We start from the raw sequence: 57,671 nt of genomic DNA, 5'->3' as shown, positions 1-57,671 counted from the left end.
GCACTCGACCGACGCGTGGAACGCCGGGACGAACGACGCGAATTCTTCAAGGCGGCGTTCGGCATGGGCGCACTGGCCGTCGGCGGTGCCGCGACGCTCGGCTTCGCCAAACGGGCCGATGCGCAGACCGCGACGATCACCGATCCCGACATTCTGAACTTCGCGTTGCAACTCGAATATCTCGAAGCGCAATTCTATCTATATGCCACCACCGGCCAGGGGCTTGCCGCCAACCTGCTGACCGGCACCGGTACGCAGGGACAGGTCGTCACCGGCACCGGCGCCAATATGGCTCGTGCGGTGAATTTCGGCGGTGATACCGTCGTGCAGGCCTATGCCCGTGAAATCGCTGCCGACGAACTGGCGCACGTCACCTTCCTGCGCAGCGCCGGCGCGCTGGGCAGCGCCGCCGTCGCACAGCCGACGATCAACATCTCGGGTGGGCTCGACGGTCCGTTCACCGCCGCCGCCCGCGCCGCGGGCGTGATCCCGGCCGGCAACACGACGACGCCGTTCGACCCCTATGCCGATGCCAACAGCTTCCTGCTGGGTGCCTATATCTTCGAGGATGTCGGCGTCACCGCGTACAAGGGCGCATCGCCGCTCATCACCAACAAGACGTTCCTGCAGGCCGCCGCCGGCATCCTGGCGGTCGAGGCGTATCATGCCGCGATCGTCCGCACGACGCTCTACGCACGCGGCGTCGCCACCCCGGCGCTTCGCATCAATGCCGATCTCATCTCGAATGCACGCGACTCGCTGGACGGCGCGACGCGCGATCTCGATCAGGGCATCTCGCCGACCACGGTCAGCGGCGCGCCGGTATCGAACATCGTACCTCTGGACTCGGACGGCCTCGCGTTCAGCCGCACCCCCAGCCAGGTGCTGAACATCGTCTATCTCAATGCGGCAGCGGCCACGATGGGCGGCTTCTTCCCGAACGGTCTGAACGGCGCGCTGCGGGCCAGCGTCACCGCGTCCTGATCCGTCGTAAGCCCTCGCATCCAAAATTTTCCTCAGGAGAGGACCTGTCATGACCGAAGAACGCTTCATTCTGGACGTGATCGAAGAAGCCAATGCCAAGCGCCGCGTCGAACGACGCCGCTTCATGCGGGCCGCGGGCGGTGCGGCCATCGCTGCCGGCGGCCTGTCGCTGCTGGCCGCGTGCGACGATGACGACGACGATGCCCCGACCCCTGTCCCCACCGCGGCGCCGACCACCGGCGTCTCCGAGGCGGACGTGCTCAATTTCGCATTGCAGCTCGAATATCTCGAAGCCAATTTCTACAGCTACGCCGCGTTCGGCACGCCGATCAACGCCGCGCTGACCGCCGGCATCGGCACGCAGGGCAGCGTGCAATTGCCGTCCACCGAGGCCGGTCGTCCCCGTCCGGTGCAGTTCCAGGACCAGGTGATCGCGCAATATGCCCGCGAGATCGCCTATGACGAGATCGCGCACGTCACCTTCCTGCGCCGTCAGCTCGGCGCCGCCGCCGCCGCGCAGCCCACGATCAACATTTCGGGCGACGCTACCGGCTCGTTCACGGCCGCCGCCCGTGCCTCCAACGTCGTCGGCAACACCGCTACCTTCGATCCGTACCTGAACGAGAACAACTTCCTGCTGGGCGCGTACCTGTTCGAGGATGTCGGGGTCACCGCCTATATGGGCGGCGTCCAGTTGCTCAGCACGCCGGCCTTCATCGAGGCGGCGGCGGGTATCCACGCGGCGGAGGCCTATCATGCCGGCCTCGTCCGCACCGTCCTGTATGCGCGGGGGGTCAGCACCCAGTCGCTCATCACGGCGGCAGGACAGATTTCGGCAGCGCGCGACACGCTGGACGGCACCATCAACTCGGGGCTGCTCGATCAGCGCGGGTCGCGCGATCAGGGCCTCACCCTCACCAATGCGGCTGGCGTCACGTCCGCCAATCTGGTGCCGACCGACGCCAACGGCATCGCCTTCGTCCGCTCGCCCAGCCAGGTGCTCAATATCGTGTACCTGAACGGCGCGGCGGGGACGAGCAGCGGCGGCTTCTTCCCGGCCGGCGTCAACGGTGCGGTGCGCACCACCGTCGCCAACACCTGATCCACCGATCCGGTCCGCTTGCCCCCCCTCCGCGGGCCGGTAAAGGGGTCGCGCCACACGGCGCGGCCCCTTTTCGTTTGTGTGTGTCACCGCACCCACCTATGATCCGGTCATTCCCCGGGGGAGCGCTCATGCGCGCTTGAGAGGCAGTCAGCAGGCTGCGACCCGCCGAACCTGATCCGGTTGATACCGGCGGAGGGAGGGAGCGGCTTTCGCCAGAAATCCGTGCCCGTTCTCCGATATTTGGAGAGACGCGACATGGCAGATATCCCCGCCCGTACCGAGATCGGCGTCACCACCGGCGCGATCCGTGGATCGAAGAAGATCCATGTCGGCCCGCTGAACGTCGCGATGCGCGAGATTTCGCTCGATCCGTCGTGCGGCGAGCCGCCCCTGCGCGTCTACGACACCTCCGGCCCCTATACCGACAACAACGCGCGCATCGACATCATGGCCGGCCTGCCGCAACTGCGCCGCCAGTGGATCGAAGGGCGCGGCGACGTCGAATCCTACGACGCGCGCGAACTCCGGCCCGAGGATAACGGCCAGCTCGGCCCCGACCGGTCGGGCGGCGTCCCGCAATTCCCCCGCGTCATCAAGCGGCCGTTGCGCGCCAAGGCCGGCGCCAATGTCAGCCAGATGCACTATGCCCGGCGCGGCATCATCACGCCCGAGATGGAATATGTCGCGACCCGCGAGAATCTGGGGCGCGAGATGCTGCGCGATTACGTCCGCGACGGCGAAAGCTTCGGCGCGGAAATCCCCGATTACGTCACCCCGGAATTCGTCCGGAACGAGATCGCGCGCGGCCGCGCGATCATCCCCAACAACGTCAACCACCCTGAATCCGAACCGATGGCGATCGGCCGCAACTTCCTGGTCAAAATCAACGCCAATATCGGCAATTCCGCGGTCGCCAGCAACGTGGCGAGCGAGGTCGACAAGCTGGTCTGGTCGATCCGCTGGGGTGCGGACACGGTCATGGACCTGTCCACCGGTCGCAACATCCACGACACCCGCGAATGGATCATCCGCAACTCGCCCGTGCCGATCGGCACCGTGCCGATCTATCAGGCGCTGGAAAAGGTCGGCGGCATCGCCGAGGAGCTGACGTGGGAAATCTTCCGCGACACGCTGATCGAACAGGCCGAACAGGGCGTCGACTACTTCACGATCCACGCCGGCGTCCGTCTGCCCTATGTGCCGATGACCGCGAAGCGCGTGACCGGCATCGTGTCGCGCGGCGGCAGCATCATGGCGAAATGGTGCCTGTCGCATCACAAGGAATCCTTCCTCTACGAACGCTTCGACGAGATCACCGAGATCATGAAGGCGTATGACATCGCCTATTCGCTCGGCGACGGCCTGCGCCCCGGATCGATCGCGGACGCCAATGACGAGGCGCAGTTCGCCGAACTCTACACGCTGGGCGAACTCACCCATCGCGCATGGAAAAGCGACGTGCAGGTGATGATCGAAGGCCCCGGCCATGTGCCGATGCACAAGATCAAGGAGAACATGACCAAGCAGCTGGAGGTGTGCGGCGAGGCGCCCTTCTACACGCTCGGGCCGCTCACCACCGACATCGCGCCCGGCTACGACCACATCACCAGCGGCATCGGTGCGGCGATGATCGGCTGGTTCGGCTGCGCGATGCTCTGCTACGTTACGCCCAAGGAACATCTGGGCCTGCCCGATCGCGACGACGTGAAGGTCGGCGTGGTGACCTACAAGCTCGCCGCCCACGCCGCCGACCTCGCCAAGGGCCATCCCGCGGCCAAGATGCGCGACGACGCCCTGTCCCGCGCCCGCTTCGAGTTCCGCTGGCGCGACCAGTTCAACCTGTCGCTCGACCCCGACACGGCGGAATCGTACCACGACCAGACGCTGCCGGCCGAAGGCGCCAAGACCGCGCATTTCTGCTCGATGTGCGGCCCCAAATTCTGCTCGATGAAGATCACGCAGGAAGTCCGCGACTTCGCGGCCAAACAGAACGCGCCGGTCGAGACGTTCGTCGCCGCCGAAGACGCCGAAGCCGGTATGGCCGCCATGAGCGAACGCTTCCGGGAAAAGGGCAGCGAGGTCTATCTGCCGGCAGCGGAGTGACGATCAGCCGGGGGGATATATCTCCCCGGCTGATCCCATATTCCAGTATCTGTTACGCGTAGCGGATCAGCTTCCACGTCACAGCCGCACCGCCATAAGGCGGCATTCGGTTTCCCTTTGCGATCGGGGCAGTCGTGGAAGGCGTCGATTGCGCCTGCCAAACGCCCGATTCAGGGCAGGTTTCACCGGTCCGTGCGGTGGTGCCGATCGGCTTGCGGGTTGCGGTTGTCATTGTCATGCCCTTTCGTCGCCAACCCCGTAGGCATCGCCGGGTTTGACTTGGAAAAAACGACCCACTAAATCACGTGCGCTTGCTAAGAGCACGAGGTGGGATGCCTGCCTTACATCAGGGCTGCCGATTGCCGTCGGCGGCCCTGATTTCGTTCTGCCGTCGGTTGCCTGAAAAGTAATTTGGCAACTGGCAGCGAGATCGTCCCCGCAGATGCGGGGGAACCGCCCCTGCTTAAACATGCATCAGGCCATAAGGGGGCCTATCCCCACACATGCGGGGTCAATGAACCCTGATGCAGGCACCATTAACCATATCAAATTTGCTACGTCGACCCGCTGATGCATGAGTCCATAAGGGTTACTGTTTTTTGCGTTCCGGCTTCGCGACTATGGCGAGCGCTGCTCAACGAGCATTTCTGGGTTAATAAACGTGATGTTTTACCCGACCATTGCAGTGAGACAAAGCGCAGGTTTAAGTTCGTAATGCTGTCGCCGCCGTCTAGCGCGCTAAAAATCATAGCTCATTTTGGCCGCTCCTGCGGCCGGACATCCTCACGGCTCAGACCATATGTGTGCCGCACAAGCCCGTCCGCTGCGTTCATTGTGTCGGGGCTACTACCGTGTCGCCCCATGCTGCCAGCCATTAAGACTGTCAGAAGGTCAGGTACATGGACGTGGAAACACTCCGCTTCCCGGCCCCACTAGAGCGGGATGATATTGGTCTAACCCGATCCGTCATTGCGAGCGTAGCGAAGCAATCCAGCGCCGGACCAGGACGCCCTGGATTGCTTCGCTCCGCTCGCAACGACGAACATCCGGTTCAACCCGATGCCATCCGGCTCCAAGCCGACCCGGCAGGTGCGTCGTGCAGCGACTATCGGTCCGGCCTGAGGCAATCAGGCCGGCACCGGCGTCCGCGCGATCCGTGTCAGGCCGCCCAGGAATTCAGCGGTGCAACGGCTCCAGTCGAACCGCCGCCCCGATGCCGCCACCCCGTCCCGGTCCAGCGCCAGCGCGCCACGCACCGCCGTGACCAGATCATGGTCCAGCACCCCGGCCCCCGGTTCGATCACGTCGAGCGGGCCGGGCACGGGAAAGGCGGCGACCGGCGTACCACTGGCCACCGCCTCCGCCATCACCAGCCCGAACGTATCGGTCAGGCTCGGGAACACCAGCACGTCGGCGGTGCGATACGCCGCCGCCAGCCGTTCGCCGTGCAATGCCCCCATGAACCGGGCCGCCGGATAACGGTCGCGCAGGCCCGCCAGCGCCGGTCCCTCGCCCACCACCAGCTTGCTGCCCGGCAGGTCGGCGGTGAGGAACGCCTCGATATTCTTTTCCGGTGCCACCCGCCCGACATGCAGCATTACCGGGCCGGGCAGATCCTGCGCCTCGATCAGGCGCGGGCCATCCGGCCGGAACAGCGCACGGTCGACGCCGCGCCCCCAGCGGTGCAGCCGGGTCAGCCCCCGGCCGTGCAGTTCGGTGGCCAGCGTCGGCGTCGCGACGAACACCCGGTCCGCCGCCGCATGGAATCGGCGCAGCGTCGCCCAGAAGATGCCCGCCGGCAGCCCCGTCCGTACCGCTAGATAGTCGGGGAACCGCGTATGGAACGACGTGGTGAAGGGCAGGCCGGCGCGCATGCACCAGCGCCGCGCCGCCCAGCCCAGCGGACCCTCGGTCGCGATATGGATCGCATCGGGCGCGAAGCCCGCCAGCCGCCGCCCGACCTCCCGACCACTGCCCAGCGCCAGCCGGATTTCGGGATAGCTGGGGCAGGCAACCGTCCGGAACCCGTCCGGCGTGATCGTCTCGACCTCATGCCCCAGTTGGCACAGTTCGGCGACGGTGGTGGTCAAGGTGCGGACCACGCCGTTGACCTGCGGTTGCCAGGCGTCGCTGACCAGGGCGATCCTCATCCCGCCACCCCGTCGACCGCGACCAGCCGGGGCTTGGCCGCGCGGGCACGATCGTCCCGCGCCTCGCGTTCGACCCGTTCGGCCCAGTCGACGATCGACAGCGTGCCGGCCCCATCCTCGATCAGCGCGGTGCAGCTCTCCACCCAGTCGCCGTCGTTGTAATAGGTGATGTCGCCGATCTGGCGGATTTCCGCGGAATGGATATGCCCACACACCACGCCGTCGACGCCGCGCTCGGCCGCCGCATGGGCGACCACTTCCTCGAAGCGCGAGATGAACTGGACCGCGTTCTTCACGCGCTTCTTCATGTGCGCGGCGAGCGACCAATAAGGCAGGCCGCACAGGCGGCGCAGCCGGTTCACCCAGCCGTTGCTCTTCAGCAGGAGCGTGTAGGCGCCGTCCCCCAGGAACGCGATCCACTTGTGGTACAGCACGACATTGTCGAACTGGTCGCCATGGATCACCAGCAGGCGTCGCCCGTCCGCCGTCACATGCACGTCGTCGGCGAGCAGTTCGATGCCGCCGAATTCCAGCCCGACATAATCGCGGAAATGTTCGTCGTGGTTGCCGGGGATGTAGATCACGCGGGTGCCGTGCTTCGCCATCTTCAGCACCGCGCGGACGACGTCGTTGTGCGCCTGCGGCCAGTACCAGCCCTTGCGCAGTTGCCAGCCGTCGACGATGTCGCCGACCAGATACAGCGTCTCGCATTCGTGGCGCTTGAGGAAATCGAGCAGCAGCCCGGCATTGGACCCTGCCGTGCCCAGATGCGCGTCGGAGATGAAGATGGTGCGATAGCGGGTCCGGCGCGCGCCCTGCCCGCCGCCGTCTCCGTCATCATCGCCGTCGCGAAGCCAGTCGGGCAACATCGGCGGCAGGCGACGGCCGCCTTGGGGTGGGTTACCCGGTGGGGTCGCAGATCGCGCAGTCACCGGTCGCGCCGACAGTGAAGCCATGAGGTTTCCTCCTCTGATCGGACGGCGATCACCCTCCCCGCCACGCGCCGTATCTACACCGCGATCAAGTCAATAGCGTGCAAGGCGCGTGACAACTTGGTTGCATTATTATGCGATGACGACGAACCGTCATCGGAACGTCCCGAAACTGCCATCGGATGCTGCGAATGCTGGACCGGTCGATGATCGGGAGCCGGACGCGGATGGCAACACGGATGACCACGGGCGGCGTCGCCCGCGCCTATGACCGGTGGGCCCCGGTCTACGATCTGGTGTTCGGCCCGGTGTTCCGCCGCGGCCGGGCCGATGCGATCCGCGCGGCGGAACGGATCGGCGGCCGTATCCTGGAGGTCGGGGTCGGCACCGGTATCTCGCTGCCCCAATATTCGGGGGCGAACCGGATCGTCGGCGTCGACCTGTCGGATGCGATGCTCGACAAGGCGCGCGCGCGGGTCCGCCTGCACGGTCTCGACCATGTCGAGGCGATCGCGGTCGGCGATGCGGCGGCGCTCGATTTCCCGGCGGACAGTTTCGACGTGGTGGTCGCGCAATATGTCGTCACCGCCTGCCCCGACCCCGAACGCGCGCTGGACGAATTCGTGCGGGTCTGCCGCCCCGGTGGCGAGATCGTCATCACCACTCGCGTCGGCGCCGCCACGGGACTTCGCGGCTCGATCGAGCGCACGCTGATGCCCGTCACCAGCCGGCTGGGCTTCCGCACCGAATTTCCGTGGAGCCGCTATGCCGACTGGGCGATGACCCGCACCGACATCGAACTGGTGGAACGCCGGCCGCTGCCGCCGCTCGGCCATTTCTCGCTCGTCCGCTTCGCCAAGCTTCGCCAGTCCGGGGAACAGCCACGATGACCAGCTTCCGCGCGCAACTCGCCGAACAGCGGTGGGACGACCATCGATTCTACCATCACAGCCTGATCAACCAGAGCCTGCATTTCATCAGCGCCTGCACCTTCATCACCGCCTATCTGGTGCTGTGGGTCGACCCGGCGGTCGCCAGCCTGATGGCGTGGGGCGTGGCGATGACCAGTCGTCAGGCCGGGCATTTCTTCTTCGAACCCAAGGCGTTCGACCATGTCAACGGCGTCAGCCACGACCATAAGGAAGAGATCAAGGTCGGCTACAACCTGTTCCGCAAATATGTGCTGATGAGCCTGTGGGCGGCGGTGCCGGTCGTGCTGCTGGTGCAGCCGACGCTGTTCGGCCTGCTGATCCGCCCCGACGGGGTGGAGGCGTATCTGCGGCATGTCGGGATCGGCTGGCTGCTGCTCGGGATCGGCGCGATCGCGTTCCGCACCGTGCACCTGTTCTTCATCCACGATGTCGCGACCGGGCTGGTCTGGGCGACGAAGATCGTCACCGATCCGTTCAGTGACTTCCGCCTCTACAAGGGCGCGCCGCGGCGGTTGCTGAACGGCGAGCGGATGGATCATCCGGACGATGTGGCCGCCGCCTGACCACGCCGCAGGCGGGCGCGCAGCCCCTCCCCCAGCACCGCCCGCCGCAGCGCCTTGTCGGTCAGTCCCGCCGGCGCGTCCCACCAGCCGTCCGCCGCCATCGCCCGCGCGCCCGCGACCACGCGGGCCACGATCTCCACGAACAGCGCATCGTCGATGTCGAGGCTGAAGATCAACCGGCCGGTCCCGACCCAGCTCAATGCCAGCCCCTCCGCCCGGAGATAATATTGCAGCATCCAGTTATACGCCGCCGGCCGGGTGTAGGTCATCGTCCACACCGTCTGCAGATGCGCCACGCGGACGGGCACGCCGGCCCCGGCCAGCGCGTCGTTCATGGCGATGGCCCGTGCCTCCCAGCACGCATCCATATCGCGGTAGAGTCCCTGTATCCCGGGCGTCTCCAGCCGGCGCAGAAAGGCGTTCATCGCCCCCATCACATAGGGATGCGCGTTGAAGGTGCCGCGCGCGAAGCAGATGTCGAGCGGCCGGTCGTCGCGCCAGCGTTTCATCAAGCCTGCGCGCCCCGCCAGCACCCCGACCGGCAGGCCACCGCCCAGCGTCTTGCCATAGGTGACCAGATCGGGCCGGATGCCGAAATATTCCGCTGCCCCGCCCGGTGCCATCCGGAACCCCATGAACACCTCGTCCAGGATCAGCACGGTCCCGCTCGCCCGACATGCTTCGGCCAGCCGGTGCAGCCAGTCGCGATAGGCCGCCGGATCGGCGCCCGCCCACCGGCTGCTGTCGACGAGCTGGCTGTCGGACGGCGCACCGCGATTGGGGTGGAGCGCCTGCAACGGATTGACCAGCACACAGGCGATGTCGCGGCGGCGGCGCAGCACCTCCAGCGTGCGGTCCGACATCTCGGCCAGCGTCAGCGTGCGATCGGCGGAGACGGGATTGCCGATGCCCGGCTGCACCTCCCCCCACCAGCCATGGTACGCACCGGCGAAGCGCACGATCCGGGGGCGGCGGGTATGATAGCGGGCGAGCCGCACCGCCTGCATCACCGCTTCGGTCCCGGACATGTGGAACGATACCTCGTCCATCCCCGACAGCGCGGTCAGGCGGCGGACATTGTCGACGACCACCGGGTGATAGGCGCCCAGCACCGGCCCCAGATCCGCCACCGTCGCCGCGCCCTCCGCCAGCGTCGCCTTGTAGAATTCCTGCCCGAACAGGTTAACGCCGTAGGAGCCGGTCAGGTCGATCAGGCGGTTGCCGTCGAGATCGACGACGACCGGCCCCTCGGACCGTTCGAGGAACGCCCCCGTCCCCAGGTTCGCGCGCACCCGCGCGCTGAACGGGAAGGGTACGCGGTACGCGCCGGTGAATTGCAGGTCGGACAGCCCCGCCCGCGCCTCGCGGGTCAGCGCCAGCGTCTGCGGAAAACGCGCGGCATACAGCGCGCCCAGCCACTCGAACCCCGCCTGTCGCCGCGCGGCCACGGCGGCGTCGGCCCCGTCGATCCGGAAGAACCGGTCGCCATGGTCGAACCCGCCGATCTGCCCCGCCAGCCGCTTGGCGAGGCGGACATGCCCGCTGGCGCCGGGATGCTTGGCCCGCGACAGCGCGAGGCGGCGGCGGCCCTTGGTAAGGGCCAGGGTGCCGGCGGAGACGGCGGCGAGCGCGGCGAGGATCGGGATCATGCCGCCATCAACCCGGTGGAGGTGACGAGGGCATGACAAGGCCGGGCGGCGTGCGTGCCGCGCTGATGCGCATCCTGTTGCAGGAGGATCTGAACTTCCTGCTCACCAACCGCCTGCCCCGGCGGCTCGCCACCCGGATCGTCGGCCGGGTCGCCCGGGTCGAGCATCCGCTGGTCGCGCGGCCGGCGCTGGCGCTGTGGCGGTTCTTTTCGAACGTCGACCTGTCGGATGCGGCGGAACCCGCGTTCCGCAGCCTGCGCGACGGGTTCACGCGGGCGCTTCGTCCCGGCGCGCGGACGTTCGATCCCGATTCGGCGGCGATCGCCAGCCCGTGCGACGCGATCGTTGGCGCGCATGGCCCCGTGCGCGCGGGGGTCGCCTATCAGATCAAGGGATTTCCCTATCGACTGGACGAGTTGCTGCCCGATCCGGCGCTGGCCGCACGCTTCGCCGACGGGCGGTTCGTCACGCTGCGGCTGACCGCGGGCATGTACCACCGCTTCCACGCCCCCGCCGATCTGACGGTGGAGGCGGTGACCTATCTGTCCGGCGACTGCTGGAACGTGAACCCGATCGCGCTCGCCCGGGTGGAACGGCTGTTCTGCCGTAACGAACGCGCGGTGATCGAGGCGCGACTGGCCGACGGCACACCGATCCTGCTGGTCGCGGTCGCCGCGATCCTGGTGGCGGGCATCCGCCTGACCTTCCTCGACACCCCCGCCCTGCTGCGCGACCATGGCCCCGGCCGCGTCGCCTGCCGCGTTCCCCTCGCCAGGGGCGCGGAGATGGGCTGGTTCGAACACGGATCGACGATCCTGATGTTCCTGCCCGGCGGCCTGTCCCTCCACCCCGATCTGGCGGAGGGTCGCGGGATCAGGGCCGGCGAGCGGCTGGGGTCGTCATGATCCGAAGGCGTGGATGACCGTCAGCATCGCCCAGTAGAGGAAGCCCGATAGCAGCATCGCCGCGGGCAGCGTCATGATCCACGCCAATGCCATGTTGCGCACCGTGCGCCGTTGCAGCCCCGCGCCGTTCGCCACGGATGCGCCCGCCACGCCCGACGACAGGATATGCGTGGTCGACACCGGCAGGCCGAACCGCTCCGCCAGCAGGATCGTCGACGCGGCGACCAGTTCGGCCGATGCGCCCATGCCGTAGGTCAGGTGGGTCTTGCCGATGCGTTCGCCCACCGTCACGACGATCCGCCGCCAGCCGACCATCGTGCCGAGCCCCAGTGCCAGCGCCACCGCGACCTTCACCCAGAGCGGGATGTAGCGCGTGCCCTCCTGCAACCGGTCGGTATAGGCACCGACCGCGTCGAGTTCGGCGGCGGTCATCGTCGCGCGGGCCTCGTCGTCCTTGCTGACCAGCGTCGCCGCGTCGAGCACCAGGTACATGTCGCCGCGCAGGTTGGGCGTGGCCGCCGCCGGCACCTTGCCGAGCGAGCCGTAGCCGGCGATCCGGTCCGCCACGTCGTCGCTCAACGTGGCGAGCGCGGCGTAGCTGCGCGGCGGCTGGAGGTGGCGCATGCGCAGCACCCCGGTCAGCGCCGCGCGGGCCGCCTCTGGCGTCATCGTCTCGCCCGCCGCCTGCCGGCGAAAGGCGCGCCCCGCGTCGGCGGATGCCTGGACGAAGGCCGGCGTCGCGCTTTCGGGTACGGTGCGGTTGAGGGCATAGGCAGTCGGTGCGCAGCCGATCAGGATCAGCATGATGAGGCCCATGCCCTTCTGCCCGTCATTGCCGCCATGCGCGAAGCTGACCGCGGTGCAGGTGGCGATCAGCAGCGCCCGGATGCCGCGCGGCGGTGGCCGGTCGGCGGCGGGTTCGCGGTACAGCGCCGGATCGGGCGCGATCCGCTTCATCACCAGCAGCAGGACGAACGCCGCCACGAAGCCGAGCAGCGGACTGACCAGCAACGCCGCCAGCACCTTGCGCGCCTGCCCCCAGTCGACGCCCGACGTGCCGCCCGGCAGGTCCGACAGGAACTGGTTGGCCATCCCCACGCCCAGGATCGATCCGATCAGCGCATGGCTCGACGAATTGGGCAGCCCGGCATACCAGGTCGCCAGGTTCCACCCCACCGCGGCCAGCAGCAGCGCGAAGATCATCGCATAGCCCGCCGCGCTGCCGACATGCAGCACCAGATCGACCGGCAGCAGCGTGACGACCGCATAGGCGACCGCGCCCGACGACAGCATCACGCCAAGGAAGTTGAAGAAGCCCGACCACACCACCGCCAGCGGCGCGGGCATCGCATGGGTGTAGATCACCGTCGCCACCGCATTGGCGGTATCGTGGAACCCGTTCACGAATTCGAAGCCCAGGGCGATGACCAGCGCCAGCCCCAGGAACAGGAACACGCCGGTCGCCAGTTGCTCGCCGACCTGCTGCGTATCGGCGAGGATGCTCACCCCCGCATAGAGCAGCCCGCCGGCGAGCAGCGCCATGAACACCCAGCGACCGGCGGGGTGAAGGTGCGAATCCAGTTGCGGCCCGGTGCGGGTCGCGGGCGCAGGCAGGGCGGTGTCGATGGTGGCCATGCCGTCCGCCTTCTTCTCCCTATGCGACAAACTGATGACAGGACCCGCGCGCGTCCGGCCACCGTACCGGATCGGGCCACCCGGACGATCGGCCGGGCCGATATGTCCGATCCGGGAACGCCTGATAGTGCAGATAGTTAAGCCCTGTCGATGCGCCTCCACTCTGGCGCTCACCGCAACGGGACACTCCACCATGCCGGCTTCGATCACGATTATCGGCATGGGGGCGTGCGGCTCCGCCGCCTTTGCCGAGATGACCATCCGACTCGCCGCATCGCCGGTGCCCGGCCTCACGATCAACCTCGTCGAGCGCGACGAGGACCTGGGGCCCGGTCTGGCTTTCGGCACCGATCAGCCGGGCCATCTGCTCAATACCGAATCGCGGCTGATGGGCCTGTACGCGCACGAGACCGGCGATTTCCGGCGCTGGCTGGGCGAGCGGCGGCCGCTCGATCCGGAGGCGGTCGAATACGCACCGCGCCACGAATATGGCCTCTATATCCGTCACGTGCTGGACGCGGCGATGGCCAGGGCAGCAGAGGCGGGGGTCGAGGTGCATGTCCATCGTGGCGAGGCCGCCGCGATCGAGGGCGACCGTGACGGCGCACGGGTACGGCTGGCCGACGGCACCGTGTTCGACAGCGACTATACGCTGCTGGCGCTCGGCACCCCCCAGCCCGTCCGGTTCGAGGAGCTGGATGGACGGCCCGGCTATGTCGATTTTCCATGGCCCGCCGCGCGGCTGCGTGAGGGGATCGACCGCGAGGCGGACGTGATCGTGCTCGGCAGCAGCCTCAGCGCGATCGATACGCTGGCGACGCTGCTCGATCAGGATCATCGCGGCCTGATCCGCTTCGTCTCCAAGGACGGCATGCTGCCCCGCGTCGAGATACCCCGGCCGGAGGAAACCTATCCCCGCCGCCACTTCACCCTGGGCGAGATGCATCGCCTGATCCGGGAGCGTGGCCCCCGCTTCTCGATCGTCGACCTGTTCCGGCTGTTCCGGCGCGAAGCGGAGGAGGCCGTCGGCGCACCGGTCGACTGGAGGGCCGAAGACCGCACCGACCGGCCCGCGCTCGACCTGCTGCCGACTGACATGGCGCGGGCGGAAGCCGGCGAGGAGGTGTTCCAGCGTATCCTCACCTCCGCCCGGTTCGAGGCATCGGCGATGTGGGACCTGCTCGGCCCCCGCGACCGGGCACGGTTCGGCCGCTGGCTGGCGCCGCATTTCGCCACCGCCCGCTTCACCATGCCGATGGTCAACGCCCGCCGCCTCGCCGCCGCCGCCGCGCGCGGCCAGCTGCACGTCCATGCAGGCGTGGTGACGACGGAATGGGACGCGGACGAGGGCATGTTCCTCTCCCGTCTCGCCGACGGCACGGTGCTACGCGCACCTGTCGTCGTCAACGCGACCGGCACCGCGATGAAGCTGGACGAGATTCCCGACGCGCTGGTCCGCGATCTGGTCGATCGCGGCTGGCTGCACGCCCACCCGTCCGGCGGGGTCGAGGCGCATCGCCACAGCGGCGCGGTCATCACCCGCGATCGCGGCGCGCCGCGCCTCTATGCCATCGGCCAGCTCGTCAACGGCGTCCAGCGCGATACCAACGCGGTGTGGTTCAACGTCGCCTGCGCGGAACGCACGGTGCAGGATATCCTGACCAAGATCACCGGTGAGCAGGAATGAGCGGAGGGTCGATGAGCGGTGGGCTGGGCGGCATAGCGACGCAGGTCCTGCCCCTGTTCGGCGTCGTCCTGCTGGCCTGGGGCGTCGGTCGCCATGTGCCGCGCGCGCCGAAACTGATCTCGACGGTGCTGGTCTACGCCTTCATCCCGCTGCTGGTGATCGACAAGGTGCTGGGCGCCGAACCCAGCGAGTTGATGGTGATCCCGCCGATGATGTTCGCGGTCGCCGCCGCGATGGCGCTGCCCGCCCGCTGGCTGTCGGGCCGGATCGGCGACCGGTTCGATCCGCAACTGCTGTCGGCGAGCTTCTCGTTCTTCAACGTCGCCTTTTTCGGGATGCCGGTGGCCAGCGCGCTGTTCGGCGAGGCGGCGGTCTCCACCATCATCTGCGCCTTCGTCGGCACCGCCTTGTACGGCGACACGATCGGTTACTACCTCGTCGCACGCACCAGGGAGGGCAAGCGCCGCGCCGCGTCGAAGGCGCTGCGTATCCCGTTATTCTACGCCTTCGTCCTCGCCGTGATCCTCAAGATCGCGGGGGTCGAGGTGCCGGACGGCGTGCGGCCCGTCGCCGACACGCTGTCGACCGCGGTGTCGGTGCTGGGCATGGCGGTGATCGGGTTCAATCTGGCCGGCGTGAAGGGCGGCGACCTCGATATCCCGCTGCTCGGCCGGATACTCGCGGTGCGGCAGGCGAGCGCGGTCGTGCTGGTCGCGATCGTGCTGGCGCTGGAAGCCGCGTTCGTCGGTATCCTCGGCATGCGTGAACGCGCTCTGGTCGGGCTGATCGCCCTGTTCCCGATCGCCGCGAACGTCTCGCTGTTCGCCTCGCTGCTCGGGACGCGCGAAAAGGACGCCGCGATCCTGGTGGCGCTGTCCAGCCTGCTATCGCTGCTGCTCGTCACCCTGGCCGTCGCGGTCATGGGCGCGGTGGGCGTCGGGTGATCCGCCACCATCGAAGAAATAATGGTGCAGATCGGGGGAGAAACGCTCCAGCCGTCGACGCAGCCGCCAGGTGGCGTCGTCGGACGGAGCGCCCGTCTCGCGCAGTTCCATGCTCCAATAGGCGAAGTCGCGGTCCTCGATCACCTGATCGCTGATGACGGTGATGTCGGTATGCCGCGGATCGGCACAGATGCGGTCATAGGTGGTCGCGACGCTGGACGCCGGCCCCTCCAGCACCTGCAGATAGGATTGGCCGTCGTGGAACAGCACGCCGGTGATCCCGTCGATGCCGTTGTTGCGTTTCGACGATGCCATGATCGCGCCGAGATCGGCGCGTCCCGTCGACCGGCTGTGATAGAAGATCTGGCGGAGCGGATCGTCGTGCATGGTGCGTAAATATTGGCCCCTGTGCCCGGTCGCAATAGCCGGCCGATCGAACGTCGGGTTCGACCGGCCGGCCATCGCGGCGGCAAAGGCTCAGAAGTCGAACCGCGCCGATGCGGAAATGGTGCGGCCGTTGATCGACCGGGCGCGGACGATGCCGTTGGCGGGGATCGCGGCATCCTCCGCCTCGGTGATACCCTTCACGTTGAACAGGTTGTTGCCGTTCAGGTTCAGCGTGACGCCCGGCGCCGGGCGAACCGACAGGAAACCGTTGACCTGGGTATAGCCCGGCATCTTCAGCTGGTTGACCGGCTGGGTGTAGCTCGCCGTCGTGCCGATCACGTTGGCGCCGAACGACACCGCGCCGAGGTCGATCTGCGGGGTCGCCTGATAGACGAACTTCGCCTGGCGCTGCGGGCGGTTGCCGGCGACCGTGGGATCGGTCGCATCGCGCGTGATCTCGGCATCGGTATAGGTACCGCCCGCCGCCAGCGAGAAGATGCCGCGGCGGATGCGGCCTTCCAACTCGACGCCGGTCGCCTTGTAGTCGCGGCTGGTGAACTGCTGCTGCGACAACAGGTAGTTCGTCTCCTGCGTCTTGGCATGGAACACGGTGGCATAGAGGGCCGCGGCGCCCAGGTTGATCTTCACGCCGCCTTCGGCCTGACGGACATAGTCGTAGGGCTTGGCGCCATCGACCAGATCGCCGGTCCGGTTGTTGACCAGCGGGCCGAACAGCAGGCGATCGGCGTTGGCGCGGCCACCCCGGCTGTAGCGGGCGAACAAGGCCATCGTCTGCGACAGGCGATAGTTGGCGCCGACCGAATAGGACAGGTAATCGTAGTCGTAACGGATGCGCGCGGTGCTGTTCGCCGGAATGAAGCCGACCGAACGCTCGGGCGCGCTGATGATGCCGTTGCCGTCCAGATCGATCGTCTGCAGCCCGCTGACGCCGGTGACCTCCCCGCCGGATATGGTCCCGCGGGCCCGCCCGAAGTCGTAGCGCAGGCTGCCGTCGATGTTGAACTTGCCGATCTCGTAGCCCAGCTGCGCGAACGGGGCATAGGTGTCGTAGCGCATGTCGTACGACCGGCGGCAGCAATTGCCGAAGAAGGTCGCCGAATAGCCCGAGCTGCCGTTCTGCGTCACGGGCACGCCGGCGGCGGTGCGGATATCGACCAGCACCGATTCGCCATTGCCCTGCACCGACTGGTAGAAGGAATTCCACAGCCAGTCGGTCTTCACGTCCTGCCGCGACGCATAGAAGCCGCCGGTGACGCTGACCTTGCCCTCGCCCAGCGCGAAGTCGCCGTTCAGGCGCAGATCGTTGGTGATGTTGTTCAGGCTCTTCAGATCGACATCGAACAGCACCACGCTGGTCAGCAGGCCGTTGCCGCCGAGGGTCGACGGGCTGGTGATCCGCTGCCCGCCGAGCGGACCGCTGCCGTAGAACAGCTGCGCGCCGGCACCGCCCAGCGCGTTGGCCGTGGTCTGCGCGTCGCCCACGGCGGCCGGGAAGGGCGAGGTGAAGTCGCCCGAGATATCCGAATAGCGGAACCGCTCGGTCAGGCTGATGCCGTCGGCGATCTCGACCTGGCCTTCCAGCCCGACCGACTTCACTACCGGATGCATGCCGTTGTCGATCCGGCGCGTCGTCGGCCGGTTGTTCCCGTCGAGCGACCGCACGGTCTGGATGTAGCGGCTGTGCAGCGTATCCTCGTTGATCGAGAAGTTCGGCAGGTTGGTGTAGGTGGGATCGCTGTTCGTGCCGGTCACGCGGACCGGGTTCGGCAGGAAGGCGAGGCCGCGGTCGTCGAGATACTTGCCGTACAGCCTGACATAGCCGCCGGTGAACTCGCGGGTGATGTTCGCCTTGATCTGGCCGCCGCGCATCGCGTCGTACCCGACGTCGCGCGGACCATCGCCCAGGCGGTAGAAACCGCTCAGTTCGTACCGCGTCTTGTCGTCGATATGGCCGCCATAGGCGAAATCGGTGCGGAATTCGCGATAGTCGAGTCCGCTCGACAGCTGGAAGGCGCCGCCATCCTCCTCGCCGGTCTTGGAGATGAAGTTGATGATGCCGCCGGGGGAGTTGGACGCGAAGGTCGAGGCGGAGCCGCCGCGAACCGATTCGATCCGGGCCAGCGACAGGTCGGGCCGCAGGAAGATGTCGGCATTGCCGAACACGATATCGCCGAATTCCAGGATCGGCAGGCCGTCTTCCTGCAACTGGAGGAACTTGGAGCCGCCCGATGCCACGGGCAGGCCGCGAACCGAGATGTTGGCATTGCCTTCGCCACCCGACGCCTCGACCCGGATACCGGGGAGGTTGCGCAGGATTTCGGCGGTGTTGCGGGGGGCGAGCTTCGTCGTCAGGTCGCTGCCGATCGAGCTGACCGATACCGACGTGTCGAGCCGGTTGGTGCCGCGTGCGACGCCCGTGACCACGATATCGGCATTGTCGCCATCGGTCGCCGCAGCCTGATCGGTCGCGGTCTGGTCGGCGGTCGTCTGATCGACCGGAGCCATCGTCTGTGCCGCACCGGCCTGGGCGACCAGCATCAGCGCCGTGCCGGCGAGCAAATTCGTGATCCGCATAAACCCTCTCCTGTAGAAACGTCGCGTGAGACGCGATCTCCGATGCCTTCAATATTCACATTACAAACGATTGCAACGCCCAGTTACAATCGGTTGCAGAGTGTGTCTTTGCGGTGACTCGTCTCAGGAGCCGATGCGGCGGGGGCGACCGGTCAGGATCGCCGTGCCGATGGCCGGCTGCCCAGCGCGTCGAGCGCGTCGGCATTGTCGCGCCCCCACGCATAGAGCAGTTCGACCGGCTCGACGAACCGGCGGCCCAGTGGCGTCAGCCGGTATTCCACCGCCGGGGGCATCGTGCTTTCGACATGGCGGGTGATCAGGCCCGTCTGCTCCATCTCGCGCACGGTCTGCGTCAGCATCTTCTTGGAAATGCCCGGCAGGCTGCGCAGCAACGCCCCGGTCCGCGCCGCGCCGTCGTGCTGCGCGTGGAGTGTATGCAGCACCATGCTGGTCCATTTGGTCGCGAACAGCGCCAGTACGCGTCGCGGTGCGCAATCCTCGCGCCATTCCGGTTCCGTCGATCCCGGCTGCATCGCTGGTTACCCCCTGGTGCCTGGCCCCCTGTTCGGTGCCGTCTAGAAGATGCCCCCGCCGCTGCCTAGCTTCCTTTCCCTACAGTCATTTACCGAAGGAATCGACATGGCCGGCACGGCATTGGTGGTGGGCGCGAGCGGGATAGTCGGCAGCGCGACGACGGCGTTGCTGGTGGAACAGGGCTGGACCGTCCACGGCCTTGCCCGCCGGCCCGGCGAACAGGCGGGCGTGCGCCCGGTGGCCGCCGACCTTCAGGATGCCGCCGGCACCGCCACCGCACTGGCGGATATCGATCCCGATGCGGTGTTCATCACCACCTGGGCGCGGCAGGACAGCGAGGCGGAGAATATCCGCGTCAACGCCGCCATGGTGCGCAACCTGCTGGACGGCCTGCCGAAGCCGACCCGGCCACGCCATGTCGCGCTCGTCACCGGGCTGAAGCATTATCTCGGGCCGTTCGAGGCCTATGGCAAAGGCACGTTGCCGCAGACGCCGTTCCGCGAGGAACAGGGCCGGCTCGACGTCGAGAACTTCTACTACGCGCAGGAGGACGAGGTGTTCGCCGCCGCCGCGCGCGACGGCTTCACCTGGAGCGTCCACCGCCCCCACACCGTGATCGGGCTGGCGGTCGGCAATGCGATGAACATGGGCACGACGCTGGCCGTCTATGCGACGCTGTGCCGCGAGACGGGACGGCCCTTCACCTTCCCCGGTTCGGCCGCGCAGTGGAGCGGGCTGACCGACATGACCGATGCCGGCCAGCTCGCCCGTCAGTTGCTCTGGGCGACCGGGACGGCGGCGGCGCACGATCAGGCGTTCAACATCGTCAACGGCGACGTCTTCCGCTGGCAATGGATGTGGAGCCGGATCGCCGACTGGTTCGGGATCGAGGCGGCGCCGTTCGATGGCATCGTACGGCCGCTGGAGGATCAGATGGCGGACGATGCCGCTTTGTGGCGCCGGATCGCCGAACGCGAGGAGCTGGCCGAACCCGATCTGACGCGGCTCGCCTCCCCCTGGCACACCGATGCCGATCTCGGCCGCCCGATCGAGGTGGTGACCGACATGTCGAAGAGCCGCCGGCTCGGCTTCACCGCCTATCAGCCGACCGACGATGCTTTTTATGCACTGTTCGGGCAGTTGCGCGCCGCCCGGCTGATCCCCTGACCCTGCATCCGGAGCCTGCCATGACGATCGACCATGCAGCCCGCGATGCCGGCATCGCGATCAATACCTATACGACGGTGCTGCGGCGCCCCCAGGTCCCCCACGATGTCTTCGCGACCTATTGGCGGGACGTGCATGGTCCGCTGTGCTCGCGGGTGCCGGGGCTCGGCTGGTACGTCCAGTACCACCTCGATCGCGAGCAGGATGCGCATCTCTGGCCGGCGCAGGACGGGATCGCCGCCTTTCCGGATTACGTGCTGGACGGCGGGGTCGAGATCGGGTTCGCCAGCGCGGCGGACCAGCAGGTGTTCGACGCCGCATCGTCGATCCTGTTCGCCGACGAACAGAACATGTTCGCCGCCACCGTCGCCTATGCGCTGCCGCACGGATCGCGGACGCTGGTCGACCGGATCGCCGATCCCAGCCCCAACGGTCCCGACGGGCTGGATCGGATGCACGTCCATTTTGGCCCCGGCGATACCGATCCGGATGCGTTCGCGGGGTTCATGACGCGCTTCGCCGCCATCTTGGCCGACGATCCCGCGCTCCTGCGCGTGCGGCTTCACCTTCCTGATGCCTATGACAACGCCGATCCCGCCCCGCCCGCGCCCAATGTCGCCCACCGGGTGCCGCCCGAGCGTGAACGCATCGCCGTGCTGGACCTCAGCTTCGCCACGCCACTGACCCGGCGACGCTTCTTCGCCTCCGACCGCTTCACGGCGACGGTGGCGGAACAGCAACGGCATATCGGCCATGCCACCGCCTTCGCGGTCAGCGGGATGTACACCTATGTCCGTGACGGGGAACTGACGCTGGCGGGTCTGCGGGGAAGCCGGCCCGCGCAGCTGATCGAACGGCTGGGCGCCGTCAACCAGACCCGCGCCGATGTCCGCCACCTGCTGCTGACCGGCGAAATCTAAGGACCCGCCGGGGATGAGGCGACGCGCATCCCTATAGCGCGATGCGCGTCGCCTCATCCCCCAGCCCCTCGAACAATGCGATCTCCGTCCCCGTCATCCAGGTCTGGCCGCGTCCTTCCAGCCGCGTGAACAAGGCCGCCCGCCGCTGCGGATCGAGATGCGCGGCGACCTCGTCGAGCAGCAGCACCGGCGCCCGCCCCGTCCGCTCCGCCACCAGTTCGGCATGGGCCAGCACGATGCCCAGCAGCAGCGCCTTCTGCTCGCCGGTGGAGGCGAGCGCCGCCGCCCGCCCCTTGTCGAGATGCGTCACCGCCAGATCGGCGCGGTGCGGCCCGGTCAGCGTCCGTCCCGCCGCGGCATCGCGTCGCCGCCCCAGCGCCAGTGCCTGCGCGAATCCGTCCGCCGCCACCGCCTCGCCGATCAGGGCCAGCCCCGCCCGCGCGAACGGCCCCGCCGGCACCGTCGCCAGCCGCTCCGCCAGCAACGTCACCGTCTCGTGCCGCGCCGCGTCCAGCGCCGTGCCATGCTCGGCCATCCGCGCCTCCAGCGCGGTCAGCCAGTCGGGATCGGCCGGCCGCTCCCCCGCCAACAGCCGGTTGCGTTCCCGCATCGCCGCCTCGTACCGGGTCGCGTGCAGCGCGTGGCCCGGCGCCAGCGCCAGCGTCAACCGGTCCAGGAAGCGCCGCCGTTCCCCCGCCGGCTCGACGAACAGCCGGTCGGTGGCGGGCGTCAGCCACAGCACCGTCAGCCATTCGGGCAGCGTCGTCGCCGGCGTCGCCGCCCCCTGCACCCGCACCAGCCGCCGGTCGGGCGCGCTGGCCAGCGTGCCCGTCGCGACCGCCACATCGTCCGCCACCGTCGCGGCGATGCCGAACCCGCCCGCCCCGCCCTGCCGCGCCATCGCCCCCGGCATCGCGCGGCGCAGGCCACGGCCGGGTGCCAGCAGCGACACCGCCTCCAGCACGTTGGTCTTGCCCGCGCCGTTCTCGCCCGTCAGCACGACGAAGCCGGCACCGGGCGCGATCGTCAGCGTGGCATGATTGCGAAAATCGGTCAGGACCAGCCGGGACAGCGGGGCACCACTCATCCGGCCACGTTCCCGCCGGCGCGCCCGGACCGGGCCCCGGACCGGGCAAGAGGATGATCTGGACGTCGCATCCCGGACGTCATGGCATCCGCTCCCCCTCGTTGAAAGGCCGCCACCGGTCATGGCACGATCGGTAACGAACGAACCGCGTGTCCGGCCCTGCGCCGGTCGCAACGATCCGCCGGGCCTTGCCGGGACACCACCATGTTCCAGACGCATGATGGCAAGACGATCCGCCCGTAACCCGTTCCATTCATTCGATCCGGCGGGGGTGACGGGCCGGCCCGACCGCCTTAGGGTCGATCGATGGCTGGCATCATCGATCGTTTCCTGCCGGCAAGACGCTGGACGCCGGCGCGGTACCGCGCCCTGCTGCGCGCGCGCGGCCCGCAATCGGTGCAGTTCCGGACGCGGGCGGCGATCCTGATCGGGGCGATCCTGATCGGGATCGTCGCCACGCTCTTCGCGGAGGCGTCGGACTGGGCCGGGGCGACCTTCGCCCGCTACGCCGCGACTTGGCACTGGCTGCCGCTGGCCACCACGCCGCTCACCTTCATGGGGCTGGTCTGGATCACGCGGCGCTATGCACCGCTGGCGCGCGGGTCGGGTATTCCGCAGGTGATCGCCGCGCAGGCGAACCCCAACCTCGCCACCCGGACGCTGATTTCGATCCGGACGGTCGCGGCCAAGGCGGTGTTGACGATCGGCGCCGTGCTCGCCGGGGCCTCGGTGGGGCGCGAGGGGCCGACGGTACAGCTGGCCGCCGCCGTCATGGGGCTGACCCATCGCATCGTGCGCGTGCCGCTGCGCGGCGGGGTGCTGATCGCAGGGGGGGCGGCGGGGGTCGCGGCGGCGTTCAACACGCCGCTTGCCGGGCTGCTGTTCGCGATCGAGGAACTGGCCTCCGCCTATGAACAGCGGGTGACGCTGCTGGTCCTCGCCGCGATCGTCATCGCGGGCATGGTCGCGCAATCGGTGCAGGGCGATTACATCTATTTCGGCGCGATCGGCGCGCATCTGCCGCTTCTGTCCGCCCTGATCGTCGCCCCGGTCGCCGGGGTGGCGGGCGGTCTGGCCGGCGGGCTGTTCTCGCGGATCATGCTGACGATGGCGCTGGGTCGCAACCGGCTGACGCGCTGGTCGCGCGCGCATCCCGTCCGGTTCGCCGGCCTGTGCGGCATCGTGGTCGCCTGTCTGGGCGTCGGCACCGGGCTTACCTGGGGCACCGGCTATTCGGCCGCGCGCGCGATGATCGTCGGGGTCGATGCGCCGGCATGGTTCGGCCCGGCCAAGCTGCTCGCTACCGCGGCGACCGCGATCGCGGGGCTACCGGGCGGCATCTTCGCGCCGTCGCTCGCCGTCGGTGCGGGGGTCGGCAACCTGTTGCGCGGCGCCTTCCCCGGCGAGCCGGCCAGCGCGGTCGTGATCCTCGGCATGGTCGCCTATTTCGCCGGGGTGGTGCGCGCGCCGCTGACCGCGGTCATCATCCTGTCCGAGACGACCGCCAGCCGCGGCCTGATGCTGCCGATGTTCGCGACCGCCTTCATCGCCGATGCCGCCAGCCAGTGGGTCTGCCGCGAGAAACTGTACCATGGCCTGTCGCGGACCTTCGCCATGACGGAGACGCCGACATCGCCCCGACCCTGAAACGGCTTCTGCTCCTGCCGCGCCGCTGGCTGGCCACCGCGACCAGGGGCGTCGATCATGACGGCATCCTGCGACAGATCGCCGACGAGGCGGGATGGTCGGGCCGCTACGTCTTCCTCATCGTGATCTCGGCCGCGATCTCGCTGCTCGGCCTGCTGATGCCCTCGGTGGCGGTGCTGATCGGCGCGATGCTGCTGTCGCCGCTGATGATGCCGATCATCGGCCTGGGTTTCGGCATCGCCACGCTCGATTTCCACGAGATCCGTCGTGCCGCGACCGCGCTGGCGCTGGGATCGGTCATCGCGGTGACGATGTCGGTCGTGCTGATCCTGCTCTCCCCCGTCCAGACCATCACCAGCGAGATCGCGGGGCGGACGCAGCCGACGCTGTTCGACCTGCTCGTCGCACTGCTCTCCGCGATCGCCGGCGGCTATGCGCTGATCCGCGGGCGGGGCGGCACGGTGGTGGGCGTCGCCATCGCGATCGCGCTGATGCCGCCGCTGGTCGTGGTCGGCTTCGGGATCGCGACGTGGAACTGGGTCGTCTTCTCCGGCGCGCTGCTGCTGTTCCTGACCAATGCGATCACCATCGCGCTGACCGCCGCGCTCGTCGCGCGCTGCTACGGCTTCGGCAGTCACCTGTCGCCGCACCATACCGGCTGGCAGCTCGTGCTGTTCGCGGTGGCGATCGGCCTGTTGTCGGTCCCGCTCGGCGCCGGCCTGCGCCGCATCGCCTTCGAGGCGGTGGCGCAGCGTCAGGTCAGGGATGCGCTGGGTGACGATTTCCCCCCCGGCGCCCGGCTCAGTCAGGTGGAGATCGATCACGGCATCGATCCGGTGCGGGTCAGGGCGGTGATGCTGACGCCGCGGATCGAACCCGATGCGGATCGCAAGCTGGCCGCCGATCTGCGGCGGCGACTGGCCCGCGCGGTCGACGTCCATATCGATCAGGTCCGCATCTCGCCGGAGAACGGCGCGGTGGAGGCGGCACAGATCGCCCGCGCCGGCCATGGCGAGGCGCTGTCGGCGGCGACGGCGGCGCGCGCGCGCGACCGCGCAGTGGCGGACGTCGCGATGATCGTCGGGGCCGCGCCCGCCACGGTGCGGGCCGACGAACCCGCCCGCACGATCCGCGCCACCGCCGCGCCGCTGCCCGGCCTGACGGTCGCCGGCTATCGCGATCTGGAACGGCGCGCGGATGCCGCGGCCGCCGGCTGGCAGGCGATCGTCGCACCACCGGACGACGTCGCCCTGCCCGTCGTCGCGATCAGATCGGGGGTGATCGACGATGCCGCGCTCGGCGAGGCCGGCTGGGTTTCCGCCCGCCTCGCCCGCACCCTGCTGGTCGACGGCGCCACCCTGCGCCAGCGGACCGCCGTCGCGGCGGGGATCGTCGCGCGCGGTGGCCTTGCCGCGCCGGGCCGGGCGGGCGGGCGCCTCCGGCTTCGCTGGATGCCACCGGCGGCGGAATGACCGTCACGGCCCGGCGATACCATCATCGTCGACCGCCCCGCGAGAAGGCGGGTGACACCGTGGCACCCGCCGCCTAGCATCGGGCAGGTGCCCGTATCGGCACGGTCAGGCCGGAGACACACGCATTGAGCGGCATCGCCCTGTTCGCGGTGGCATTGACCTATGCGGGGCTGCTGTTCGTCGTCGCCTACCGGATGGACGGTCCGGTGGCGGGCCGGTTTCGGCGGCGCTGGCGGGGCACGGCCTATGCGCTGTCGCTTACCGTCTACTGCACCAGCTGGACCTTCTACGGCGCGGTCGGCAGCGCCAGTGTCGGTGGCTGGTCCTACCTGCCGATCTATGCCGGGCCGATCCTGCTGTACGCGCTGGGTATCGGCTGGCTGGAACGGCTGATCATCGTCGCTAAGCATGTCGGCGCGACCTCGGTCGCCGATTTCATCGGTGCCCGGTTCGGCCGCAGCCGGGGTGTCGCCGCGCTGGTGACGTTGCTGGCACTGGCGGGAACGGTGCCGTACCTCGCGCTTCAGCTGCGGTCGGTCGGCACCACCTATGCGCTGCTGTCGGGCCGCGCCTCGCCGTTGCTGCCGATGGCGGCAACCGCGGTGGTGCTGGCGGCGTTCGCGATGCTGTTCGGCACCCGGCGGTACGAGGCGGCGGGGCAGAATCCCGGCGTGCTGTTCGCGGTCGCGGTCGAATCCGCCGTCAGGTTCATCGCCTTTCTGGCGATCGGGTCGTTCGCGGTGTTCGCGGTCGCGTCGGTGCCGGCGGCGACACGGGCGGTCGCGGTCGACCGGCTGGCGGGGCTGTTCGCGCCGGATCGACTGGGGATGGACGTGGTGGTCACGACGCTGCTGGCGGGCGCCGCCGCGATCTGCCTGCCGCGCCAGTTCCACGTCGCGGTGATCCAGGCGCACGACGCGGCCGATATCCGGCGGGCGCGCTGGCCGTTCGTCGCCTATCTGGGGTTGTTCAGCCTGCTGGTGGTGCCGATCACGCTGGCCGGCGTGGCGGCGGCGCCGGGCGGCATCGCCGACATGCTGGTCATCACACTGCCGCTCCAGGCGGGCGAGCGGGCACTGGCGCTGCTGGTGTTCGTCGGCGGTTTCTCCGCGGCGACGGGGATGGTGGTGGTGGAAACCATCGCGCTGTCGACGATGGTGTCGAACGATCTCGTCGGGCCGCTGCTGGTCCGTCGTCTGGCGATCGCCAGCGAGGCGGATGTCGGGGCCGTGCTGCTGCGCGTGCGGCGGACGGTGATCGCAGCGCTGATGGCGATCGCGCTGGGCTATGCGGCGGCGATGGCGGACGGCGTGACGCTGGCGGGGATCGGGCTGGTCGCGTTCGGCGCGATGGCGCAGTTCGCCCCCGCGCTGGTGATGGCGGTGGCGGCGGATCGCCGCGACGCCCCGGCGGCGAAGGCGGGGCTGGTGACGGGCTTCGCGATGTGGGCGATCTTCGTCCTCGCGCCCGCGCTGGGCGCCGCCGCGCCGTGGCGCGGGCTGACCGACGCCACCGGGTTGAGCGCGCCGGTGGCGGGCGCGGCGTGGAGTCTGGCGGCCAACCTGTTCGTCCACGCGCTGGTCGCGGCGCGCGGCGCACGACGTCCCCGCCTGACGATCGCGTGCGCGGACCGTGCCGGTGCGGGCCAGCTGAAGACGCTGGGCGAACTGGTCGAGTTCGTCGCGCGGTTCGTCGGCCCGGACAAGGCGGCCGATGCGCTGGCCGGCGATGCGGGCGCGTCGGTCGGCCGGGCGCAGGCGCGCAGCGCGGAACGGCTGGTGGCCAGCGTCGTCGGCGCGCCCTCCGCGCGATCGCTGATGGCCTCGGCACTGTCGGGCGCGTCGCTGAACGCCACCGACGTGGCCCGGATGCTCGACGAGAGCGGGCAGAGCCTGCAATTCTCGCAAGGGCTGCTCGCCGCGACGCTGGAAAATATCGATCCCGCGGTCAGCGTCGTCGATCGCGATCTGGCGCTGGTCGCCTGGAACACCCGCTATCTGGAGATGTTCGGATTCCCGCCGGGCATGATCCGCGTCGGTGCGCCCGTCGCCGATGCGATCGCCTTCAACGCGCTGCGCGGCGAATGCGGCCCCGGGGAGGTCGACAGTCATGTCGAACGGCGCCTCGCCAACATCCGCCGCGGCCGGCGGCACAGTTTCGAGCGGACCCACGCCGACGGGCGCGTGCTGAAGACGGTGGGCGGGCCGATGCCCGGTGGCGGCTACGTCATGTGCTTTTCCGACGTGACGGCGGAGGCACAGGCGCGCCGCGTGCTGGAAAGCGCGCGCGCCGATCTGGAGGCCCGCGTCGCCCTGCGCACCGCCGAGTTGACCGCGGTCAACATCGACCTCGCCCGCGCGACCGCTGACAAGACGCGCTTTCTGGCGGCGGCGAGCCATGATCTGATCCAGCCGCTCCACGCCGCGCGGCTGTTCACGGCCGCGCTCGACCGGGAGCTGGGCGGCCATCCCCTGGCCGGGAAGGTCGACCAGTCGATCGTCGCCGCCGAACGCCTGCTGCGCGCGCTGCTCGACATTTCCCGGCTCGACGCGGGCGGGATCGAGCCGGTGGTGCGGCCGCTCGCGCTGCGCCCGCTGTTGCGCGAACTGATCGACGGCTTCGCGCCGCAGGCGGCGGCCAAGGGGCTGACGCTCCGCCTCGCCCCGGGGGACGCGGTGGTGGCCAGCGATCCCGCGATGGTCAGGTCGATCGTGCAGAACCTGATGTCCAACGCGGTCCGCTACACGATGCGCGGCGGCGTCGTCATCGGCCTGCGTCGACGGGCAGCGCATATCGTGATCGAGGTCTGGGACAGCGGCCCGGGCATCCCGCCCGCCGACCGGCAGCGCATCTTCGGCGAGTTCGAACGGCTGGAAAACAGCGACGATGTCGGCGTCGGGCTGGGGCTGGCGATCGTCGAGCGGACCGCGCGACTGCTCGACGTGCCGCTCACCCTCACCAGCGTGGTGGGGCGCGGCAGCCGGTTCGCGGTGGCCTTGCCCCGGACCACGGCGGTGCCGGCCCCGATCGGCGTGCCGACGCCGCCAGGCATCGCCCGCCCCGCGACGATCCTCGTCGTGGACGACGACAGGCGGGTGGGCGATGCGATGGCGGCGATGCTGGCCGCCCGTGGCCACCGGGCGATCCCCGTCCGCGACGCATCGGCCGCGATGGCGGTGGCGGCGAATTATGACGCGGCGCTGGTCGATTTCCATCTGGGCGGCCCGCTCGACGGTCTCGCGCTGATCGCTGCGCTGCCCGCCGTCCCGGCGGCGCTGGTGACCGCCGATCCCGATCCGGCGCTGGCGCAGCGCGTCGCCGCGCGGGGGCTGGCGCTGCTGGCCAAGCCGCTCGATCCGTCGGCGTTCGATGCCTGGCTGGCGAACGCCCTCAGTCGGTAGTGCCAAGCCCCAGCGCGCGGGCGGCCAGCGCGGCCTGGGTGCGATTGGTGACGTCCAGCTTGCGCAGCACCGCGGTCATGTGCGCGCGCACCGTCGCCTCGCTGATGCCCAGGTCGTGGGCGATCTCCTTGTTGTACCGCCCGTCGAGCACCCCCAGCAGCACCTTGAGCTGGGTCGGCGTCAGCGACGCGACGCGCGCCGCCGCGTCGCTGATCGCGTCGTGCGGCCCGCCTTCGTCCGCCGCCACCGCCTCGCCGTCCAGCGCCGCCGCCACCGCGCGCTCGATCGCGGCCAGATCGGCGTCCTTGCCCAGGAAACCGACCGCGCCGAACCGCCGCACCTCGGGCAGCGCCCGTGCGGGATCGGCGCTCGACACCACGAGGATCGGCACCGCCGGCCGCTCGGCATGGAGGAGCGCCACCCCGGAATAGCCGGTCGCCCCCGGCATCTTCAGGTCGAGCAGCATCAGCAGCAGGTCGTCCGTTTCCGCCGCCAGTGTCGCGGCGCGCGCCAGCGTGCCCGCCTCCACGATGCGCGCCGTGGGGCGCACCGTGGCGACCGCCAGCATCAATGCCTGGCGGAACAGCGGATGGTCGTCCGCAATCAGGATCGTGCCGGTCAGCCGACGCGATCCCGGATCAGCGCATCGACCACCGACGGGTCGGCCAGCGTGGAGGTATCGCCCAGGCTCGACGTGTCGCCCTCCGCGATCTTGCGCAGGATGCGGCGCATGATCTTGCCGCTCCTGGTCTTGGGCAGGCCCGGCGCGAATTGCAGCGCGTCGGGCACGGCGATCGGGCCGATCTCCTTCCTGACCCATCGGCGCAGCTCGTCGCGCAGCTCATCGGACGGCGCGGTGTCCGCATTCAGCGTCACATAGGCGTAGATGCCCTGCCCCTTCACGTCGTGCGGCATCCCGACGACCGCGGCCTCGGATACCTTGGCATGGGCGACCAGCGCGCTCTCCACCTCGGCGGTGCCCATGCGATGGCCGCTGACGTTGATGACGTCGTCGACCCGGCCGGTGATCCAATAGTCGCCGTCCGCATCGCGCCGCGCGCCGTCGCCGGTGAAATACTTGCCGGGATAGGTCGTGAAATAGGTCTGCACGAACCGTTCGTGATCGCCCCACACGGTGCGCATCTGCCCCGGCCAGCTATCGGCGAGGACCAGATTGCCTTCGGTCGCGCCCTCCAGCACCTGCCCCTCGGCATCCACCAGTTGCGGCTGCACGCCGGGCAGGGGCTTGGTGGCGCTGCCCGGCTTGGCGTCGGTCGCATGGGGGGAAGGCGCGATCATGATCCCGCCCGTCTCGGTCTGCCACCAGGTGTCGACGATCGGGCAGCGGCCATTGCCCGCGACGTCGTGATACCAGCGCCATGCCTCCGGATTGATCGGTTCGCCGACGCTGCCGAGCAGCCGGAGCGAGGCGCGCGACGACCGCTTCACCCAGTCGTCGCCCTCGCGCATCAGCGCGCGGATCGCGGTGGGGGCGGTGTAGAAGATATTGACGCCGAGCCGGTCGATCGTCTCCCAGAAACGGCCATGGTCGGGATAGTTCGGCACGCCGTCGAACATCACCGTCGTCGCGCCGCTGGCCAGCGGGCCGTAGACGACATAGCTGTGGCCGGTCACCCAGCCCACATCCGCCGTGCACCAGAATACCTCGCCGTCGCGATAGTCGAACACGTCGCGGAACGTCTTGGTCGCCCAGACCAGATAGCCGCCGGTCGTGTGCAGCACGCCCTTGGGGCTGCCGGTCGAGCCGGACGTGTAGAGGATGAACAGCGGGTCCTCCGCGTTCATCGGCTCGGGCGCGCAGTCGGGCGCGGCCTGCGTCACCGCCTCGTCGTACCAGAGGTCGCGGCCCGCCGTCATCGCCACCTTCCCGCCCGTGCGCCGCACGACCAGGACGCGGGCGACATCGGGGCAGTTCGCGAGCGCGGTATCGACATTGGCCTTCAGCGGAATGCGCTTGCCGCCACGGCAACCCTCGTCCGCGGTGATGACGATCCGCGAGCCGCAGTCGCGGATGCGGCCGGCCAGGCTGTCGGGCGAGAAACCGCCGAACACGACCGAATGGACCGCGCCGATCCGGGCGCACGCCAGCATCGCCACCGCCGCCTCGACGATCATCGGCAGGTACAGCGTCACGCGGTCGCCCTTCACCACCCCTTGCGCCTTCAGCACGTTGGCGAAGCGGCAGACCCGTTCGTGCAGGTCGCGATAGGTGACGCGCAGCGTCTCGCCCGGCTCGTCGCCTTCCCAGACGATCGCGATCTGATCGCCGCGCGTGGCCAGATGCCGGTCCAGGCAGTTCGCCGAAACATTCAATTGCCCGTCCGCGAACCAGCGGATGCGGAAATCAGCGGCGTCGAACGATGTGTCCTTCACCTCGCGGTAGGGCACGATCCAGTCCACGCAGCGCCCATGCTCGCGCCAGTAGCCGTCCGGGTCGGCCGCCGCCGCGGTGTGGGCGCGGTCCAGGGCATTGGCGGGCGCATCATCGCTCTGGTCGTCGGGCCGGTGGATCGCGACGGACATCACTCTCTCCTGATCTACTGTTGTGGCGCGTTCTAGGGGCTGGCGGCGGCGAGCGGTATACGACGTTTATCGCGGTTCCGCAGCAGCGGTCCTTGGGCGATGATGCCTCCAAGAAAACACGGGCACGACCCGTCAGGGCAGGAGAGGCGGATGAGCGGGCTCGCATATCGTATGCCACGACCATGGGCGTTGTCGGGCGTTGCCGCGCTGGCGCTCATGCCGGCGCCCGCCCATGCCCAGAACGCCACCCCGCGCGAGGCGGCGCTGGAGGCGCGGCTGAAGATGCTCGAACAGGCGGTGGTCGATCTCCGTGCCGAACTGGCCGAACGACGCGCCACGGCGGCGACCGCCCCTTCGCCACCGCCGCCGGTACAGGCAGCACAGACCCCCTCCGCACGGGCCCCCTCCACCCCGACGCAACCGGCACCCGTCGCGGTCGCATCCGGCCCGACGCGCGAAGCGGCCAATCCGCAGGTGGCGAACAGCGGCATCGCCGGCCGTCCGACCGCCAACAGCGCCGCCACCGGCACGGCGACGGCGTCGAACGACGGGTTCCGGATGGGCAACACGACGGTGAAGCTGGGCGGCTTCGTCCGCCTCAACGTGATCGGCAGCCGGTACAGCGACGGCGAGGTCGCGGTCGGCGGTCTGGGCAAGGAGTTCTTCCTGCCGCAGCAGATTCCCGTCGGCGGCGGCTTCTCCAGCCAGGACCTGCTGTTCTCCGCGCGCCAGACGCGGCTGGTGTTCAGCACCGCGACGCCGGTCAACGGTATCGAGGCCAAGACGCTGGTCGAATTCGACTTCGCGCTGGCGACCGCGCCGGTCGGCGCGCAGCGGGCGACCAACCCCTATGTCCCCACCTTCCGGCGTGGCTTCATCGAATATGGCAACCTGCTCGTCGGGCAGGAGTGGTCGACCTTCCAGAATCTCGGCGTGCTGCCCGAGACGACCGACTTCGTCGGGCCGCTCGACGGCACCGTGTTCAACCGGCAGGCGCTGATCCGCTACACGATCCCGCTGCGCCCCGGCCTGTCGCTGCAGGTCGCCGCCGAAAACGCCAACACGCAGACCGCGCTGCCGACCAACCCCGCGCTGGTCGATACCGACGACGACCGGCTGCCCGACATGGTCGCGCGGATCAACTGGAAGGCGTCGCTGGGCGAATTCGCGCTGGCCGGCGTCGCGCGCGAAATCCGCACCGACACTCTGGGCGTCGGCCACTCGACGTTCGGCTGGGGGCTGTCGGGATCGGGCAAGATCCCGATCGGACGACGCAACGACCTGCGCTTCATGGCGACCTATGGTCAGGGGATCGGCCGTTATCTGGGGCTTGGATACGTCCCCGACGCGATCTTCGGCGGGCCGGTGCAGCGGCTGGCCCGGATCGACAATTTCGCCGGGTTCGCGGCGTTGAAGATCGGCTGGACCGATACGATCCGCTCCACCTTCATGGGCAGCTACCAGTCGGCCGAGTATCCCGATGGCATTGCGGTGACCGGCCTGGCCAACGCCAAGTCCTATGGCGGGGCGGCCAACCTGTTCTGGTCGCCGGGCAAGGGCTTCGACATCGGGGTCGAGTATCGGCACGCCGTCCGCGAATTGCTGTCGGGCGACACCGGGGCGCTCGACCGCCTCGAATTCGCATTCAAATTTGGCTTCTAGAACAATCAGGGAGAGCGGCGCGATGGCGACGACATATGACGGGGCGACCGATCCGGGCGCTACCTTCCAAAGCGACAAGAAGGTCATCATCGCCTCGTCGCTGGGCACGGTGTTCGAATGGTATGATTTCTACCTGTACGGGCTGCTTGCCACCTACATCTCGGCGCAGTTCTTCTCGGGCGTGAACGAGACGACCGGGTTCATCCTGGCGCTTGGCGCGTTCGCGGCGGGGTTCGCGGTCCGGCCGTTCGGCGCGCTGGTGTTCGGGCGGATCGGCGATCTGGTCGGACGCAAGAACACGTTCCTCGTCACGATGGGGATCATGGGCCTGTCGACCTTCTCGGTCGGCCTGCTGCCCTCCTACACCTCCATCGGGGTCGCCGCGCCGCTGCTGCTGGTCCTGTTGCGGCTGCTCCAGGGGCTGGCGCTGGGCGGGGAATATGGCGGCGCCGCGACCTATGTCGCCGAACATGCGCCGCAGCATCGCCGCGGGCTTTATACCAGCTTCATCCAGACCACCGCGACGCTCGGGCTGTTCGCGGCGCTGCTCGTGGTGATCGGGCTGCGCTATCTGCTGGGCGAGGAGGCGTTCGCCTCATGGGGCTGGCGCCTGCCGTTCATCATCTCGATCCTGCTGCTCGGCGTATCGCTGTGGATTCGCCTCCAGCTCGCCGAAAGCCCCGCGTTCCAGCGGATGAAGGACGAGGGCAAGACCTCCAAGGCCCCGCTGACGGAGGCGTTCGCCCGCTGGGGCAACCTCAAGATCGTGCTGATCGCCCTGTTCGGCGCCGCGATGGGGCAGGCGGTGGTGTGGTACACCGGCCAGTTCTACGCGCTGTTCTTCCTCGAAAAGATGCTGAAGGTCGATGGCGCGACCACCAACGTGCTGATGGCGGTGGCGCTGGCGCTGGGCACGCCGTTTTTCGTGATCTTCGGCTGGCTGTCGGACAAGATCGGGCGCAAGCCGATCATCATGGCCGGCTGCGCGCTGGCGGCGCTCACTTACTTCCCGCTGTTCGGCGCGCTGACCCAGGCGGCCAACCCGGCGCTGGCGGCGGCACAGGCGGCCTCGCCGATCACCGTCGTCAGCCACGACGCCGACTGTTCGGTGCAGTTCGATCCGATCGGCCGCAACAAGTTCGACAGCAAGAGCTGCGATATCGCCAAGTCGTTCCTCGCCAAGAACGGCGTCAACTACACCAATATCGAGGCGCCGGCCGGCACCGTCGCGCAGGTCCGCATCGGGCAGCAGACCTTCACCGCGCCCGATCCGACGCAGGTGACCGGCGCGGCGCGCGCGGCCGCGATCACCGCCTATCAGGGCGAACTGAAGGGCGCGATCGCCGCGGCTGGCTATGCCGCCAAATATGATCCGGCGGGCATGAACACGCCGCTGGTCATCGCGATCCTGTTCTTCATGGTGCTGCTGGTGACGGCGGTCTACGGTCCGATCGCGGCGCTGCTGGTGGAGCTGTTTCCCACCAACATCCGCTACACCTCAATGTCCCTGCCCTATCATATCGGCAATGGCTGGTTCGGCGGCTTCCTGCCGACCACCGCCTTCGCGATGGTCGCGGCGACGGGGGATATCTATTACGGGCTCTGGTATCCGGTGGTGCTGGCGGTGGTGACGCTGGTGCTGGGGCTGCTGTTCCTGCCCGAGACCTTCAAGCGCGACATCAACGCCTGACCACGCACGGGGAATGCCGACGCGCCATGCGTCGGCATTCCCCGTTCATCGCCCTCCTCCGACGGGCTGATCGCCGTGATCGGCTTTCTCGCGGCATTCATCCTGTCGAAAAGCGGCGGGTGACGTGCATCCCCGCCAACGATCACCCATGACATTGCGCCGGTCTTGCAGTGATTCTGCCCTGTTCGCAGGACGAGAATAAGGGATATGATCCCTCGACCGGACAGACGCGGTTCACTCACCCAAATACGTCATTTTACCTGTCCCATATCGGAACAGTCGCCCAGTACCCGCAAATTAAGTGTTAAAATTTGGTTACATCCGAACAAGCTATCTCTAGTGACGCCCCTGCGTCTCGCGAATCACCGCTGGGATGCGCGTAACCGGGTGTATCCATGACTTCCTTCAAGACGATGCTGCTTGCCGCAGCGGTATTTGCCGTGCCCTCGACCGCCAATGCAGCGCTGGTCGGCAGCCTGGGCGGCGGCACCGGTCCGTTCCGTACCCTGACCTCGGCCGGTCTCGACGACGGTGCCATTGCGACGCTTTCGGGCGGCGCGGTCTACACGGCGGATCTGCCCTTCGCCGACATTCCCGAGGGTGACATCGCCGGCAACGCGTTTCTCGCCGCCGGCGTGCAGGCCGGCCAGCCCGCCGTGCTGAACTTCACGAACCCGACGACGTATGTCAGCTTCCTGTGGGGTTCGCCGGACGTCTACAATCGCCTGTCGCTGACCACCAGCGTCGCGACCTACGCGTTCGACGTCGCCAGCCTGGGCTTCGCGGTTCGTGACGGCAACCAGTCGTTCTCGCAGTACGTGCAGTTCGCGGCATCGGCCGGCGAGACGATCACCAGCCTGTCGTTCAGCAACGCGCCCATGACGGACGCGTTCGAAGTCGCCAACTTCACCGTCACCGCGGTGCCCGAGCCCGCTACCTGGGGCATGATGCTCCTCGGCTTCGGCATGGTGGCCGGCGCTGCCCGCTATCGTCGTCGCAGCACGAAGGTCGTGTACGCCTGATCTAGCCTCGGCTACGATCGTATCGAGGGGCGCCGGTCGGAAGATCGGCGCCCTTTTCGTTGCGGGGCGATCGGGTTTGCGTCGCCGATGTGGCGAACCCGATCAGAGATCATCCAGGAAGTTGGTGAGCATGACGTCGACACAATCCGGATGCGACCATGCGCGATTGCGCGCCCTGTTGCTGGATGCGATCCTCGAAGCCGACAAATGCGATGACAACATCGTCGCCGCCCATATCGAAACCGCCCTCGCCGTGCTCCGCGAAGATGGACCGGATCAATCCAGCGATCGCTGAACGGCGTACAGTCTTTCCAGCAGGTTGCTGACGACCGCGTGGCCCCGAACGCTCAGGGCCAGCAACTCACCCCGGCGATCGATCAGGCCATGATGTTCGAGGGCGCCGATCCAGCGCTCCGTGACGGACGGTGCGAGGCTTCCGGGCGGTGTCAGATCACCGGCCGACAGATACTGGGCATCCTCTTCGGCGACATGAAGCGCCAGCAGGATGTCGAGGCCCGGCGAGCCATAGAAGCCGGACGGCAGGCAGTCCGCCGCCACCCGCGATGCGCATAACATGCGACGGGCCAGTTTTGCCGTCGTCGTCGCCGCCAGCGTGCGCGCGGGGCCATGCGGCGGGTCCAGCGTCTTGGTCATATCATTCCCCTGACCGATGCATCGGACTAGTGATTCCGCCCTCGATTCAAGGCGGTTGCATGTCGCGTAGGGGTTGCTTTCACACCTTGCAACGCTGGAACCAACGGGGAACGACGGGGCCGGCGGATCGGGCGCCCGCCGGCCCCGTCGCGCCCCTCACATCGTGAACCGCACGCCGGCCCGCACCCGCCGGTCGGCCGGGACGGGCGATACCGCCGCGCCGTCGGCCAGCGTCAGGTTCTCGCCCGCCGCGAACAGCTCAAGCCCGGGGGTGAGCCGAAAGCCGGCCCTGGCATCGACCGCGACCGCATCGTCGACCGGGTAGAGCAACAATTGCGGGGTGCCGGAGAAGGCGAACTGACGGGTGGCGGCGGTATATCGCGCCACGCCGGACAGCGACAGCCGCCCGGCCGTATAACCCAGCGTGACGTTGGCCTTGTGGGCCGGCGTGGTCGATTCGGGTGACAGCGCATAGGGGATCGGCAGAGCGGTGCCGGTCAGTCGCTCGTCCGTATGGGTCCAGGTGTAGTTGCCGCGCCACGACAGGCCGCCGATCGTGCCCGATGCGGACACCTCGGTGCCATAGGTGGTGAAATCGCCGACCGTCCTGAACCGCGCCACCAGCGAGGGCAGCGGCGTGAGGAACAGTTCGGTCTGCAACCCGTCGCCGGGCGAAGCGATCGCATCGTTGGTCCGCGTCGCGAACGCCGTCACTTCCAGCTTCGTCGTGCCCAGCGCGTGGACATAACCGATCTCGCCGCTCCACACGCCGGCCGGATCGATCCGGGGCGATCCGGCGACGAAGACCGGCACCGGCGACGGCGTGATGATGGCCAGGCGCGTGCCCAGATTGGCCAGCGACGGCAATTGATAGCCGCGCCCGCCATTGATCCGCAGCAGCCCCTGATCGCCGGTACGGACCAGCATCGCGACATTGAAGGTGACGCGGGTGAACGCCCGGTCGAAATCGCGGGGATCGTTATAGGCGGGCTGGGCGATCATGCCGTCCTGATGCAGCCACAGGCGATCCAGCCGTCCCGCCGCGGTCAGCGAGATACGATCGTCCGGATGCACGTCGAGCATCGCGTTCGCCGATGCCACGTCATACGAGATCTGCCGGGCGAACTGGTCGATCGAGCGCAGCCGGCTGTTGCGGTATTCGCCACCCAGCCGCAGCGTGTCGGTCGTGCCCAGACGGACGAGCGTGGACGCCTGGGTGACGATGATCCGGTTCCTCATCCTGATCGGGACACTGGTGTCGACCGCCGTGCCGACGCCGTATCGCGCATCCAGCCAGTTGACGTAGCCGTTCAGCCTCACGCCGCCCCAGTTCGTGTCGCGCGCCGCCGTGGCATGGACGTTGTCGCTGCGGTAACGCTGGTTGGACAGCAACTGGCTCGGCAGATATTCCATCTGGCGGTTGGTGGCATGGCCGCCCCCTACCGCCAGATCCAGCCCGCCGACCGTGCCGGTGACGTCGCCCGACACCTGATCGCTGACGACATCGCCGATCATGTCGGGTCGCAACAGCGACGCGGGGATGCGGCGTTCGTTTTCGCGGGCATGGCCGCCCGCCAACTTGATCGCGATCGCCGACGTGACGGGCAGCATCACCGATCCCGCCAGCTTGCCGGTGCCGTGATTGCCCCCTTCCGCCATCGCCGTCGCGGACGGTGTCCCCCCGGCACGCCGGGTGATGATGTTGACGACGCCGGTCGCGGCGTTGAACCCGAACAGCGCGTTGGCCGGCCCCCGCACCAGTTCGATCTGCTGGATTTCGTCGAGCTGCACGCCGAGCAGGTTCCAGTCGGTCATGCCGTAATGGTCGAGATAGACCTGCTGGCCGTCGAGCAGCACGAGCAGCCGGGCGTTGTAGGTCTGCACCCCGCCGCGCACCGCGACGTCGCTGTGTCCCGCCGTCCAGCGGTTCACGTCGATCCCGGCATAGGTCTTCAGCAGCCCCGGCACGTCGCGCGCCGGGGAACGGGCGATCTCCGCCTGCGTGATGATGATCGTCGAGGCGGGCAGTTCGGATGCGCGTTGCGGCTTGCCGGTGACGCTGGTCGTCACCGGTTCGCCGATCGCGTCCTGCAACGCCTGGTAATCGATCGATTGCGCGAGCGCGGCGGGGGAGGTGACGGCGGCGCCGACGAGGGCAACCAGGCGAAGGGTGCCGATGCGAAGGGAAACGGACATCAGATTTCCTTGACCAGCATCAGGAATGCCGATCCGAAGCGGATATTGGCCGCCCGCGCGGCGGCACGGCTGACGGTGATCTGCACCTTGGGGCTGGTGGCGATCCCGACCACGCAATGGCCCGCCTGCACGCAGGCGGGGTCCGACGAGATGGTGAGCACCGACGATCGCGCGGCCACGGCGGAGATGTTGTCCTGTTCCCCGCGCAGACCGGTGGTCACGAAGGCGACCTGATAGCCGGTCAGCGTGCCCATCGACCCGATCGGCACCCGCCGCGTCCTGATCGTGCCGCGCCCCGCGCTGATCCCCGATCCCGTGGACCGCTCGATCGCGTCCGCTTCGGCCTCCGATGCCTCGTTACCCGGCGCGAACAGGATCGCCGCCGGGACGGCACCGGCACGGGCCGGCAAGGTAAACGACACGACCCGCGCCGCGATGGGCACGTTAAGACCCGCCGAGGTCGGCGTCGCCCACCCCGACACTGCCAGCGCACACGCCAACCTACTTAAATGCAAAGAAATAACCCCTTCTCGATACCGAAGGGGGCATAGGGCGCACGACTATCCAATCAGTTAACGCGGCGGCGCCTCGGTCGCCCGGGCCATTTACCGTTCCCAGGGGATCGCGAACGCCCGGTGCGCGGGAAGACGCCGGCGATCACCCCGCCACGAGGGGCGACCACGCGGCGCCAGTACGCTTCCGCTCTACCGTGCCAAGCCCATGATCCTTCCCTCCGCGCTATCGAACGAACGGACAGGGACCATCGAGACCCGGTTGATCCGTGACATGAAAAAGGGCCGCCAACCTCCCGGTTGGCGACCCCTCCCTTACGCCCATGTCATGGGAGGAATCAGGCGTAGGCGATTTTCGTAGCACGACGACGGTACCGAGCGGTCGCACCGATCATGCCGAAGCCGACCAGCATCATCGCCCATGTGGCGGGCTCGGGAACGGCGCTGGTGACGCTGAGGGTACCCAATGCGGTGGACAGCGAATTGTTGGAAAACAGCGTGAAGTTACCTGTCAACAACGTTGGAGCGACCAACGTGCCGGAGAACAACTGCTGACCGAAATATGAGGCGGTCGGCGAGTTAAATCCACCGCCATCAGCGGGGGTATAAAATGTGAAACCGGGAGTGGCAGATGCTGGCGCGCCATTTACAGTGTAATTCTGCACATTGACCATGAAAGAAAAAGGACCAGTGTTAAAAGATGCCGGGGTGCTGTCGATGTTAAAGGTGAAGTTCGGCTGGTTGGCCGCAGTTGCGGTGAAATTGTACAGTAGCGGTGCTGCCGTCGCAGGAACGGCAACAACAGCGGAGCCCAGCAGCACCGCGACCAATGTGATTTTCTTCATCATCCACCCCTTTGAAGCCCGATTGCTCCGTTGCGGCCTTATTGCTGCAGGACGAACGATGCCGCAATCATCTGAATTGGTTAACATATCCCGAATTGGGGCGATCGTCATTGTAGCGAAGCCGCCAGTCTCATGACTGGCGGCGCCATTATCTGGCCGCAGGGCATCGAAAAGGGCCGCTGACGGGCGATCAGCACCCCACTCACTTCCAAAAGGGAAAGGATCAGGCGTAAGTGGCCCTGACAGGACGCCGACGGTAACGAGCGGTTGCACCCACCATGCCGAAGCCGACCAGCATCATCGCCCATGTCGGCATTTCGCGACCTGCCATGGCGAACCAATCGCACGAAAATCACCCCGCAAGGTGACACCCTTCGAGCACCGGCAGCTGAATCACTGTTTCTATGGAGGAAATGGTGCCCGGAGACGGATTCGAACCGCCGACACTGCGATTTTCAGTCGCATGCTCTACCAACTGAGCTATCCGGGCAGACCGCTGTCGCGATCGGAAGCGCGTCCCTAGTCGGGCTGTTCGGGGTTGTCCAGCCCCTCCGGCACCGGCGGGCCGGGGATACGATATCCCTCGCCCAGCCATTGCAGCAGATCGCGGTCGCGGTGCCGCGCCGAACAGAAGGGTTTGTACGCGGGCACGGCGGGATCGCCGCAGATCGGACAGGTCGGCTCGGCCATCACGCACTCTCCCATTCGTGGACGACGCCGGTGCGCCGCGCCAGTTCCGCCAGCCAGGGCGGCCGCGCCGTCAGGGCCGCATGCACCGCGGGCGTCACCCGGTGGCGCCGGTCGGATCGCGGCGGCGCCCGCTCGATCTGCCGGAGCAGCGCCCGCGCCGCCGATGCCGCCGGGTCGGCGCGCCACCGTTCGGGCAGCGACGCGCGCGGGCGCGGACAGACGATCTGGAGGAAACCGAACCCGTTCATCGCCGTCCGCTCGAACGGCATCGGCAGCGCGGCGTCGATCGCGGTGGCCACCGCCAGCCGCTCCGCCTTGCCCGCCACGGTCGGGAAATCGATCCCGATCGATCCGCCGATGCCATGCCGGCGAATCGCCGCCGCCACCACCGGCGCCGCCGCCAGCGCCAGGCTGGCGGCCGGTGGCGCACCATCGACGTCGAACAGCGTCATCGCCGGGGTCGGCGTCATCCGCAGCGTGCCGCCGGCAAAATCGATATCGCCGTGCATCGCCTCGTCCAGCAATTCGGACCAGCCCGCCGCCTCCAGATCGTCCGCCTCATGCGCCTGCAACCGGCGGACGGGATGGCCGCTGGCGGCGATTCGCGCCCGCAGATCGGGACCGGGCGCGGGCGGCAGGTCGCTCGGCATCGCCTTGGCGGGCTTCAGCCGCCGCCCTTCGGCCATCGCCTCGCGCGTGATCGCGACGGTCAGCGCCGCGCCTTGGGTGATCCCCGCCGGCAACGCGCCCAGCAGCGCCTCGCCGCCATCCTCCAGCACCACCCGCCCCCGCCGCACCGGCAGCAGCTCGACCAGCCGGGCGCGGTGGACGCCGCCGACCAGCGGTCCGGCATCGTCCGGCTCGATCGCCGCGACGACGATCCGGCCGTCCTCGACCAGCGCGGCGCGCGCCTCGCCGATCCCCGCCTCGTACAGCCACTCAGCCAAGCGGCGCGTCGACCGGATAGCCCGCGGTCAGCAGCATCGCCCGCGCCTCGAACAGCGGCAGGCCGATCACGCCGGAATGACTGCCCGACAGAAAGCGCACGAACGCCTCCGCCCGGCCCTGGATCGCATAGCCGCCCGCCTTGCCCAGCCCTTCGCCGCACGCGACATAGGCGTCGATCTCCGCAGGCGTCAGCGGCTTGAACGCGACGATCGTGTCCGCGATCCTCGTGCGGACCGTGCCCGCCCCGTCGATCACGCACAGCGCCGACAGCGCATGGTGGCGGCGGCCCGACAGCAGGGCCAGCAGGCGGCGCTGCACCGCCTCGGTATCGGCGGGGGGCAGGATGCGGCGGCCGACCGCGATCGTGGTATCGCCCGCCAGCACGATCTCGCCCGGCGCCCGCGCCACGGCCTGCGCCTTTTCGGTCGCCAGCCGCAGCGCATAGGCCCGCGGCACCTCGCCCACGCGCGGACTCTCGTCGATCGCGGGGGCGGCGATACGCGCGGGCACGACGCCGATCCGCGCCAGCAGATCGCGCCGGCGCGGCGAGGACGATGCGAGAACGAGCGTCACCGGCGCGGGTCCGGCCGGCACCACGCCGTCACTTGAAGCGATAGGTGATCCGCCCCTTGGTCAGGTCGTACGGGGTGAGTTCGACCAGCACCTCGTCGCCCACCAGCACACGGATGCGGTTCTTGCGCATCTTGCCGGCCGTGTGGCCCAGAATCTCGTGATCGTTTTCGAGCTGTACACGGAACATCGCGTTGGGGAGCAATTCCACCACGCGGCCGCGCATCTCGAGCAGTTCTTCCTTGGCCAAACAAAATCCTCAGGCAAGCGTAAAGGCGCGTCGCCCTACCCGATCGGCGCCCGAAAGGAAAGACAGGACGATGCCCGTGATGATATGGGGTCGCCGCGGCCCCGCAAAAGGGCGTATCGCACGGGCCACCGCCACCGGGTCATGATGGTTGCCAAATATTTTCCGGCAGGGGAACCATCGGCACTGCCGGAAGAACGCACCCGTTGTATCCGGGCCAGCGCGCTGCCATGGCACGGCATCTGACTGTTCCTATCCCGGAGTTTGCCCGCATGTGCGGTATCGTCGCCTTCGTCGCCGACCATTCCATCGCGGAGCGCACCGTCCGCGCGCTCGAACAGCTCGAATATCGCGGCTATGATTCCTATGGCTTCGCGTTCGTCGTCGCTTCCGGGCTGGAGATCGTGCGCGGCGTCGGCCCGCTGTCGGAACAGGCGCCCGCCCTGATCGCCGGCGGCCTGCCGACCGCCCATGCCGCGATCGCGCACACCCGCTGGGCGACGCATGGCAAGGTATCGGTGCCCAACGCGCATCCGCACCGCTCGTTCGACGGCAAGTTCGCGGTGGTCCACAACGGCGTCATCGACAATTATCTGGAGTTGCGGCGCGATCTGACCGCCACCGGCGTCGTCTTCGCGTCGGAAACCGATACGGAGGTGATCGCCCACCTCCTCGCGCGTCATTATGCCGACACCGCCGATCTGGACACCGCGCTGCACGCGACGCTCGCCGCGCTGTCGGGCGAATTCGGGCTGGCGATCACCTGCACCGACCAGCCCGGGCTGCTCGTGGCGGCCCGCCGGATGAGCCCGATCGCGGTCGGCATCGCCGGCGGCGCCGGCTATGTCTGTTCCGATCCGATCGCGGTCGCCGGGCAGGACGGCTGGATCGCCTATCTCGAAGAGGACGAGATCGCCTTCGTCACCGAGGATGCGGTCCGCATCGCCTCGTTCGCCACCCCCGACTTCCCGGTGCGCGAGGTCGGGAAGATCGCGCTGACCACCGTCGCGGAGGCATCCGAGCTCGGCCGCTGGCCGCATTACATGATCAAGGAGATCAACGAGACCGCGGCATCGGTGCGGATGGTGGCGGGTATGCCGCGCAGCGCGTTCGCGCCCGCCGTCGCGCGGCTGGCCAAGGGGGATATCGCGCTGTGCGGTGCGGGCAGCTCGCACTATGTCTGCATGCTCGGCCAGTATTTCTTCCACCAGATCGCCGGCCGCCGCGCGATCTGCCATTCCGCCGACGAGTTCATGAACCTCACCCGGCTCGATGCCGACGCCACGCTGATTACCATCTCGCAGTCCGGCGAAACGTACGACACGCTGCGGGTGATGGAATATGCGCAGGCGGACGGCGCCGCGCTGGTCGCGGTCAACAACGTCGCCGGCTCCACCGCGCAGCGGATGGCGGAGTTCCCGATCCTGCAACAGGCCGGGCGCGAGGTATGCGTGCTGTCGACCAAGTCGGTCGTCAGCCAGACCGCGATCGCCTGGCGCCTCGCCGCCGAACTGGCCGCCGGCCCTGACGGCGACGCCGCCGACCTCACCGATCTCGCCACGCTCGCCACCCAGCTCGACGGGCTGGTGCAGGGCATGTCCGATACGATCCGCGACGTCGCCGAACGCTATCGCTGGATCGAGCACTGGTTCTTCCTCGGGCGCGGTCTCCACTGGCCGGTCGCCGCCGAATCGGCGCTGAAGTTCAAGGAAGTGTCGTACATCCATGCCGAGGCGATGCCGGCGGGCTTCCTGAAGCACGGCACCATCTCGCTGATCGATGAGAAGTTCTTCACCGTCGCCTTCATCCCGAATGCGCAGACCGATCCCGAATCCTTCGCGCACGTCGTCTCCAGCCTGCACGAGATCGCGGCGCGCGGCGGCAACATCATCGGCTTCGGCCACGACCTGCCCTCGACCTTCGCGGAAGGGCTGCTGGAGGCGTATATCCAGCTGCCCAGCGTCTCGAAGTTCATGGACCCGGTGATCCAGATGGTCGCCGGCCAGCTCTTCGCCTATCACGGCGCGGTGAAGCTGGGCCGCAACATCGACCGCCCCCGCGCGCTGGCCAAGGCCGTCACCGTCCGCTGATGCTGTCCTACAGCGCCGCCTTCCGGTAATCCCCGCCCGACGCTGCTTCCGCCGAAGGAGCGTCGGGCGGGGTGGGAATGCACAGGCGACGGATGCTAGGGACGGTCGATCGGGCGATGACGACCGTCACCGCCCTGCACCCGTCTGCCGCGCACCCCTGTAGGATGGGACTTTCGTGACTTTCCGGTGTGACTTTCCGCGCGGCTTTCCGGCCTCAGGGGGCGGGCATCCGCCGCACCGGCGGCATCGCGTTGCAGATGTCCGCGCCCCCCGCCGGCACCACGAAGAACGGCGGCGTCCGGTTCTCCCGCGCCGCGATCCACGCGGTGAAGCGCGGATTGGCGGTCGCCCGGTACTGGTAATGCGGCCGCTCCGCCGCCGGCAGGTCGCTCGCCAGCCGGACCGAGACGATCGCCGTCCGCTCGCCCTCCGTCTTGTAGAAGCCCAGATCGCCCGTGCCGCGCGGCAGTACCGACAGCCGCTCGATCCCCTCGATCACCCGGCCGACCACCGCGATGTTGCGGTCCAGCGCGCGCGGGGCATGGCCGATCGCGGTGTACAGGTCGCCGCCGCTGCCGGTGCTGGGCGCCAGATCGCGCGCCACGCCGACCATGCCGTAACAATGCGGCAGCCACGTCGCCGTGCCGCTCCCCGCCAGCGGCCAGCCATCGGCGCTGTAGCCCGCCCATTCGGCATAGGGATCGCGGCGCGTCAGCCTCGAGACCGGCGCCGCGCCGCCCGTCCATTCATATTCGGCGGGCGGATTGGCGACGACGCCGTCGGGCAACGGCTTCTTCTCGGTCGCGTCGCCCCATTGCGCGACGTAATTGTCCTGCACCCGGTACACGCTGCCGCCGGCGTCCCACCATCTGGCCGCGGCCAGCCGCCGGATGTTGCCGACATGCGCCGGCGCATATCCCGCCGCCAGCCGCACCGTCACCGTCCCGCCGCCGGCCAGCGTCATCACCAGCACCTCGTCGTCGGGCATCGTCACCCAGTCGGCGGGCAGCGGATCGGCGGGTTGAACCGTCACGGGCGCCGCCGGGGCGGCCGCCTGCATCGACAAAGCGAGGAGAAGGGCGATCATCCCGCGAACCTGCCCCAGCCCGGCCGCGCACGCAATCTCTTGCACCGACGCGCCCACCCGCCTAGGGGGCCTGTTCCAAGCATGCGGAGCGGTGGCCGAGTGGTCGAAGGCGCTCGCCTGGAAAGTGAGTATACGCCAAAAGCGTATCGAGGGTTCGAATCCCTCCCGCTCCGCCAAGTTTTCCCTACCCAAGGGCAGTTCCACCCTCACCTACCGTAAGGCCGGGCTATGCCCCTAGCGACCGGTCGCCACCGATCCGCTGCGCGATGAAGTCGGCGTGCGACGGCATCCGCTGCGCGGCGAGCGCGGTCACATGGGCGATGCGGTCGAGGCGGCCGGCGGCGTCCGCCAAGGGCATCGTCGCCGCCAGCGGATCGTGCCCACGGGCGCACAGCCCCTGTCCGTCCATCACCGCAAGCCAGCTCGTTCTGGTGAACAGTTCGTCCGCCTCGCGGAAAATCCGTCCCGTGGCGCGGTAGATGCGGATCCGTTCGGCCAGCGTCTCCGGCACGGCCATCGTCCGCAGCCGGCGCCAATAGGCGGTGTCGTCGCGTTCGGTGGCATGGAAATGCAGGATCAGGAAATCGCGGATCGTCTCGAACTCGGCGGTCATCAGCCGGTTGTAGCGACGGGTGTCGGCCGGCTCGAACGCCCGCGTCGGCAGCATCTCCAGCAGTCGGGCGATGCCAGCCTGCACGAGGTGGATACTGGTCGATTCCAGCGGCTCCATGAACCCGCTCGCCAATCCCAGCGCCACGCAGTTGCCGACCCAGAATGCCTCGCGGCGCCCGGTGCGGAACCGCAGCAGCCGGGGTTCGGCCAATGCCTCGCCGTCTAGATTGGCGAGCAGCGTGGCGGTCGCCTCGTCGTCGGAAAGATCGCCGGACGCATAGACATAGCCATTGCCGGTGCGATGCTGGAGGGGGATACGCCACTGCCATCCGGCGGCGCGCGCGGTCGACCGGGTGAAGGGCGTCGGCGGCCCGTTGTTGGCGGAGGGCACCGCGACCGCCCGGTCGTTGGGCAGCCACGCGCTCCAGTCCTCGAACCCGGCGCCCAGCGCCTCGCCGATCAACAGGCCGCGAAAACCCGAACAGTCGATGAACAGGTCCGCGGCGATCCGCTCTCCCCCCGCCAGCACGACCGCCTCGATGAAGCCGTCCGGCGCACGGCGGATCACCTGCCCGACCCGCCCCTCGCGGCGCACGACCCCCGCCGCTTCGGCATGGCGGCGCAGGTAACGGGCATAGAGGCCGGCATCGAAATGAAAGGCATAGCCGATATGCGACAGGGGCGAGTTGCCCCCCGGCACCGGCCGCATGAACCGGCCGCCGGCGGCGGCCGCCGCGCAGATCGAATAGGCGTCGAGCGGTTGCGCCTGCCCCGCCTGCCGCAGCCGATGCCACATCGCCTCGAACGGTACCGCGCCGGCATCGACGCCATAGGTCCCGAACGGATGGAAATACCGATGGCCGGGGCGCAGCCAGTCGACGAATTCGATACCCAGCTTGAAGCTGCCCATCGTCTCGCGAACGAACTCGTCCTCGTCCAGCCCGAGCAGCGCGTTGAACGACTGGATCGGCGGGATCGTCGCTTCACCCACCCCGATGGTGCCGATCTCCTCCGATTCGACGAGCGTGATCGCGATCCGCTGCGTGCCCAGCACGCGTGACAGCGCCGCCGCCGCCATCCAGCCGGCGGTGCCGCCGCCGACGATGGCGATGCTGCGCAACGGCCCGTCGCGGTTCATGCCGTCACCACCCGGCCCGTTACCATCTGGCCCGTCACCACCCGGCATTGCAGGAACAGGTTGCCCGTCAGCCGCCCGCGTCGCGGATCGGCGGCCGCCGCCGGCGGCGTGCCGATCAGCCCGGAATGGAGCAGCCCGGCACGGTACAGGATCAGCCGGTCCGGCCGTGCCTCGATCATGCCGATCCCCTCGAACAGGTCGCCGCCCGCCGCGACCGCATAGGCGGCCGCCGGGGGTGTCCGGACCAGTTCGGGATCGAGGGCGGCGCGGTAGGCGGCCAGGCGCGACCCGTCGATCGTCTCGTACCCGGTCGCCCGGTGGCGGAAAAAGCCGGTGCCGCCCGATCCGCAATCGCACAGGAAATGCACGGTGGCGAACTGGAGCGCGTCGGCGGTGTCGACATGCGGAATACGCTGCTCGACGGTCAGTTCGGCCGGTGGCGTCGTGACGAGCGAGAAATTGCCGCGCGCCCGCACCGGCGCGACGGGGCCGGTGCCGAAATGCGTCTCGATCAGCGGCAGGACCGAGCGTACCATCGCATCGAGATATGTCGTCGGTGCCGGCCCCAACAGGCCGGGATAATGACTGCCGACCTCGCCTGCCGGCTGGAACCGTGTCCGCGCCGCCTGTTCGATCAGGGTAGCGAGCGCACCGGTCGCCCCGTCGACGATCACGACGGGCTGGCCTTCGCGGCCGACAGGCATCACCTGCACGTCGCGGACAGTGGGTGCGGGCGCGGCGATCATTTCCGGCATCCTATCGCGTTCCGGCCGGCATGGCCCGCACGGTTTTCGGTTCCGTGCAGGCCATCCTCACCGTCAATAGGTTGCCCGCAGCGTCAGGCCATAACGGCGATCGTTCAGCTGATACTGCAACGGTGCCGCGGGGGTGCCGATATAGGTCTGGTTCATGCGGTTGTTCAGGTTCACCACGTCCGCCGTCACCGCGATATGGCTGTTCACGTTGACGCTGACCGACGCGTCGAGCGAGGCATAGGGATTGGCGAACTGCAATTCGCCGGGCGCCCCGCTGCCGGTCGTGGCATCGAGATACCGGCTGCGCCAGTTCCACGCGACCCGCGCCGTGATCGGCCCCTTTTCGTACAGGCCGACCAGATTGTAGCTGTGCTTCGACAGCTTCTCCAGCGGGCTGCGGGCGGGGGCCAGCGCGTTGGTGCCGAAGAACGGGTTGGCGACGCTGCTGTCGACATAGGTGTAGTTCGCCTGCATCCCCAGCCCGCTCAGCACCCCCGGCAGGAAGTCGAAGAACTGCTGGTAGCCGACCTCGGCGCCCTTCACCGTGCCATCGGCCGAGTTGCGGACCGAATTCACGTCGTAGGGGATGCCGTTGAGCGTCTGGACCAGCACGCCACTGGCCAGGAAGCCCTTGGCGTCCTTGTAGAACAGACCGCCGGTCAGCGATCCGGTGTTGGAGAAATACCATTCCAGCGTCACGTCGTAATTGGTCGACTCGATCGGCTTCAGCAGCGGATTGCCCGAACTGGCGCTGGGGCGGCCGGTGACCGGGTTGACCTGGTTGGGCGCGTTCAGCGACAGGTTGGTGGACAGTTGGTCGAAGTTCGGCCGGGCGATGCTCTTCGAGAAGGCGGCACGGAACTGCAACGTGTCGGTGAACCTGGCCCGCAGGTTGAAGCTCGGCAGGGCCCGCGTATAGCTGTTGCCGATCGACAGGGGCGACGAGGTGCCGTCCGCGTTGAACTGCGTGCCATCCGACGTCGTGTCGGTCTTCACCAGCCGGACGCCGAGCGCACCGTCGATCCGCACCTCGCCGACATCGAAGGCGTAATCGCCGATGCCATAGACAGTATAGGTCTTCTCGCTCTGGAAGTTCAGCTCGCCCGGCGTGAAGTCGGTGCGGATCTGCGTGCCGAACAGCGAATAGAGCGCGCGCGTCTGCGCCATCACGCCGTCGCCCGCCGGGAATGCCGGATAGAGGATGCCGCCGGTCAGCGTGTTGCCATCGAAGAAGTCCTTGGAGGGGCCGGCCATGCCCAGTTGCGGGAACCGGGTCAGCGGGATCAGCGCGGTGCCGTTCGGCGCATTGACGCCCGGCCCCGCCGCGCTCAACCCGACGCCGTTCCAGGTGCCGCGCAGTTCGATGCCGCTATCGGCATAACGCGCCCCGCCGCGCAGCTTCGACAGGAAGCTGCCCTCGACGTCATATTCCAGGTCATAGGCCAGCGCGAGCGTATCCGCATCGTTCCGCGTGATCGAATCGGCGATGAACGGCAGCGTGTAGCTGGCGGGGTTGGTGAGCAACGCCTTGTTGCGGACGTCCCAGGACGGGCGTTTGCCGGTCAGGTCGAAATCGACGATCGACCGCTGCGACGCGGGCACCGCGGTGGTGGTGGCGCTGCCGACCGCGCTCTGCCCGGTCTGGGTGTAGAGCGACAGGACATGGCCGTTGCGATCGGCGTTGTAATAGGAATCCAGATACTGGAAATCGAACGTCGCCTTCAGCCGGTCGGTGGCCTGCCACGCGACGTTGAAGGTGTAGTTCTGCGACGCGCTCCACAATTCCTGATCGAACCGGCCGGTCTCGAAGACCTGGTTGCGAAGCGACCCCTTGGTGGCATAGCCCTGATCGTTGAACTGGAACGTGGCGCCCGGCAGTGGATCGGTGCCGTATTCGGTGATGGCGCCCGCCGCGTTGCGGACGTTGGTGCGGTTGTTGAAGTCGTAATAATAGGCGCCGGTGCGGTTGAACCAGTATTTGGTGCCCTGATACTGGGCGGTGACCAGCACGTTCTCGTTCGCCTGCCACTGAAGCGCGGCGGCGATGCCGAAGCGACGACGATCGCCGCTGTCGTCATAGATCTCGAAGCCATAGGGGATGCGCGCATTGGCCGGGGCCCCCGCGATCGTGCCCGGCTGGATTTCGGCGAACGGCCCGGCGAGGAAACCGTCCTGGCGATACTGGCTCTTGCTGTAGACCGCGTTCACCAGCAGGCCGATCTCGCCCATGCCGGTGTCCCAGCGGTTGCTGTACAGGCCCGACACCGATCCACCGAACTTGTCGGCGCGATCATAGTAATTGCCCCGCGCGGTGAAGCTCATCACCTGGCCGGGGGCATCGAACGGCTTGCGGGTGCGCAGGTTGACCGCGCCGCCGATGCCGCCTTCGATGATGTTGGCCGGCGGGTTTTTGTACACGTCGATGCCCGACAGCAGTTCGGGCGGGATGCCTTCGAGATCGAACGCCCGCCCGCCCGATGCGGAATAGGCCGCCCGGCCATCGATGAAATTCTGCACCTGCGTCAGGCCGCGCACCGTGATCGCGGGCGACGTGCGATGGTCGAAATCGGTCGCGCCCTCGCCGTAACGGCGCTGGATCTGGACGCCGGTGATGCGCTGCAATGCCTCGGTCGTGTTCACGTCGGGCAAGCGCCCAATATCCTGCGCGTTCACCGAATCGACGATCTGGTCGGCATTGCGCTTGAGCGCCTGCGCCGAACTGAGGCTGGCGCGCACGCCGGTGACGACGATGTCATCGCCGCCATTGCCCTGTCCGGCCTGATCGGCGTTGATGGAGGCGGTGGCGCCGTTCTGCCCGGAGGCCGGTACCGGCTGCCCTGCGGCGGGAACCGCCTGCTGCGCCGCCGCACCCGTTGCCATCGCCAGCATCGTCGGAACCGACACCCCGGCCAGCCATCGCGCCACACGCATCATCGGTCATCCCCCCCTTTTGACGCGGCCCGATCTCGCATGGATCGTCACCGCCAATTGTCTGACCTGTTAAGGGACAACAACTTGGTGCAGCAAGCAGTTTCGTATATTATATCAGCATAGCTGGCCTAAATAGTCATGCATCCGGCAGCGGTCCTATCGTCGCAATCAGGACAAATCGTTTCCTTTCCATGCGATCCGGAGCATGATGTCCGGACCATGGGAGAGGATATCCGGCGATATGGGGCGGGACGCTGAAGGCATCATGGCGGCAATCGGAGGGTCGATGACGTTACCGTCCGTGATGCGGCACCCTCGCCATCTTGCCGGACCAGACGATCGTTCGACGTTTATGGCGGATGGCCACCCCTCACCCGTGTTCGCCATTCACGTCAGCGGCCGTCGCGGCACAGGGGTGATCGGATGATCCGGTACGCCCTGTTCGGGATAGTTGCCTTGCTGGGCTTCATGCCTGCGGCCCTGTCCGCCCGCGATCCGGCCCCGCCCCCACCGGCGACCACCGTCGAGCCAACGGTCACGATCACCATCACCCCCGAGATCGATCGTCCCGGCCCGGTGTTCGAGGGCTGGGGCACGGCGCTCGCCTGGTTCGCCGATGTGACCGGCGGCTATCCCGATCCGGTGCGGCAAAAGCTGGCGGACCTGCTCTACGGCCAGAACGGCCTCGGCTTCACGATCGCGCGCTACAATATCGGCGGGGGCAACCGGGCAGGCACCCCGCCATATCTGCGGCCGGGCGGGGCGATCCCCGGCTTCTGGCGGCAACCGGCGGGGGCGGTGGGCACCGATTGGTGGAACCCCGACCGGCCGGAGATGTGGGACTGGTCCGCCGACGCCCGGCAACGCTGGTGGCTGGATGCGATCGCCGCGCGGGTGAAGACGCCGATCCTGGAGGCATTTTCCAATTCGCCGCCATGGTTCATGACCGTCAGCGGCCGCGTGTCCGGCGCCGAGAAGGGCACGGACGACAATCTCCGCCCCGGCCAGGAAGGGCGCTTCGCCACCTATCTGACCCGCGTGGTCGAGCGCCTGCAGCGGCAGCACCGCATCGTCTTTCGCACCCTGTCGCCTGTCAACGAGCCCAACACCGATTACTGGTTCGCCGCCAACCGGCAGGAAGGGTCGCACTGGTCGCCCGCCCGGCAGGCGACGATGATCGACGCCACCGCCGCAGCGCTGCGGACGCAGCAGCTGGCGACGGTCGTGGCCGCGATGGACGAGACCAGTTCCGACCTGTTACTGACCGACTGGGCGGCCTACCCGGCCGCGACGCGGGCGCGCATCGGGCAACTGAACGTGCACAGCTATGGCACGCTTCACCAGACCGGCGTGCGTGACGTCGCGCGGGCATCGGGCATCCCGCTGTGGATGTCCGAAAACGACACCCCCGGCGACAAGCTGCCGGAGGATTTCGACGATATCCGCCCCGCGCTGGCGCTGGCCGATCACATCGTCGCCGATCTGAAGCGGCTGGAACCGGTCGCCTGGGTCTTCTGGCAGGCGGTGGAGGATTTATCGGGGGGCGCACGGGGCACCGGATCGAACTGGGGCCTCATCAAGATGGACCTGCGGGCGCCTGCCACGGCACCCCACCCAATCCACCTCACGACCAGATACTGGGCCATGGCGAATTTCAGCCGGTCGATCCGGCCCGGCTACCGGCTGGTGCGGGTCGATGATCCCGATACGGTCGGCGCGGTGTCCGGCGACGGCCGCGATCTGGCGTTCGTCCACGTCAATGCCGGCATCTCGCCGCGACGGCTGACGGTGGCGGCACCGGGGTCATGGACGGCGACCACGACCGTCACGGCCACCGGACGTGACGCGGAAGCCGGCGCGCCCCAGCCTCCGACAGCCCGCCCCGCCATCATCGCGGCCCCGATGTCGATCACGACCATCCATCTGTCGAAACGGTGATGGACGCGGCGCCCGGCGTCCGATCGCCTTTGGCGAAGGGCCGGCCCAGCGTAGCGTCGGGGCACGGAACGGGGGCAGCGGCATCGCATGATCCGCTGCCCCCTTCGGTCGATCAGGGACGGCGGATCGTCGCCGCCCGGCCGTCATAGACGGTCTGGGCGTCGTACCCGTTGCCGTCGGTCACCGGCTTGCCCGCCGCCGCCCATTTCACGCGGATGGTCCGCCGCGCGGGCATCCCCGGCCATGCCTGCCCTTCCCGCGCGCCGAGCGTCACCGTGCCCGTCCGATCGTCATACGTGATGGCGATGCGGCTGTACGCGCCCCGCTTGTAACCCAGGCTGGTGCCGTCGTCCTCGTACAGCGAGAAACGGCCATCGGCCCCCGGATAGACGACGATGGTCAGCGGCGCGGCGCGGTCGGCGTCGACATGCTGCATCACCGGCCCCATCGGCACGATCGCCCCGGCGCGCACGAACAGCGGCATCCGTTCGAACGGCGCCTTCACCGTCGCCCGGCCACCGCCGCGATACGCCTGCCCGGTCGTGAAGTCGTACCAGTCGCGGGTACCGGGGAAATAGACCTCGCGCTCGCGGGCGCGGTACTCGGTCACCGGTGCGACCAGGAAGGCATCGCCGAACAGATATTCGTCCGCCAGTCCGCGTGCGGCCCGATCCTGTGGGAAATCCGCCGCCAGCGGCCGGATGATGCTGCCGTCCTTGCCATAGGTGTCGGCGCCCAGCGTGTAGATATAGGGCATCAGGCGGTAGCGCAGCTCATCGTACCACACCATCGACGCCCGCATCGGCGACGCCGGCGGGCTGATCTCGTAGATCTCACGATAGGGATATTCGCCATGGCTGCGGAACAGCGGGCTGAACGCACCGAACTGGAACCAGCGCAGATTGAGCTCGCGCCATTCGTCGAGATCGGCGGCGGTGGGCGTCTTGCTGGCGAACCGGTCCTCCAGCGCGAAGCCGCCGATATCGTGCGTCCAGTTGGGCAGGCCCGACATCGACGCATTCACCCCGGCCGAAATCTGGGCGCGCAGATCGTACCAGCGGCTGGCGACGTCCCCCGACCAGACCGCCGCGCCATAACGCTGAAGGCCGCCGAACCCCGAGCGGGTCAGCAGGAACGGCCGCACATCGGGCTTGAACGCCGTCCAGCCGTCATAGAAGGCCCGCGCGTTCATCAGCGGGAAGCTGTTGAAATACTGCGCCGCCGGGCCGATCGCGGTCGGCTTCATCGTGTCGATCCGCTCCGGGATCGACAGGTTGGAATGCATGTCCGGCTCGCTCGCATCGGCCCACCACGCATCGGTGCCCAGCGTCGCCAGCCGGTCCTCCACCTGCCGCCAGAAGATGCGGCGGCCGGCGGGATTGTACGGATCGTAGAAGGTACTGGCATAGCCGGGGCCGACCCAGTCCTTGTTCCCCTGTTTCAGATTGCCCTGATAGACCGCGCCGGCCGCTGCCAGTTCCTTGTAATTGTCGGTGGTCGGATAGAATTTCGGCCAGACCGAAATCATGAAGTGCGCGTCCTTGGCATGGACCTGATCCACCATCGCCTTCGGATCGGCGAAGCGCGCCGGATCGAAGCGATGGCTGCCCCATTCGGGATCACGCCAGTACCGCCAGTCGAGGACAATATTGTCGAGCGGGATGTTGAGCGACCGGTATTTGTCGACGACGCCCGTCACCTCCGCGGCGGTGTCGTAGCGCTGGCGCGACTGCCAGAAACCGTATGCCCATTTGGGCATCATCTCCGACTTGCCGGTCAGCTGGCGATAGCCCGCGATCGCGCCGTCGATGCTGCCGCCGGGGACGAACCAGTAATTCTTGGCCTGTGCCACCTCGCTGGTGAACCACAGCGAATGGCGGTCCGGCTCGGGCAATGGATCGTTGTGGAGCAGCGCGATATAACCCGCGTTCGGCTCCCATTCGATCCGGATCGCGGCCGTGCGCCCGGCGGTTAGCGCCACGTCGAAATTGCTGTACCAGGGGTTCCAGTTCTGGCGCCAGCGGTTCAGCACCTCGCGCCCGTCGACGAACACCTTGTAGTAGCTGGAACCGTAGAGCTGGAACTTGTGGTTGCCGGTCACGGTGGGGGTGACGTCGCCGGTCCACACCACCGTCTGCTTCTGCACCGCGTTGCCGGCGGTGTTCTGGCCGCCGGTCGCCGCCACCGTCTTCGCCTTGGCGGCGTCCGGCCATTTGGTCTGGTCGTTGATATACTGGTAGTCGATGGTCGGCTCCTGCCGGGTGACCACCTCCTTGCCGTCCAGATAGTAATGCGCGGTGAAGCCCGGCTTGCCGCCGGAGGTGACCTTCATCCCCTTGCCGCCGCCCTCGCCCACCAGCGCATAGGGCCGGGGGTTGCCGAAGCGACTGATCGACTCGTTGTCCCACAACAGCCCGTAGCCACGCGTCGAGACGACGAAGGGCACCGCGATGTCCATGTTGTGCTGCGCGAGTTCGACGTCCTCGCCGTTATAGTCCATCTGCGCGTTCTGGTGCTGACCAAGGCCATAGAGCCCCTCGTCGGTACCGCGATTGAACTGCTGCGACACGGTGACGAACGCTTTGCCGTCGACGCGGGTCGGTGCGAAGGCCGGGGCGCCGGCCTCGTCCAGCAACACTTGGCCCGCGGCGTCGAGGAACCGGACACGACCATCCGCCAGATCGATATCGGCGGTCGAGCGCGTCGCGGCGACCAGCACATGGCCCGCCCGCTCGGTGACGGTATAGGGTCCCGCTGCCGGGGCGGCCGGCACCATCAGGCTGGCGGCGGGCGGGCTGGCGGCAATGGAGCCAGCGCGGGGCGTCGCGACGACGTGGACGATGCCGTCGCCATGCACCGTCACCGTGACGCGCGACGCCGTTCCACCCACCGGGGTGACCGCCACGCCGCCTTCGATCCGCTCGTATCGGCCGGCCTGTGCCCATGCCGGACCGGCGATGACGCTGCCGGTCAGCAACGCCGCGACTACCGCTTTCCTCATCATCCACTCCCTCGTCATCGATGGCGGCCCATCGCGATATGCCGCGATTGGGGCCGATCGATCGGATTGATACCGTAACCGGCCAGATCGCCGATGTACGGGACCGCCGTTCCGGCGCGCCCTTGACGGCATGTATGGCATGAACGATACCGCTAACACAACGGGAGTGGAGCGGATTGATGGCACTCGACAGGCAGCCCTGGCTGGACGCGCTGCCCCATGACTGGCGCGACGGATCGTTCCTCGGCCGCATCGCCACCCCCGATGGACCGTCCCCGATCATGCTGCGCGGCGGTGTCGCCCATGACATGGCCCGGGTCCGCCCGACCGTGGCGCACCTGATCGCCGATCGCGCGTTCGATGGCGGCACGCCGATCGAGGCGGAGACGCTGGCGGGATTCGACCTGCTCAGTCCGATCGACCTGCACTGCGTCAAGGCGGCCGGTGTCACCTTCGCGGTATCGGCACTGGAACGCGTGATCGAGGAGCGCGCGCGCGGCGACCATGGCCGCGCCGCGAGCCTGCGCGAAGGGCTGGAGCGCGCGCTGGGCGGCGACCTGCGCGGGGTCGTCCCCGGATCGGCGGAGGCGGACGCGCTGAAACAGCGGCTGATCGCCGAAGGGATGTGGTCGCAATATCTGGAGGTCGCGATCGGCCCCGATGCGGAGATCTTCACCAAGTCGCCGGTGCTGTCCACGGTCGGCTGGGGTGCACCGGTTGGCTTCCGTTCCGATTCCACCTGGAACAATCCCGAACCCGAAGTCGTCGTCGTCGCCGGCCCGGATGGCCGTGCGATCGGCGCGACGCTGGGCAACGACGTAAACCTGCGCGATTTCGAGGGCCGCTCCGCCTTGCTGCTGGGCAAGGCGAAGGACAACAACGCCTCCTGCTCGCTCGGGCCGTTGATCCGGCTGTTCGACGACGGCTTCACGATGGACGATGTCGCACGGGCGGAGATCGCGATGACGATCGAAGGCACCGACGGCTATCGCCTCGATGGGGCAAGCACGATGCGCGAGATCAGCCGCCATCCCGAAGAGCTGCTTCGTCAGGCGCTGAGCGAGCATCACTATCCCGACGGCCTCGTGCTGTTCTGCGGCACGTTGTTCGCGCCGACGCAGGACCGCGACGAGGCGGGACGCGGCTTCACCCACAAGGTCGGCGACGTGGTGACCATCGCGAGCGGCCGGCTCGGCACGCTCGTCAACCCGGTCACCACCTCGCGCGATGCCCCCGTCTGGACGATGGGCATCGCCGGCCTGTTTCATAATCTCGCCATGCGCGGCCTGCTCGCGGCATGACCCTTCCGGACGATGCCATGCTGCAACAGACCAGACGCGCCACCCACGGATCGCACCGTCGCGCCGTCTACCCCAGTCTGGAGGACCGGCGCGTGATCGTCACCGGCGGCGCCTCTGGGATCGGCAGCGGGCTGGTCGAGGCGTTCGTGGCGCAGGGCGCGCGCGTGGGTTTCCTCGACATCCTCGACGGCGAGGCGGCGGCGCTGGTCGCACGGATCGGCGACGGGGCGCGCCACATGCCGGTCTACCGGCACTGCGACCTCACCAAACTGGACGATCTGGCCGCGGGCATGGCCGCGCTGGCGGATGAACTGGGTGGCGTCGACGTGCTGCTCAACAATGCCGCCAACGACGATCGCCACCGGATCGAGGACGTGACCCCCGCCTTCTGGGACGAGCGGATGAACGTCAACCTGCGCCACCTGTTCTTCGCCGCGCA

Annotated in this window: 42 protein-coding genes, 2 tRNA genes, 3 pseudogenes and 1 riboswitch (2 of these 48 running past the window's edge); of the genes and pseudogenes, 22 read left to right on the top strand and 25 right to left on the bottom strand. The window is 68.3% G+C overall.

What is annotated here, in order from left to right:
- The 3 genes from IFT82_RS07705 to thiC all read left to right on the top strand — a co-directional run.
- Positions 1-984: the 3' portion of a ferritin-like domain-containing protein gene (locus tag IFT82_RS07705; RefSeq protein ID WP_192125723.1), read on the top strand. Its footprint begins 27 nt before the window's first position; only the last 984 of its 1,011 coding nucleotides appear in the window; the start codon falls outside the window, past its left edge; the stop codon is at positions 982-984.
- A gap of 49 nt (positions 985-1,033) precedes the next feature.
- On the top strand, positions 1,034-2,086 hold the full coding sequence (locus tag IFT82_RS07700; RefSeq protein ID WP_192125722.1) for a ferritin-like domain-containing protein: 1,053 nt from the start codon (positions 1,034-1,036) through the stop codon (positions 2,084-2,086).
- Positions 2,087-2,195: 109 nt separating this feature from the next.
- Positions 2,196-2,304: riboswitch (TPP riboswitch) on the top strand.
- A gap of 40 nt (positions 2,305-2,344) precedes the next feature.
- Positions 2,345-4,192 carry a phosphomethylpyrimidine synthase ThiC gene (thiC, locus tag IFT82_RS07695; RefSeq protein WP_192125721.1) on the top strand — a complete coding sequence of 616 codons (1,848 nt, stop codon included), beginning with the start codon at positions 2,345-2,347 and terminating at the stop codon, positions 4,190-4,192.
- Positions 4,193-5,319: 1,127 nt separating this feature from the next.
- On the opposite strand, the gene IFT82_RS07685 is transcribed toward thiC, so the two are convergent.
- On the bottom strand, positions 5,320-6,342 hold the full coding sequence (locus IFT82_RS07685; RefSeq protein ID WP_192125719.1) for a glycosyltransferase family 4 protein: 1,023 nt from the start codon (positions 6,340-6,342) through the stop codon (positions 5,320-5,322).
- Entirely contained in the window at positions 6,339-7,298 is a 960-nt protein-coding gene (locus IFT82_RS07680; protein ID WP_446740948.1) for a UDP-2,3-diacylglucosamine diphosphatase, read from the bottom strand. The genes IFT82_RS07685 and IFT82_RS07680 overlap by 4 nt, the downstream gene beginning before the upstream one ends.
- Positions 7,299-7,513: 215 nt before the next feature.
- Between IFT82_RS07680 and IFT82_RS07675 the strand changes: the two genes are divergently transcribed.
- Positions 7,514-8,164 carry a class I SAM-dependent methyltransferase gene (locus tag IFT82_RS07675; protein WP_244646585.1) on the top strand — a complete coding sequence of 217 codons (651 nt, stop codon included), beginning with the start codon at positions 7,514-7,516 and terminating at the stop codon, positions 8,162-8,164.
- Positions 8,161-8,769: a hypothetical protein gene (locus tag IFT82_RS07670; protein ID WP_192125717.1), complete on the top strand. Its 609-nt coding sequence runs from the start codon at positions 8,161-8,163 to the stop codon at positions 8,767-8,769. The genes IFT82_RS07675 and IFT82_RS07670 overlap by 4 nt, the downstream gene beginning before the upstream one ends.
- Here the strand turns inward: IFT82_RS07670 and IFT82_RS07665 are convergent.
- Positions 8,742-10,418: an aminotransferase class III-fold pyridoxal phosphate-dependent enzyme gene (locus IFT82_RS07665; protein WP_192125716.1), complete on the bottom strand. Its 1,677-nt coding sequence runs from the start codon at positions 10,416-10,418 to the stop codon at positions 8,742-8,744. The two genes, IFT82_RS07670 and IFT82_RS07665, sit on opposite strands and share 28 nt — an antisense overlap.
- A 32-nt stretch (positions 10,419-10,450) precedes the next feature.
- Here IFT82_RS07665 and asd point away from each other — a divergent pair, with 32 nt between their 5' ends.
- The gene (gene asd / locus IFT82_RS07660) at positions 10,451-11,323 is read left to right on the top strand and encodes an archaetidylserine decarboxylase (RefSeq protein ID WP_192125715.1); all 873 of its coding nucleotides are present in this window, start codon (positions 10,451-10,453) and stop codon (positions 11,321-11,323) included.
- Here asd and IFT82_RS07655 read toward each other — a convergent pair.
- The gene (locus tag IFT82_RS07655) at positions 11,318-12,958 is read right to left on the bottom strand and encodes an inorganic phosphate transporter (protein WP_192125714.1); all 1,641 of its coding nucleotides are present in this window, start codon (positions 12,956-12,958) and stop codon (positions 11,318-11,320) included. The two genes, asd and IFT82_RS07655, sit on opposite strands and share 6 nt — an antisense overlap.
- Positions 12,959-13,151: 193 nt before the next feature.
- Between IFT82_RS07655 and IFT82_RS07650 the strand changes: the two genes are divergently transcribed.
- Together IFT82_RS07650 and IFT82_RS07645 are read left to right on the top strand one after the other, a co-directional pair.
- Positions 13,152-14,645: an FAD/NAD(P)-binding protein gene (locus IFT82_RS07650; RefSeq protein ID WP_192125713.1), complete on the top strand. Its 1,494-nt coding sequence runs from the start codon at positions 13,152-13,154 to the stop codon at positions 14,643-14,645.
- A gap of 11 nt (positions 14,646-14,656) precedes the next feature.
- Positions 14,657-15,589, top strand: coding sequence for an AEC family transporter (locus IFT82_RS07645; RefSeq protein ID WP_192125712.1), 933 nt, complete (start codon positions 14,657-14,659; stop codon positions 15,587-15,589).
- On the opposite strand, the gene IFT82_RS07640 is transcribed toward IFT82_RS07645, so the two are convergent.
- The 3 genes from IFT82_RS07640 to IFT82_RS07630 form a co-directional block, all read right to left on the bottom strand.
- On the bottom strand, positions 15,530-15,976 hold the full coding sequence (locus IFT82_RS07640) for a BLUF domain-containing protein (protein ID WP_192125711.1): 447 nt from the start codon (positions 15,974-15,976) through the stop codon (positions 15,530-15,532). The two genes, IFT82_RS07645 and IFT82_RS07640, sit on opposite strands and share 60 nt — an antisense overlap.
- Positions 15,977-16,066: 90 nt before the next feature.
- Positions 16,067-18,571 (bottom strand): TonB-dependent receptor domain-containing protein, encoded by a 2,505-nt coding sequence (locus IFT82_RS07635; RefSeq protein WP_192125710.1) that lies wholly within the window; start codon positions 18,569-18,571, stop codon positions 16,067-16,069.
- A gap of 152 nt (positions 18,572-18,723) precedes the next feature.
- Positions 18,724-19,104, bottom strand: a complete 381-nt coding sequence (locus IFT82_RS07630) for a winged helix-turn-helix transcriptional regulator (RefSeq protein WP_192125709.1) — start codon at positions 19,102-19,104, stop codon at positions 18,724-18,726.
- Positions 19,105-19,210: 106 nt separating this feature from the next.
- On the opposite strand from IFT82_RS07630, the gene IFT82_RS07625 reads away from it, so the two are divergent.
- Positions 19,211-20,272, top strand: a complete 1,062-nt coding sequence (locus IFT82_RS07625) for an SDR family oxidoreductase (RefSeq protein WP_192125708.1) — start codon at positions 19,211-19,213, stop codon at positions 20,270-20,272.
- Positions 20,273-20,292: 20 nt separating this feature from the next.
- Positions 20,293-21,192: a hypothetical protein gene (locus IFT82_RS07620; protein WP_192125707.1), complete on the top strand. Its 900-nt coding sequence runs from the start codon at positions 20,293-20,295 to the stop codon at positions 21,190-21,192.
- 31 nt (positions 21,193-21,223) lie between these two features.
- On the opposite strand, the gene recF is transcribed toward IFT82_RS07620, so the two are convergent.
- Positions 21,224-22,279 (bottom strand): DNA replication/repair protein RecF, encoded by a 1,056-nt coding sequence (recF, locus tag IFT82_RS07615; protein ID WP_192125706.1) that lies wholly within the window; start codon positions 22,277-22,279, stop codon positions 21,224-21,226.
- A 306-nt stretch (positions 22,280-22,585) separates the two neighbouring features.
- Here recF and IFT82_RS07610 point away from each other — a divergent pair, with 306 nt between their 5' ends.
- From IFT82_RS07610 to IFT82_RS07600, 3 genes are all read left to right on the top strand, one after another.
- The gene (locus IFT82_RS07610) at positions 22,586-23,926 is read left to right on the top strand and encodes a chloride channel protein (protein ID WP_192125705.1); all 1,341 of its coding nucleotides are present in this window, start codon (positions 22,586-22,588) and stop codon (positions 23,924-23,926) included.
- The gene (locus tag IFT82_RS07605) at positions 23,845-25,398 is read left to right on the top strand and encodes a DUF389 domain-containing protein (RefSeq protein WP_342355071.1); all 1,554 of its coding nucleotides are present in this window, start codon (positions 23,845-23,847) and stop codon (positions 25,396-25,398) included. Before IFT82_RS07610 ends, IFT82_RS07605 begins: the two co-directional genes overlap by 82 nt.
- A 125-nt stretch (positions 25,399-25,523) precedes the next feature.
- Entirely contained in the window at positions 25,524-28,799 is a 3,276-nt protein-coding gene (locus IFT82_RS07600) for a PAS-domain containing protein (protein ID WP_244646584.1), read from the top strand.
- Here the strand turns inward: IFT82_RS07600 and IFT82_RS07595 are convergent.
- Both IFT82_RS07595 and acs read right to left on the bottom strand, forming a co-directional pair.
- On the bottom strand, positions 28,789-29,367 hold the full coding sequence (locus IFT82_RS07595) for a response regulator transcription factor (protein WP_244646583.1): 579 nt from the start codon (positions 29,365-29,367) through the stop codon (positions 28,789-28,791). The two genes, IFT82_RS07600 and IFT82_RS07595, sit on opposite strands and share 11 nt — an antisense overlap.
- A 50-nt stretch (positions 29,368-29,417) precedes the next feature.
- Positions 29,418-31,343 (bottom strand): acetate--CoA ligase, encoded by a 1,926-nt coding sequence (acs, locus tag IFT82_RS07590; protein ID WP_192125704.1) that lies wholly within the window; start codon positions 31,341-31,343, stop codon positions 29,418-29,420.
- Positions 31,344-31,493: 150 nt separating this feature from the next.
- On the opposite strand from acs, the gene IFT82_RS07585 reads away from it, so the two are divergent.
- From IFT82_RS07585 to IFT82_RS21165, 4 genes and pseudogenes are all read left to right on the top strand, one after another.
- Positions 31,494-33,005 (top strand): DcaP family trimeric outer membrane transporter, encoded by a 1,512-nt coding sequence (locus IFT82_RS07585; protein ID WP_244646582.1) that lies wholly within the window; start codon positions 31,494-31,496, stop codon positions 33,003-33,005.
- A gap of 22 nt (positions 33,006-33,027) precedes the next feature.
- Positions 33,028-34,695, top strand: coding sequence for an MFS transporter (locus IFT82_RS07580; RefSeq protein ID WP_192125703.1), 1,668 nt, complete (start codon positions 33,028-33,030; stop codon positions 34,693-34,695).
- Positions 34,696-35,294: 599 nt separating this feature from the next.
- A pseudogene (locus IFT82_RS20795) lies at positions 35,295-35,717 on the top strand (PEPxxWA-CTERM sorting domain-containing protein); the annotation flags it as partial.
- A 166-nt stretch (positions 35,718-35,883) separates the two neighbouring features.
- The gene (locus IFT82_RS21165; RefSeq protein WP_274602221.1) at positions 35,884-36,012 is read left to right on the top strand and encodes a hypothetical protein; all 129 of its coding nucleotides are present in this window, start codon (positions 35,884-35,886) and stop codon (positions 36,010-36,012) included.
- Here the strand turns inward: IFT82_RS21165 and IFT82_RS07570 are convergent.
- From IFT82_RS07570 to infA, 10 genes and pseudogenes are all read right to left on the bottom strand, one after another.
- On the bottom strand, positions 35,994-36,371 hold the full coding sequence (locus tag IFT82_RS07570; RefSeq protein WP_192125702.1) for a hypothetical protein: 378 nt from the start codon (positions 36,369-36,371) through the stop codon (positions 35,994-35,996). The two genes, IFT82_RS21165 and IFT82_RS07570, sit on opposite strands and share 19 nt — an antisense overlap.
- A gap of 156 nt (positions 36,372-36,527) precedes the next feature.
- On the bottom strand, positions 36,528-38,567 hold the full coding sequence (locus IFT82_RS07565; protein ID WP_192125701.1) for a TonB-dependent receptor plug domain-containing protein: 2,040 nt from the start codon (positions 38,565-38,567) through the stop codon (positions 36,528-36,530).
- Positions 38,567-39,067, bottom strand: a complete 501-nt coding sequence (locus tag IFT82_RS07560) for a YfiR/HmsC family protein (protein ID WP_207105750.1) — start codon at positions 39,065-39,067, stop codon at positions 38,567-38,569. The genes IFT82_RS07565 and IFT82_RS07560 overlap by 1 nt, the downstream gene beginning before the upstream one ends.
- A gap of 350 nt (positions 39,068-39,417) precedes the next feature.
- Positions 39,418-39,531, bottom strand: a pseudogene (locus IFT82_RS21435) (PEPxxWA-CTERM sorting domain-containing protein); the annotation flags it as partial.
- Positions 39,532-40,147: 616 nt separating this feature from the next.
- A pseudogene (locus IFT82_RS21430) lies at positions 40,148-40,243 on the bottom strand (PEPxxWA-CTERM sorting domain-containing protein); the annotation flags it as partial.
- A gap of 95 nt (positions 40,244-40,338) precedes the next feature.
- A tRNA-Phe gene (locus IFT82_RS07545) sits at positions 40,339-40,414 on the bottom strand.
- A 29-nt stretch (positions 40,415-40,443) separates the two neighbouring features.
- Positions 40,444-40,614 carry a DNA gyrase inhibitor YacG gene (locus IFT82_RS07540; RefSeq protein ID WP_192125698.1) on the bottom strand — a complete coding sequence of 57 codons (171 nt, stop codon included), beginning with the start codon at positions 40,612-40,614 and terminating at the stop codon, positions 40,444-40,446.
- The gene (locus IFT82_RS07535) at positions 40,614-41,561 is read right to left on the bottom strand and encodes a ribonuclease (RefSeq protein ID WP_192125697.1); all 948 of its coding nucleotides are present in this window, start codon (positions 41,559-41,561) and stop codon (positions 40,614-40,616) included. Before IFT82_RS07535 ends, IFT82_RS07540 begins: the two co-directional genes overlap by 1 nt.
- On the bottom strand, positions 41,554-42,135 hold the full coding sequence (locus tag IFT82_RS07530) for a Maf family nucleotide pyrophosphatase (protein ID WP_192125696.1): 582 nt from the start codon (positions 42,133-42,135) through the stop codon (positions 41,554-41,556). The genes IFT82_RS07535 and IFT82_RS07530 overlap by 8 nt, the downstream gene beginning before the upstream one ends.
- 28 nt (positions 42,136-42,163) lie before the next feature.
- A complete protein-coding gene (gene infA, locus IFT82_RS07525; protein WP_007403889.1) occupies positions 42,164-42,382 on the bottom strand; it encodes a translation initiation factor IF-1 in 219 nt (72 codons plus the stop codon).
- A 269-nt stretch (positions 42,383-42,651) separates the two neighbouring features.
- Between infA and glmS the strand changes: the two genes are divergently transcribed.
- A complete protein-coding gene (gene glmS, locus IFT82_RS07520) occupies positions 42,652-44,469 on the top strand; it encodes a glutamine--fructose-6-phosphate transaminase (isomerizing) (RefSeq protein WP_192125695.1) in 1,818 nt (605 codons plus the stop codon).
- 214 nt (positions 44,470-44,683) lie between these two features.
- Here the strand turns inward: glmS and IFT82_RS07515 are convergent, their stop codons facing one another.
- Entirely contained in the window at positions 44,684-45,556 is an 873-nt protein-coding gene (locus IFT82_RS07515; protein ID WP_192125800.1) for a peptidylprolyl isomerase, read from the bottom strand.
- A gap of 85 nt (positions 45,557-45,641) precedes the next feature.
- Here IFT82_RS07515 and IFT82_RS07510 point away from each other — a divergent pair.
- Positions 45,642-45,732, top strand: a tRNA-Ser gene (locus tag IFT82_RS07510).
- Between the two features lie 50 nt (positions 45,733-45,782).
- On the opposite strand, the gene IFT82_RS07505 is transcribed toward IFT82_RS07510, so the two are convergent.
- The 3 genes from IFT82_RS07505 to IFT82_RS07495 form a co-directional block, all read right to left on the bottom strand.
- On the bottom strand, positions 45,783-47,306 hold the full coding sequence (locus IFT82_RS07505; protein WP_192125694.1) for a tryptophan halogenase family protein: 1,524 nt from the start codon (positions 47,304-47,306) through the stop codon (positions 45,783-45,785).
- Positions 47,303-48,052: a DUF6445 family protein gene (locus IFT82_RS07500; protein WP_192125693.1), complete on the bottom strand. Its 750-nt coding sequence runs from the start codon at positions 48,050-48,052 to the stop codon at positions 47,303-47,305. The genes IFT82_RS07505 and IFT82_RS07500 overlap by 4 nt, the downstream gene beginning before the upstream one ends.
- 72 nt (positions 48,053-48,124) lie before the next feature.
- On the bottom strand, positions 48,125-50,995 hold the full coding sequence (locus tag IFT82_RS07495) for a TonB-dependent receptor (protein WP_244646579.1): 2,871 nt from the start codon (positions 50,993-50,995) through the stop codon (positions 48,125-48,127).
- 420 nt (positions 50,996-51,415) lie between these two features.
- Between IFT82_RS07495 and IFT82_RS07490 the strand changes: the two genes are divergently transcribed.
- Complete coding sequence (locus IFT82_RS07490) at positions 51,416-52,930, top strand: glycoside hydrolase (protein WP_199860369.1); 1,515 nt, start codon at positions 51,416-51,418, stop codon at positions 52,928-52,930.
- Between the two features lie 112 nt (positions 52,931-53,042).
- Here the strand turns inward: IFT82_RS07490 and IFT82_RS07485 are convergent, their stop codons facing one another.
- Positions 53,043-55,931: a glycoside hydrolase family 31 protein gene (locus tag IFT82_RS07485; protein WP_192125692.1), complete on the bottom strand. Its 2,889-nt coding sequence runs from the start codon at positions 55,929-55,931 to the stop codon at positions 53,043-53,045.
- Between the two features lie 179 nt (positions 55,932-56,110).
- Here IFT82_RS07485 and IFT82_RS07480 point away from each other — a divergent pair, with 179 nt between their 5' ends.
- Both IFT82_RS07480 and IFT82_RS07475 read left to right on the top strand, forming a co-directional pair.
- A complete protein-coding gene (locus tag IFT82_RS07480; RefSeq protein ID WP_199860368.1) occupies positions 56,111-57,232 on the top strand; it encodes a fumarylacetoacetate hydrolase family protein in 1,122 nt (373 codons plus the stop codon).
- 17 nt (positions 57,233-57,249) lie between these two features.
- Positions 57,250-57,671, top strand: partial view of an SDR family NAD(P)-dependent oxidoreductase gene (locus IFT82_RS07475; RefSeq protein WP_192125796.1) — the 5' portion only. Its footprint extends 376 nt past the window's final position; 422 of the gene's 798 nt are visible here — the first part of the coding sequence; its start codon is at positions 57,250-57,252; the stop codon falls past the right edge of the window.

This window comes from Sphingomonas sp. CFBP 8760 (genome assembly GCF_014841615.1).
GTDB lineage: Bacteria > Pseudomonadota > Alphaproteobacteria > Sphingomonadales > Sphingomonadaceae > Sphingomonas.
Note: the sequence above shows the minus strand (reverse complement) of the source record. Positions and strands in the feature narration are given on the sequence as shown.

Excerpts from the sequence above, each read along its gene's own strand:
- IFT82_RS07640 (WP_192125711.1), bottom strand. The coding sequence starts at position 15,976 with ATGCACGACGATCCGCTCCGCCAGATCTTCTATCACAGCCGGTCGACG.
- IFT82_RS07680 (WP_446740948.1), bottom strand. The coding sequence starts at position 7,298 with ATGGCTTCACTGTCGGCGCGACCGGTGACTGCGCGATCTGCGACCCCA.
- IFT82_RS07485 (WP_192125692.1), bottom strand. The coding sequence starts at position 55,931 with ATGAGGAAAGCGGTAGTCGCGGCGTTGCTGACCGGCAGCGTCATCGCC.
- IFT82_RS07650 (WP_192125713.1), top strand. The coding sequence starts at position 13,152 with ATGCCGGCTTCGATCACGATTATCGGCATGGGGGCGTGCGGCTCCGCC.
- IFT82_RS07620 (WP_192125707.1), top strand. The coding sequence starts at position 20,293 with ATGACGATCGACCATGCAGCCCGCGATGCCGGCATCGCGATCAATACC.
- IFT82_RS07635 (WP_192125710.1), bottom strand. The coding sequence starts at position 18,571 with ATGCGGATCACGAATTTGCTCGCCGGCACGGCGCTGATGCTGGTCGCC.
- IFT82_RS07625 (WP_192125708.1), top strand. The coding sequence starts at position 19,211 with ATGGCCGGCACGGCATTGGTGGTGGGCGCGAGCGGGATAGTCGGCAGC.
- acs (WP_192125704.1), bottom strand. The coding sequence starts at position 31,343 with ATGTCCGTCGCGATCCACCGGCCCGACGACCAGAGCGATGATGCGCCC.
- IFT82_RS07505 (WP_192125694.1), bottom strand. The coding sequence starts at position 47,306 with ATGAACCGCGACGGGCCGTTGCGCAGCATCGCCATCGTCGGCGGCGGC.
- IFT82_RS07570 (WP_192125702.1), bottom strand. The coding sequence starts at position 36,371 with ATGACCAAGACGCTGGACCCGCCGCATGGCCCCGCGCGCACGCTGGCG.
- IFT82_RS07480 (WP_199860368.1), top strand. The coding sequence starts at position 56,111 with ATGGCACTCGACAGGCAGCCCTGGCTGGACGCGCTGCCCCATGACTGG.
- IFT82_RS07500 (WP_192125693.1), bottom strand. The coding sequence starts at position 48,052 with ATGATCGCCGCGCCCGCACCCACTGTCCGCGACGTGCAGGTGATGCCT.
- IFT82_RS07585 (WP_244646582.1), top strand. The coding sequence starts at position 31,494 with ATGAGCGGGCTCGCATATCGTATGCCACGACCATGGGCGTTGTCGGGC.
- IFT82_RS07565 (WP_192125701.1), bottom strand. The coding sequence starts at position 38,567 with ATGTCCGTTTCCCTTCGCATCGGCACCCTTCGCCTGGTTGCCCTCGTC.
- IFT82_RS07665 (WP_192125716.1), bottom strand. The coding sequence starts at position 10,418 with ATGATCCCGATCCTCGCCGCGCTCGCCGCCGTCTCCGCCGGCACCCTG.
- IFT82_RS07670 (WP_192125717.1), top strand. The coding sequence starts at position 8,161 with ATGACCAGCTTCCGCGCGCAACTCGCCGAACAGCGGTGGGACGACCAT.
- IFT82_RS07630 (WP_192125709.1), bottom strand. The coding sequence starts at position 19,104 with ATGCAGCCGGGATCGACGGAACCGGAATGGCGCGAGGATTGCGCACCG.
- IFT82_RS07595 (WP_244646583.1), bottom strand. The coding sequence starts at position 29,367 with ATGCTGGCGGTCGCCACGGTGCGCCCCACGGCGCGCATCGTGGAGGCG.
- IFT82_RS07685 (WP_192125719.1), bottom strand. The coding sequence starts at position 6,342 with ATGAGGATCGCCCTGGTCAGCGACGCCTGGCAACCGCAGGTCAACGGC.
- IFT82_RS07700 (WP_192125722.1), top strand. The coding sequence starts at position 1,034 with ATGACCGAAGAACGCTTCATTCTGGACGTGATCGAAGAAGCCAATGCC.
- IFT82_RS07495 (WP_244646579.1), bottom strand. The coding sequence starts at position 50,995 with ATGATGCGTGTGGCGCGATGGCTGGCCGGGGTGTCGGTTCCGACGATG.
- IFT82_RS07655 (WP_192125714.1), bottom strand. The coding sequence starts at position 12,958 with ATGGCCACCATCGACACCGCCCTGCCTGCGCCCGCGACCCGCACCGGG.
- IFT82_RS07515 (WP_192125800.1), bottom strand. The coding sequence starts at position 45,556 with ATGATCGCCCTTCTCCTCGCTTTGTCGATGCAGGCGGCCGCCCCGGCG.
- IFT82_RS07645 (WP_192125712.1), top strand. The coding sequence starts at position 14,657 with ATGAGCGGTGGGCTGGGCGGCATAGCGACGCAGGTCCTGCCCCTGTTC.
- IFT82_RS07610 (WP_192125705.1), top strand. The coding sequence starts at position 22,586 with ATGGCTGGCATCATCGATCGTTTCCTGCCGGCAAGACGCTGGACGCCG.
- IFT82_RS07675 (WP_244646585.1), top strand. The coding sequence starts at position 7,514 with ATGACCACGGGCGGCGTCGCCCGCGCCTATGACCGGTGGGCCCCGGTC.
- glmS (WP_192125695.1), top strand. The coding sequence starts at position 42,652 with ATGTGCGGTATCGTCGCCTTCGTCGCCGACCATTCCATCGCGGAGCGC.
- recF (WP_192125706.1), bottom strand. The coding sequence starts at position 22,279 with ATGAGTGGTGCCCCGCTGTCCCGGCTGGTCCTGACCGATTTTCGCAAT.
- thiC (WP_192125721.1), top strand. The coding sequence starts at position 2,345 with ATGGCAGATATCCCCGCCCGTACCGAGATCGGCGTCACCACCGGCGCG.
- asd (WP_192125715.1), top strand. The coding sequence starts at position 10,451 with ATGACAAGGCCGGGCGGCGTGCGTGCCGCGCTGATGCGCATCCTGTTG.
- IFT82_RS07540 (WP_192125698.1), bottom strand. The coding sequence starts at position 40,614 with ATGGCCGAGCCGACCTGTCCGATCTGCGGCGATCCCGCCGTGCCCGCG.
- IFT82_RS07490 (WP_199860369.1), top strand. The coding sequence starts at position 51,416 with ATGATCCGGTACGCCCTGTTCGGGATAGTTGCCTTGCTGGGCTTCATG.
- IFT82_RS07580 (WP_192125703.1), top strand. The coding sequence starts at position 33,028 with ATGGCGACGACATATGACGGGGCGACCGATCCGGGCGCTACCTTCCAA.